Below are 57,671 nucleotides of genomic sequence, written 5' to 3'. Positions count from 1 at the left end.
ATGATGGTGCCATTGCTGTCCACCAGCATGGCGTAGGTACCCTCGGTGGTGACCGCCAGAATATCCGAGATCAGTGAGCTGATGGAGACGTCACCGGCGATGACCCCCTGGGTATTGCCGCGCTGGAACGGCTCGGCAATGGTGACAATCAGCTGGCCGGTGGAGATGTCGGCATAGGGGGCTGTAATGACCAGCTTGCCTGCGGCGGCCGCGTCCTTGTACCAGGGGCGTTGACGTGGGTCATAACCGGCGGGCAAGTCGGTTGGTTTGCTCTGGATCATCTTGCCGTCTTCGGTACCGGCATAGACCAGGTCGAAGCCACCGGCATTCATGGACTGGGCCAGATGACTTATGGGCTCGTCTTCTTTGGCGAATGCTTCCTTGGTGGTGCTGACCATGCTGATCCGGGAGTCGACCCAGCGGGAGATCCCCTTGACGTTGGCCATGGAGCTTTCGTCGATGATGTTCCAGACCAGTCGCTGGGTCTCGCTGCGCAGTTGCGAGGTGTTGTACCAGACCTGCAGGCAGGTGATCACCAGAATGATGACCCCGATAGCCAGGACAAGCTTGTTTTTAATGGATAAGTTCATAGTTACATCCTTGTGAGCGTCAGTCTGAAGTGTGTGTGGAATCTAGTTATTGTTATGAGCCTCTGTTTATCGGCTGAAGTTGAACTCTTTGTATCCCGGTCAGCTATTTAAAGTTAGTGCTTAAATCAGTGGTTATCCATGTGCGTATCGCCCCCTCACTGCGTCAGAAAACGATCTGGTCGATTGGTGAAGATTCCATCGATCCCCATGCTAGAGAGCGTTTCATAATCTTCTGGATAATCAACGGTATAAACCAGAACTTTGAGCCCCCGGCGATGTGCATCATCGACCAGCGCGGCGTCGATGAAATCAACATCGCAATTGATGGACCAGGCCCCCAGCTCGTCGGCAAACTGCGCCAGGTTGAGCGGCAGGCTGGCGGTCAGAGCACCGAGCCGGATATCGGGCCGCAAGGCGGCAAATCGGGCCAGCTCCGGGTGATGGAAGGAGGAGACCACCCACTGGCCGGGAGTAAAGCCCAGCTCGGCCTCTGCCCGTCGGGTCAGGTCTGCCACCGCATCGGCGCTATGGGCCCCCTTGAGCTCGATATGCAGCTCGCAGCGTCCGGCGATGATCTCCATCACCTGCCACAGGGTCGGGAGCACCTCTCCCTCACCGGCATCGAGCTGCTCCAGATAGGAGCGGGATTGCTCGGTCAGCACCCCCTTGCCATTGGTGCAGCGCTCCAGCCGCCGGTCGTGGAAGACCCACAACTCGCCATCGGCCGCCTGCACGTCGATCTCGATGGCTGATGCTCCCAGCTCCAGCGCTTTGGCCATCGCCTTGAGAGTGTTTTCGGGGGCCAGGCCGCTGGCGCCACGGTGGGCAATAATCTGCATGTTCTGCTCCTTTCAACTCGCGGATCAGCCGCGGCTCAGGTGAATGTCGATCTGTTGATGGGGCAGGGTAAGTCCCTGCTGTTGCATCTTCTCCAGCACCAGCGAGTGAACCTCGTGAGTGATGGGCATCCGGTGATCCATGTTGTTGACGTAGAGGCGGATCTCGTAGATCAGCGCCGAGTCGGTGAATTCGATCAGGAATACTTCCGGACTGGGGGTCTCCAGTACCAAAGTAGAGGCATGGATCGCCTCCTCAAGAATACGTTGCACCAGTTTCGGATCACGGGTCAGACCGATCCGGATACGCAGTTTGACCCGGGTTATCGCATCGGAGAGCGACCAGTTGATGAACTGCTCGGTGATAAAGGCCTTGTTGGGCACGATGATCTCCTTGCGATCCCAATCCACTATGGTGGTCGCCCGGGTTTTGATCTTGGTGACGGTGCCGGTGAGATCGCGAATAGTAACAGTGTCACCGAGCCGGATTGGTTTCTCGAACAGGATGATGAGGCCGGAAACAAAGTTGGCGAAGATCTCCTGCAGGCCGAAACCCAGCCCTACCGAGAGGGCGGCTACCAGCCACTGGGTCTTCGACCAGTCGATACCGAGCATGGAGAAACCGGTGAGGGCGCCAACGAGGATCACCAGATACTTGCTGATCGTGGTGAGTGCAAAGCCGGTTCCGGGAGAGAGGCTGAGGTGCTGAAGCAGGGTCAGCTCCATCAGCCCCGGCAGGTTGCGGGCGGTCACCACGGTCAGGATGAAGACGAAGGCGGTCAGCATCAGATCCTGCAGGGTGATGGCGGAGAGCTGCTCGATGCCACCAATCTTGCTGCTCACCTGCCATACCTCGATATTGCTGAGGAAGCTGAACGCCGAGTTGAGATCCGACCATTGCACTACCACCAGCATGGTGAAGCCGAGCATCAGCAGGGTGCGCACCAGCCCCAGCGACTGGGCGCTGATGGTGTCGAGGTCCAGCTCAGTCTCTTCCACCACATCGGGGATCTCCGAACTTAGCTCCTCCTGATTGTCGTCACGGCCGCGCTGGGCCAGCATCTCGGCCCGCTTGCTCTTGGCACGCTCGAAGGCAAGGCGGCGGCGCTGGATCAGCATCCAGCGTCTGGCCAGATAGTAGATCAGCAGGCAACCCAGCCCCATCAGCAGGCTCAGCTCCAGCTGGCGCAGCAGGGTGCGCGAGGTATAGAAGTAGCCAAACAGGGCGCCGATCACCGCCAGCAGCGGCGCCAGCATCAGGCTGTTCCAGATGAAGTGGTGCAGCAGATGGGGCTTGGTCATGTCGGTCTGGCCCCAGGTGAGCGGCAGCCGCTCCCGGTTGAGGCGGGCAAAGAACAGCAGCAGCCAGAGTGCACCGATCATGAAGGCCATCCGGCCGAGGGAGTCGTAGAAGGCGTGCTCCTGATAGCTGTTGGCCATCCCCTGCACAAAGAAACTCGGGATCAGTACCAGCAGCAGGGTGCGAAACTGCCCCCATACCTTTTGCACCTGTTCCCGGGGCCAGCGGAAGTGGTGGATCAAAATCCCCCGCTCCAGCGTCAGATGGCGGGCCATCACCAGTGCCAGCAGCAGAAACCAGATCTCGCCAAGGCCGCGTGCTACCGCCACCGCAAACGGGTATTGCCAGGCCCCTTCGAGCAGGCCGCGCACCATCAGCACCATGGCGGGCAAGGGGAGGGCGGCAAGCAGGGAGCGCAGCAGCAAGCGGCTGGTGAGGCTGAATTTGTCCTGGGTCACCTTGCCGATCCGCGGCGCAATATGGTCGCAATAGAGGCTCAGGTGACGGGCCAGCTTGAACCAGCTCCAGGCCAGCACCAGCAGACCAATACCGGCTAGCGTGAGGCTCAGCGGGCTGTTCTCGGCGATGGCATAGGGCAGTTGCAACCAGTTGTCCGGGTTGAAGGCCAGGGTCAGCGCGGCAGGAATACCGAGCATCACCTGTGGGGTAAAGGGGCGCACATCCGGCATCCAGAACAGGTGGCTGGCGCTTATTTCGCGGATCTCGTCGATCTTGCTGTTCTGGCGGCTGTATAGAAGCTTGAGACGAGTCTGCTCCTGAATGAGGGTGTCTGAGGCGTCGTTGAGCCGGGTCAGCAGTTGGCGCCGGGCCTTGAGCAGGTTGTCGAGCACCGCTTGCTGTGGCCGATCGAGCGTCACCTCCTCTTCGGCCATCAGCTTGTCGCGCAACTGGCGGGTATCCTTGAGCCCATCCTGCTCGCTCTCGTACTGGTACTTGGCCATGCGGGCGCTGACGATGGCGGACTCCAGCTTGTCGAGGGGGAACTGGGGAGGCAGATCGGAGAGTTTGCTGCGCAGGTTCTCGCCGTAGGCATTACTGATCTGCAGCCACTCCAGCTGTTCGCGCACCGAGTTGACCAGCTCATTCAGCTCAAACAGATTTTTGTCGATGGTGCGCTGCTCATCCTGCACCCGCTCAATCTGATCTTCCAGTGTGCCGAGCTGGATGGAGAGCGCCTGATTCTGCTGTTGTTGCTCCAGCAGCAGCGGCATGTCGGTGGTGAGCTGTTTGCGCAGCCGTTCGCTCTCCTCCAGCGCCTGCTCGGTCTTCTCCCGTCGCAGCTGGTTCTGCTGGGTCAGCAGGCTGGCTTGCCACTCATCCTCGTCGGCGATGGCCAGATTGAGCTCCTGCAGTTTCAGCTTGCCGAGATCGTTGCGCTGCTGGGCAGAGAGCTGCTCCAGCTCCAGCATCTGGATCCGGTCGGAGAGGCTCTGCTCTTTCATTCTGGTCAGCAGCAGCTGTGCCTCCTGCTGGCGATCCGATTCGCTGCTGAAGCTCAGTCGCTCCAGCTGGCTGCGGGTCAGTTGCAGCTGTTTGCGCAGATCATCCACCCGCAGGTGATACTCCTGCCCGGTACTCTCTAGCTGGTTGAGGCTATCCATCACCCCCTGCCGCTCCTTGCGCAGATTGAGTTGACGGTTGCTGCTCAGGCCTATGGCCTGGCGCAGCGCCTCCTCCTTGAGGCTCGCCAGCGGCGGGCGAGCGGCGGGCTGATAGTTGTGCAGGCTCTCCTTGAGCCGTGCCGACTCCTTGGGGTAATCGATAAGGATCTGCTGATAGGCTTTGCTCTGCTCCCGGTAACGCTCGGCCTCTCTGGCAAATTGCAGCGCCTGCTGGTAGCTCTCCCGCAGCTTCTGGTTTTCCGGGGTATCGCTCTTGGGCACGCTCTGCAACAGGGATTCGGCCTGGGCAATGGCATCGTCGGCGCGCACGGCTGGCGGCAACAAGATAAGGGAGAGCAGCAAGAGGGTGAGCAGGCGTTGCAACATGAGGCTCGTTTCCGTTCAGAAGAGGTGGCCCTAGCCTAAAACAGGGCAGGGAGGCGGGTAAAGCAGTCTATATTAATGATTCATAACACAAATAACAGGAAGTCGTGCTGCCGTTTCGCTATGATCCCGGCCGCTTTCTCTCCACCGAGTCGAATATGTCAGCTGTTGATCTGGGCACAGCCCCGCTATCTCGCCTTTTCTGGCGTTACGTAACCCCGACCGTGGCGGCCATGCTGATCACCGGCATCTATGTCACCATCGATGGCATCTTCGTTGGCCATGTGCTGGGTCAGGATGGCATGGCCGGTTTGATGCTGGCTTATCCCATCTGCGCCGTGCTCTATGCGGTGGGGGCGCTGATCGGCATGGGGGCCTCGTCGCTGGTCTCCTTCTATCTGGGGCAGGGCAACCCGGCCAAAGCCCGCCATATCGTCGGAAATGCGCTGGTGATGGTGTTGCTGGCCTCGGCACTGCTCAGTTTTATCGGGATCCGCTATGGCGAGCCCATGCTGGCCTGGATGGGGGCGGAGGGGGAGATCTTCACCGCCGGGCTCTCCTACCTGCAGGCCTACGCCTGGCTTGGCGTCTTTGCGGTGCTGTCGATGGCGTTCAGCTCGCTGCTGCGCAACGATGGGCGCCCCGGATTTGTCACCCTCATCATGGTAGTCGGGGGGCTGCTCAACGTGCTGCTCGACTATCTGTTGATGGTGGTGTTTCCGTTCGGACTGGCCGGGGTGGCGACGGCCACCATGCTCTCCCAGGCAGTGACGGGCCTTGCTTGCCTGTGGCACTTCTTCACACCGCGTAGCCAGCTGCGGATAAGTTGGGACACCTTGCGCCCCGATCTGCGGCTGATGGGCGAGACGGTGCGCCTCGGGGGCTCCAGTTTTCTGATGTACCTCTATCTCTCGGTAGTGCTGGCGCTGCACAACAAGGCGTTGCTGGCGGTCGGCACTTCGCTGCATGTGGCGGCCTACGGGGTGATCAGTTACACCGAGGCCTTCTTCTATCTGGTGTTCGAGGGGATCGCCATGGGTATCCAGCCCATCGCCAGCTTCAACGCAGGAGCCGGTCACTGGCGGCGGGTGCTGCGGATCCGCAACCTGGCACTCGGAGTGACGTTGGGGATCGCCCTGTGCGCCATGTTCCCGCTTTATCTGTGGCCGGAGGCGGCGGTCTATCTGTTTGCCGGCGACAACGCCACCCTGCTGCCGGTGGCGAGCCTCGGGATCTGGCTCTACTTCTGGGGGCTGCCGATGGAGGGCTTGCTGCTGGTGGGGGCCACCTACTTCCAGGCCATCAATCGGGCTCGCATCGCCTCCCTGCTCACTGGTGGCAAGCTGGTGCTGATCGGCGGTTTCTTGTGGGGATTCTCGACCCTGTGGGGCGTGCCCGGGGTCTGGCTGGCATTGCCAACGTGCAGCTCATTGCTGGTGTTGGTGATGTGGCGGGCGATGCGTCGGGAGTCCGGCGCCCACGCGCTGGCCGGATAGGTAATCAGGTTCGACGTGCAGATAGCAGACAGGCAGCCATGGGCTGCCTGTTTTGTTAGAGGATGTTTTGTTAACGGGCTCTGCCGATTCAGGGCTTGAAGGCACCGATAAAGATGGCGGGATCGACCCGGGTGTCGTTGAGGCTGACGTTCCAGTGCATATGGGGGCCGGTAGCGCGGCCGGTCGAACCGACTCGCCCGACGATGCCGCCACGCGGCAGGCTCTGGCCGAGCTTCACATCGATCTTCGACATGTGGCAGAACATGCTGATGAGCCCCTGACCGTGGTCGACAAAGACGGTATTGCCATTGAAGAAGTAGTTGCCGATCAGGATCACCTTGCCGGCGGCGGGGGACTTGATCGGGGTGCCGGCGTCCACGGCGAAGTCGAGGCCGGAGTGGGGATTGCGCTCCTCGCCATTGAAGAAACGACGCAGGCCAAACGGGCTGGAGAGGGGGCCGTTGACCGGCTTGTCGAACAGCAGGTTGCTCGGCTGGTTGGGGCTGAAGGTCTGGTAAGCCCGGGTCTGCTCCGCCAGCTCTCGGTTGATGCGGGTCATATCCTCGGCGAGCGGATTGACCTGACGGCTGTTCTTGAGCTTGATATGCTGCTCGCGGTAGTGCTTGGGGGTCACGGTGAAGCCGAGAGTACGGCCATCACCTGTGGTCAGTTGCTGGGCGCCGGGCGTGCTTTTCAGAGAGATGCCGACGATGGCGATCCACTGGTTGTCTTCGCGCACTACCAGCACGGGCTTGTCGTGATAGCGGGCCGTGGGGGCAGTGGGTGACGCGCCAAGAGGGATCACCGCAACGCCACCTGGTACCGGATGGTTGAGCAGGCGACTGATAAAACCCTCGGCCAAGGCCGACTGGCTGGCCAGTAACAACAACAGACAACACACAACTCTCATGACGATACCACTCGATGTTAAAGCGCCCGGGATGGCGGGATGACAACCCCCTGTCCGGTATTCATCGATCACTAAAGGGTGATCACGACACGTAGGCCACGACAGGCGCGGCTGGGGAAGGGGGCAGATTGTGCCTCGTTATGGTCGGGGCAGCCAGTGGCGGGGCGTGGCTGATGCCCCTTTTGTGCATAGTTGCGTCAGGTTTTATGTCGTGCTCGGGTTGCTTCGCCATTGAGTCGCCCCCGCCCTGGCTCTAGAATCGGCTTCCGGCACTTATGCCACCGACACTCCGAGGAGACGATATGAACGGATTACCCCCTTTGCGCACCACACCGGCCCGATACACGACAGGTCGTGGCTGGCTCTGGGTTCGCAGCGGGTTCGATATCTTCAACAAGGGGATGGGGATCAGCGTAGCCATGGTGCTGGTCTGGTTTATGGTGGGCATGCTGCTGGAGCAACTGCCGGCGGGGGGCCTTATCTCCCAGCTGCTCTACATGGTGTGGGGCGCGGGTTGGGTGGCGGTCGCCGCTCGGGGTTATCGGGGGGAGCCGCTGCAGTTTGCCGATCTCTTCGCCGGTTTTCGCCACAAGTTGACCCCGCTGATGCTCGGCGGTCTGCTGGTGTTGCTGCTGTTCAGCCTGGTTGGCCTCGTCTGTCTCGGTCTGCTCTCCGTGTGGGGGCTGCTCCCGCTGTTGACGCAGGATCCCGAGAGCATGGTGGTCTCTGCCAGCCAGTTGCAACAACTGCTGCTGGTGTTGCTGGTGGGAATGCTGCTCATCATTCCCGTGCTGATGGGGGTCACCTTTGCTCCTGCGCTGATCTACCACCACGATATCGGCATCATCCAGGCGGTGCGTCTGAGCTTCTTCGGCTGCTGGCGCAATATGTGGCCCTTCTTCTGGTGGGGGCTGCTCTCAGCCATGTTGCTGCTGTTTGGCGCGGCGCTGCTGCTGGTGGGTCTGCTGGTGGTGATCCCGGCGCTCAACTACTCCATCTATGTGGCTTATCGGGATATTTTCCTGGACGAGAGTGCGCAGCAGGAAGCGCCTCACTCAGAACCATTCGGATTTGAAGCCTGATCAAGGGATCGGAATGAAGAAGGGGCACGCAGCGGCCCCTTCTCTTCATGGTCGGGTTTGAGGTGTGCTTACTCCTGCCAGATGGGATCCGCCGCCATGCGGGCTAGCAGAAAATCGAGGAAGCTGCGCAGCAGTGGCGACATCTGTTTGCGGGTAGCATACACCCCGTAGACCCCGAGGCGCTTGGGCTGCCAGTCGGTCAGCAGGGGCACCAGTTCTCCGCGCTCCAGATAGGGTTGGGCCGAGTAGCGTGGCTGCAGGCTGATCCCTGCGCCTTCCAGCGTTGCTTCCAGCAGCAGGTTGGAGATATTGGCGCTCAGGTTACCGCTGACCGGCACTGACTCGGGACCGTCCGGTCCATTAAACTCCCACAGGCTCTTGCCGAAGTAGGTGTAGGTGAGGCAGTTGTGCAGCGCCAAATCCTGCACCTTGTGTGGCATCGGATGACGGGCCAGATAGGCCGGGCTGGCACAGACTACCGAGTGGCAGGTGCCGAGACGGCGCGCCACCAGATTGGGGTCGAGGTCGTTGGTGATGCGCACCGCCAGATCGATCCGCTCCTCTACCAGATTGACGGTTCTGTCGAGCAGCAGAATGTCGATGGCCGTCCCCGGGTATTGCGCCAGATAGTCGTTGGCAGCCCCGACCAGCAGCGCTTCTGACAGGGAGTAGCTGCTGGTGATCCGCAGTTGTCCCTTGGGGGCGTCATCTCCCTTCATGGTGATCTGCTCCATTTCTTCGCCGAGGGCCAGCATGGCGCGGGCCCGGTTCAGCGCTTCCTCTCCCGGCCCGGTCAGGCTCAGACGACGGGTGGTGCGGTGCAGCAGGCGAGCGCCCATCCAGCTCTCCAGCTCGGCCAGATAGCGTGACACCATGGCGCGCGACATATCCAGTTTCTCTCCGGCGCCGCTCAGGCTCCCCTGTTCGACTACGCTGACGAAGACCCGCAATGCGGTCAGTCGATCCATGTATGGCTCTCTATATGTTCGATAAGTGCAACAGTGATGTGCTTTTTATGCTGTATTTGCACCTTATGTGATCCAATACACTCTGTCCATCAAATGAACCCCCGAATACTTAATGAGGAATAGATGATGAACAACACCCTGATCCGCAACCTGACTCTGGCGACCACCCTGCTGAGTGGCGCCGCACTGGCAGCCCCCCTGAGCGTGACCGTCTATAACCCTGGCGAGAAGGCGATCTTCCCGGTCTCCTCCTCACTGGTGACCGGTGACAAAGAGGCCATCCTGATCGATGCCCAGTTCGACGTACAAAATGGTCAGGCGCTGGTCGACATGATCAAGAAGAGCGGCAAGAAGCTGACCACTGTCTATATCAGTGCCGGTGACCCCGACTTCTACTTCGGTCTGGAGCCGGTCATGGCTGCGTTCCCGGATGTCAAGGTGCTGGCCGACCAGCATGTGGTTGACCACATCAACCAGACCAAGGATGCCAAGCTGAACTACTGGAGCCCGATCCTCGGCAAGGGGGCACCGAAGAGCCTGACCGTGCCGCAAGTGATGACGGCCAGTCACCTGACGCTGGATGGCGAGAAGATTGAAATCAAAGAGATGAACACCCCGAATGCCTACCTCTGGGCCCCTTCCATCAAGACTGCTTTTGGTGGTGTGCCGGTTTACCACGGGGTGCATGTCTGGATGGCCGACAGCCAGACCAAAGCGGCCCGCAGCAACTGGGTCAAGGCGCTGGACAACCTGCTGGCCCTGAAACCCGAACGTGTAGTACCGGGCCACTTCCTGGGCACTGCGCCCAAAGGCACTGCTGCTGTGACCTTTACCCGTGACTATGTAGAGCGTTTCGAGCTGGAGCTGGCCAAGGCAAAAAATTCCGGCGAGCTGATTGAGGCCCTGAAGAAGGCCTATCCGGCACTGCCGGTTGACGATGGTCTGGCCATCGGTGCCAAGGTCAATACCGGCGAGATGAAGTGGTAAGCCACTGAGCCTGCTCTCCCTGTGTTTTTTTACCGGGCCTCAGGGCCCGTTTTTTTATCCGAGATTGAAGCGAGAATGAAGATGAGCGAACCACAAACCATCCTCCATTATGTCTATGACCCGCTCTGTGGCTGGTGCTACGGTGCCGCCCCCCTGTTGCAGGCGGCAGCCACCATTGACGGGCTCGAGATCGAGCTGCATGCGGGCGGTCTCTGGCTGGGTAGTCGCCGTCAGCCGATGGGCGAGGCATTGCGTGATTATGTGCGCCCCCATGATCAGCGGATCGAAGCGCTGACCGGTCAGCATTTTGGCGAGCGCTACTTCAACGAACTGCTGCTGCGGGAAGGGGCTCTGCTGGACTCCGAGCCGCCGATCCGCGCGGTCTTGGCCGTCACGACATTGGGGGGCGATGGGCTGGCCATGTTGCACCGGATCCAACAATCCCACTATAGGGAAGGGAGCTGGATTGGTGAGCCGGCGTTTCTTGCCAGGCTGGCGGCAGAGCAGGGGATTGCAGCGGAGGCATTCCAGCAAGCTTATCTGCAGGCCCCCTTGCTGCAACATCTGGCAGATAGCCAGGGCTGGATGAAATGGCTGGGTGGTCAGGGTTATCCTACCCTTGGGCTGATGCACAAGGGGCGGGTCACGCCTGTACGGGTTGCCGATTTTATGGGGGAGCCGGATGCTCTGAGCACGCATCTGCTGGCTCTAATGACATGATGGCTGTTATTTGAACACGAGACCGCTTCAGGAAAGGTGTCCAGGGCCGATAGGTAAACAATCACAGAAACGGTATGAAATCCTTCTGTTTTCCGGGTGCAGGCTATGCTCTATATGACCATTCCCGGTGGATGTTGCGGGAGTGAAGACTCATTTCAAGGAAGCCCTTATATGTTCAAAAACATGTCCATCGGCCAGAAACTGAGTGCCGGATTTGCCATCCTGGCCTTGTTGGTACTGGGCTTGGCCTGGTTTTCAATCAGCCAGCTGGCAAAGCTCTATGGTGATACCGAAACCATCACGGGTAATTTACTGCCTTCTACTCGTCTGGCGAGCCAGATGCATGTTGCCGTGCTGGATGCGCGTCGTTCAGAGTTGGCCCAGGTCATCGGTGGCCTGAACAAGGATGAGCAAGAGGTAAGCGATCGCACCCTGACCTTCAATAAGGCCAAGCAGGAATTTGAGCAAGCAGCCCAAAAATATGGTGCTTTACCTTTCACTACTGGTGAAGAGAAGCAGGTTTATGAGCAGGTGGTTGCGGCGGGGGCCAAGTATTTTTCGGTGCATGACCAGCTGCTAAATGCCTTTGCTGCTGGCGATCTGGATAAAGTCAGAAGTCTGCGCAAAAACGAGACTCGTGCCGCATTGGAAGAGGTTGGTGCCAAGTCTTATCGTTTGCGGGAGATCAATAACGAGATTGCCGATGAGATGGTGAAAGACATTGCGGCCATGTATAGCAATGCCAGAACCATGAGCATTATTGTCAGCCTAGTGACGCTGGGTTTTGTGGTGGTGATTGCCTGGCTGTTGACCGCCCAGATCCGCAATCCGGTGATGGCCCTTCTGGAGCAGACTCGCCGTGTCTCCTCCGGCGATCTTACATCCCGCATCGATATGCAGCAGTTCAACAATGATGAACTGGGCACCCTTGCCAAAGGGTTTGGCGAGATGCAGACCAATTTGCGCACCCTGGTCAGTGAAGTCTCGGGCTCAGTGGTGCAACTGAGTTCGGCCACCGAAGAGATGAGCTCGGTAGCAAGGCAGTCAGCGGCCAACATGAGTGCCCAGCAGCATGAACTTAATCAGCTGGCAACCGCGATGAACGAGATGCAGGCCACGGTGCAGGAGGTTTCTCGCAACACCAGCGATGCCGCCAGTGCCGCCACCTCGGCCAGCGAAACCGCAGAGATTGGGGCCAAGACTGTTAATGACTCTATTTTGCGCATCGAGCGGGTGGCAGGGGCCATCGAGAGCACTGCAGTGGTGATCCGGCAACTGGGCGATGATAGCCGCAATATCGGCATGGTGCTGGAGGTGATCCGCGGCATTGCCGAACAGACCAACCTGCTGGCATTGAACGCGGCCATTGAAGCGGCCCGTGCCGGTGAGCAGGGACGGGGGTTTGCGGTGGTGGCTGATGAGGTGCGTACGCTGGCCAAGCGCACTCAGGACTCCACCTCCCAGATCAATACCATCATTGCCGAGTTGCAGCAGCGTGCCGAACAGGCGGGCAGTACCATGCAACAGAGTCAGGAGCTGATGAACACCACTGTAGCTACCGCTCGGGAGGCGGGAGAGTCCATTTCCCAGATCAGTGGCTCGGTCAGCAGCATCTCCCACATGAATATCCAGATTGCGACAGCCACCGAAGAGCAGGGGGCGGTGAGTGAGGAGCTCAACCGCAACGTGGTCAATATCAGCCACGCCTCCGAAGAGGTGGCGGCCGGTGCCACCCAGATGGCTCAAGCTTGCAACGAGTTGAACCATTTGGCCAGCCAGTTGCAGGATATGGTGCGCCGTTTCAGGGTGTAATCCCTTGTCGAGTCAAACAGCCCGATTGCCGCGAGGTGATCGGGCTTTGTTATTTCCGAGGGCCAGAGCGAGCCGATGACTTGTTCCGCCGGGTGATATTGTGCATGCTGATGGCCCATTTTCCAGGCAGGACTCTTGCTGTATGAATCTTCGCGATCTCGAATATCTGGTGGCGCTGGATGAGGAAAAACATTTTCGCAAAGCCGCCGAACGCTGCTTTGTCAGTCAACCTACCCTGAGTGGTCAGCTGCGCAAGCTGGAGGATGAACTCGGTGTCATTCTGATCGAACGTACCTCGCGCAAGGTGCTGTTTACCCCGGCTGGCGATGCCATGGCTCATCAGGCGCGTCGGGTGCTCAAGGAGGTGCGTGAGCTCAAGAGCATCGGCCAGCATTTTTCCGAGCCGATGTCCGGGGAGATCCATATCGGCTTTATTCCGACTGTGGGCCCTTATCTGTTGCCCCGCATTATCCAGGCCCTGCGTGAGCGTTTCCCCCAGCTGGAGTTCTACCTCTATGAGGAGCAAACCCAGACCCTGCTCAAGCGGCTGGAAGAGGGGGAGCTGGATTGCATCATTCTGGCCGAGATGCCGGGGATGGAGGGGTTTGGTTCAATCCAGCTCTACCACGAGCCGATGTGGTTGGCGGTGCCTTGCCATCACCCCGAAGCACAGGCCAGACAGGTGCCGCTCGGCAATCTCAAGGGCAAGAAATTGCTGATGCTGGCCGATGGCCACTGTTTGCGGGATCAGGCGATGGGATTCTGTTTTGCTGGTGGGATAGGTGAAGATCAGCGCTTCAAGGGTACCAGTCTCGAGACCCTGCGCAACATGGTAGCTGCCGGTAGCGGCATGACTCTGGTACCAAAGCTGGCCGTACCTGCCGATCATGATGAGGGAGGAGTCAGTTATCGACCCGTGGTCGACCCGGTGCCAGGGCGGACTATCTCGCTGCTCTATCGCCACTACTCGGTGCGTCGCCCTTGTTTCAACGAGTTGGCGGCCACGATCACTACATTGATGCGCAAGCAGTTGGCCCAATAAAAAACCGGCAGCCAAGGCTGCCGGTTCTGCTTCTGCCGCAAAAGCGACCTAGAAGATATCGTCGGTAGAGACAGGCCCTTCCATATCTGGGTTGTCGCCGCCGTAGACCTGATTGCCGTCCGAGCTGGGCGCAGCGTAACGGGTCGGCTCAGTACCTTCCTTGAAGTATTCGTCGGTGCCACCACTGGTCGCCAGCAGGCCTGTTTCGCTGTCAATCTTCACCGTCATGATCCCCTCGGGAACCGGCATCTTGTGCTCCGGTAGCTTTTTGAGAGCGACTTTCATGAAGTCGATCCAGATAGGCTGTGCGGCGCCACCACCAAATTCGGCACGACCAAGGCCACGTTGGTGGTTGTCAAAACCGATCCAGGAAGTAGCGACTATGTCCGGGGTGTAGCCGGAGAACCAGGCATCCCGCGATTCGTTGGTGGTACCGGTTTTACCGGAGATGTCGTGACGCTTCAGGTCGCGGGCTGCACGCCAGCCGGTACCACGCCAGCCGTTGCCACCCCAGATGGCTGTGCTCAGGGTGTCGGTGATCAGGAATGCGCTCTGGGCACTTATGGTATGCGGGGCTATGAGCGGTGCGAGAGGAGTCTGAGAGCCATCTTGTGCTGTGCCATCAACAGTTGGCTGTGACTGTGTGCTCTGTTCGGACGCCGTCTGCTGTTCGCAATTGCTGCAGGCGATGGCGGGATTGGCCTGATAGAGGGTGTTCTCCAGGCTGTCGGTCACTTTGTCGATGAAATATGGTGTCACCAGGAAGCCACCGTTGGCCAGTACCGAGTAACCACGTACCACCTCGAGGGGGGTGAATTCGGCAGCGCCCAGTGCCAGCGACTCATGGGGAGAGATGAAGTCGCGAGGGAAGCCAAAGCGGGTCAGACCATCTATATAGGTATCCAGACCGATGGCGCGCATCAGTCGAACCGACATCACGTTCTTGGACTTGGCCAGACCCAGACGCAGCGGGGTGGGACCATCATAAACGGCCGGGGAGTTCTTGGGCTGCCACATGGGCCCTTTTGACGGATCCCACTGGTTGATCGGCGCATCGTTGATGAGCGACGCCAAGGTATAGCCGTGCTCCAGCGCGGTCGCATAAAGGAAAGGCTTGATATTGGAACCAATCTGGCGACGAGCTTGATCGACCCGGTTGAATTTGGAGAGCTCAAAGCTGAACCCCCCGACCAGTGCTTCCAGTGCCCCATTTTTCGGATTCATGGCAACCAGCGCGGCGTTGACGTCCGGGATTTGGGACAGCAGCAACTCTTCGCCCTCTTCCCGCACCCAGATCTGGGCGCCGACTTTTAGTACATCGCGCGCCGATTTCGGGGCATAGCTCTGACGGTCGTCGGTAATAAAGGAGCGGGCCCATTTAATGCCGTTCCAGCCGAGCTCTGCTTCCTTGCCATTTTTCAGTACCAGCGTTGCGCTCCGGTCACCGAGCTTGGTCACGACCGCCGCCATCAGCGGATCATAAGTGGGCTGCTTGCCAAGGTGGGCCACGATCTGTTCGTAATCCCAGGCTGACTCACCAGCCTTCCACAACTGAGCCGTCGGGCCACGATAGCCGTGACGCATATCGTAGGCAAAGACGCCATCCAGCAGCGCCTGTCTGGCCGCCCGCTGGCGTTCGGCAGAGACGGTAGTATAGACGTGCAGGCCCATGGTGTAGGCATCTTCACCGAACTGCTCGACCATCTTCTGGCGAACCATTTCCCCCAGATAGGGGGCGTGCAGGGTCACTTCGGCGCCGTGAAAACGGGCCTTGATCGGCATTTTGGAGGCTTCGTCAAATTGGGCCTGGGTGATCTTGCCGGTCTCCAGCATCCGGCCCAGCACAACGTTGCGGCGAGCAAAGGCGCGTTCGGGGGAGCGGATGGGGTTGAGCATGGAGGGGGCTTTGGGCAGACCGGCAATGATGGCGATCTCGTCCAGCCCCAGATCCTTGACCTCTTTACCAAAATAAACCTGAGCCGCAGCACCGATCCCGAAGGAGCGATAACCGAGAGGGATCTTGTTGAGGTAGAGTTCGAGGATCTCGTCTTTCGAGAGATTCTGCTCGATCCGCCAGGCCAGAAAGACCTCCTTGATCTTGCGGATGATGGTTTTCTCATTACTCAGGAAGAAGTTGCGGGCAACCTGCTGGGTGATGGTACTCGCGCCCTGACGGGCATGGCCAGATACGGCCCAGACGGAGGCTGCGCGAATGATGCCGATGGGGTCAATGCCAGGGTGTTCATAGAAGCGGGCATCTTCGGTTGCCAGTACTGCATCGATCATTGGCTGGGGGATTTCATCCAGGCGCAACGGAATGCGACGGATTTCGCCATATTGGGCGATCAACTCCCCATCTCTGCTGTAGACCCGCATCGGGGTTGCCAGTTTGACATCACGCAGTGCGGTGACATCGGGCAGTTGGGGTTTTATATAGAAGTAGATACCGATGAGGCTGGCAACACCCAGCACAGCACCCAGCATCATGACAATAAACAGGCGAACGAGCCATTTCAGCATGGAAGAACTACCAATCGTCTTAAATTTAGCCAACGGGCGCAGAGTATAGCCCTTTTGCCATCTGGAATTCGAGGTTTTCCTGTGGCAAGTCACCCATCGACAGGATGCGAGAGGTTAGCACTACGCTGAGCAATAACCAAGGTGCCGCCTTCATCTCAAGAAAGCGAGGTGGGTCACTTTTCGGTATAAACTTTATGACATTGATAGTTAGAGCATTTAGGATGGGTCAAGCTCTCATATGATAGAGTGTCCTACACTCAATTCAGGTATAAAACCCAATAACGCATGGATGTGTATATGTTTGGGCTATTTAATAAGGGATCCCTCCTCCCCCTGGCGGGCATTGATTTCGGTAGCCAGACCATCAAGGCCGTTACGCTCAGTGGCCGTCCCGGCAAGCTGCATATTGAATCTGTAGCCGAGGTTGTCACCCCGAAAGGAACACTGGTTGACTACCAGCTGCAGGATATCGAGCGGGTCAGCCCATCTTTGAAAAACCTCAAGCGTCTTATCTCTGGCCATAGCGATTATGCAGCGACTGCAGTGACTGGTTCCAACGTGATCACCAAGGTAATTCAGATTGATGCCCGTCTCGGTGACAAGGAGTTGGAGAGCCAGGTGCAGCTGGAGGCCGAGCAGATCATTCCCTTCCCCCTTGATGAAGTCAGTCTCGATTTTGAGGTGCTGGGCACCAATGCCAGTGAAGATCGTCAGGATGTTCTGCTGAGTGCCGCTCGAACAGAGAGTGTCAATGGTCGTGTCAGTGCCCTCGCTGAGGCAGGCATTGCCGTCAAGGTAGTCGATGTGGGGGCACATGCACTTGGACGAGCCGTAGTGGCCTGTTTGCCCGAGTTGCAGGAGAGTGAGCGACCGATCGGAGTGATCGACATTGGTGCCAGTGCCATGACTTTCGCCGCCTTGGTTAAGGGGGAGGTGATCTACTCTCGATTGCAGAATTTCGGCGGTGATCAATATAGCCAGGCCATCTCATCCTTTTATGGCATGACCCTTGATGAGGCTGAACAAGCCAAGACCAAAGGTACTTTACCTGTTGACCATGAGCTGGACGTGCTGATGCCACATATCAACTCGCTCCTACAACAGGTGCGGCGTAATATCCAGCTGTTTTGCAGCTCGTCAGGCTACCGCGATATTGCCAAGTTGGTGCTGACCGGGGGTGGTAGTTTACTACCTGGCTTGTTGGTGCAAATAAAAGAAGAAGCCAATTGCGAGGTACTTCATCCGGATTTGTTCACCCTGTTTGGAAAACCGAAAGGGAACGCAGACCTGGTACATGGAGCTAAATATATGACGGCATTCGGGTTGGCTCTGAGGAGTTTTACACCATGTCAAATATAAACCTTCTCCCTTGGCGCGAGGCCCGGGCTCAGCGTCAAAAGAAACAGTTCGGAGCCCTGCTTGGGCTTTTCGTGTTGGTCACTGTCGCACTGAGTCTCTTTGCCAACTGGCTGGTCGAGCGCCAGATTACCGCCCAGCAGCAGCGCAATCAGCGGTTGGTTCAGGAGATGACCATCCTCGATGCGCAATTAGGTGAGATTCGTTTGCTCAAGGAGCGTCGCAAAGAGCTGATCGATAGGATGCAGCTTATCGAACATCTACAGATGCGGAGGAATGTGCCTGTTCGCCTCTTTAACCAGCTCCCCTCTCTGGTACCCAATGGGGTTTATCTTAATACCCTCTCATTGCAAAACAACATTATCGATGTCAATGGCAAGACAGAAGCTTATGGCCGAGTGGCCAGCATGATGCGTCGAATCGATGGCTCCGGTTGGTTGGGGCAGTCAAAAATCAGCACAATTTTTGCATCAGAGGTCTCACCGGTATCGTTGAGCCAATTCTCGATGATGTTCCTGATTGCCAGTAACGCCGCGGCTGCCGGGGATATGGCCAAGGAGAGCAAATGAATCTTCAGCAACTCAACGAGCTTGATCTGAATGACATCGCGAGCTGGCCAAAATGGGCTAAAGCGGTCTTTATCCTGCTGTGCTGTGTATTGACTGGTGGTGCTATTTATTACTATGTGATAGCCAATTCATTGGGCAATCTGACTAACGAGAGTGCCAGAGAGACAGAGCTGAAAAGTCAGTTTGAAAGCAAGGCGATGCTGGCAGCTAACCTGGGAGCCTACAAGGCACAAATGATCCAGCTCGAGCAGTTGGTCGATACTCAGCTTAAACAACTCCCAAATACCCATGAGGTTGCCGGCTTGCTTGACGATATCAGCTTTATTGCCACCGATAATGGCTTGAAACTGAATCGCATCAACTGGGAACCAGAAGTCAAGCACGAATTTTCTACCGAACTGCCTATGAGGATCGAGGTAGTGGGTGATTATCATCAGATAGGCAAATTTACAGCAGATATGGCGGCCTTGCCTCGTATCGTTATTCTCGACTCCTTTACCTTGAGTCAGAGCAAGGATCCAGGAGACCTGATTTCTATGTCGATGCTTGCCAAAACATATAAGTACAATGGTAAAACAGTGGAGCAGAAACAATGAGACGCATCTGCTGCTTGTTACCTGCTCTCTTGCTGGCGGCGTGTGGTGGTCAGGAGGAGATGGATTCCTATATTGCCCAAATCAAGGCAAGACCTCCTGTGCCGATTGAACCGTTACCCCAGTTGAAACCGTTTTCCCCCATGCACTATCAACAACGTGACCTGCGTAGCCCTTTCATGATGCCTCAACCAGAAGCAAGTGTCGGACGAGCGAATGCCTCCCAAGTGAAACCTGATTGCGCGCAGGTTATGATGGACAGAGAAAAAGAGGTGCTGGAAAACTACTCCCTCGCCAGCTTGTCAATGCATGGCTCTTTGGGCAAGGCCGGGCAGTTGTGGGCCCTGATCAGCACACCCGATGGAAAATCCATACGGGTCGGGCTCAACCAGTATATGGGGCTCGATCAGGGGCGAGTCATCAAGATTACTCCTACGGCTGTGGATTTGCTGGAAACCATTCCGGATGGAAAGGGGTGCTGGGTAACAAGAGAAACCCAGTTGGCGATGGCCAATATGCAAGAAAAACAATAATCAGGGACGAACAGCAATGAGAACAACCATAGACAGTCTAACAAAAGTGGCTTTGCTGTTTTGCGCCAGTGCCTTCAGCCAGGCTTGGGCAGTGGCAACCTTGCAAGAGATAAAAGTTAATCCATTGTTGGCAGATCAGTTGCAATTGGAGCTCAGCTTCAGCGAGCCTGTGAGTGGCTTTACCGATCGCCTCTCTTATCAACCTAATCAGCTTCTGCTGCATGTGCCTGGAGCCGTGGGGGCGCTCAAGGTAAATCCGCTGCCTATTCAGCGTCAGGGGGTAGACAATATTAAGGTGGAAGGGAAGGGGGCTGGCCTTGACATCAAAATTGCGCTCGATCAGCTGGCTCCCTATCAGGTTCAGCAGCAGGGTAACAAGTTGCTGGTTTCCCTGGGGGATGGGACCTCATCTGCCCTGAATAATGGTGATAGTGCTCTGATTGCTCCTGCTGTAACAGCGTCCTCTGCAATGCTGGCCACACCAGCACCCTCGGCACTACTCAATTCTCAGGTAGTTGCCAAGTCACTACCTGTGACACCTGTCAGCTCCCCTGTTGCTACTCCTACCGCCAGTAAACCATTGCTCAGCAACTATCAGAACGGTGGGAGTGGAGCCTATTTCAACTCGGTGACTGGGGTGGATTTTCGTCGTGGCAAGGATGGCCAGGGGGAGTTTCTGGTCACGCTGGACAACAGCTCGGCTGCCGTCGATGTGAGCAGCCGCGGCCAGACCGTACTAGCCAAGTTTCATGGCACTAGGGTGCCCGATGGTTTGCTTAATCTGATCAACGTGCAGGATTTTGCAACGCCGGTCTCTCAGGTTGAGGTGTCTCGACAAGGCAGTGACACTCTATTTGAACTGTCGGTTAATGGTCAATTTGATTACCGTTACGATCAGGCCGATAAACTTTTCATTATCGAGGTGAAAAAACGTCAGGCGGCATCGGCGTCCTCAAGGCAGTACCAAGGAAAGCCTATCTCATTGAACTTCCAGGATATTCCAGTCCGTACTGTGCTGCAGCTTATCGCAGATTTCAACAACCTCAATCTGGTGACCACCGACTCTGTAGCCGGCAATCTGACATTACGACTGGATGGTGTGCCCTGGGAGCAGGCGCTTGACATCATTTTGAAAGTACGTGGTCTGGATAAGCGGCTTGATAACAACATCCTGCTGGTTGCTCCGGCTGAAGAGATTGCGGCACGGGAGAAACAGCAGTTAGAGAGCCGTAATCAGGTGGCCGATTTGGCCCAGTTATATACCGAATACTTGCAGATTAACTATGCAAAAGCATCCGAAGTAGCTGCTCTGCTCTCATCCGAGAGTACCAAGTTGCTGTCGCCACGTGGCGCGGTGAGTGTGGATGAGCGCACCAACGTGTTGGTGGTCAAAGATACGGCTGAAGTGATCAGCAGCATCAAGCGGATGCTCGATATTCTGGATATTCCGGTCAAGCAGGTCGTCATTGAAGCACGCATGGTGACCATCGACGACGGTTTTGATGAGGCGCTTGGCGTGCGTTGGGGGGTGACCAAGAATGATGGACATGGTAATAGCACGTCCGGCTCTATTGAGGGGAATGATGGCTCAGGTAATAACAACGGCGGTTCGGCTATCAATCCCCGGCCATCAGCTGACGATCGGTTGAACGTCAACCTGCCGGTGACCAATGCTGCCGGTACTTTGGCATTCCAGGTTGCCCGTCTGGCTGATGGCACCTTGCTGGATCTCGAGTTGTCGGCGCTGGAAAAAGAGAGCAAGGCCGAGATTATCGCCAGTCCGAGGGTGACCACGGCTAATCAGAAACCGGCATTGATTGAACAGGGTACCGAGATCCCCTATGTGGAGTCCTCTTCCAGTGGTGCAACCTCGGTCACCTTCAAGAAGGCAGTGCTGAGCCTGAAGGTTACACCGCAGATCACCCCTGACAATCGTGTGATTCTCGACCTGACCGTCACCCAGGATACCAAGGGCGAAACCGTACCGACCGGTACCGGTGATGCGGTTTCCATCAATGCTCAGTCCATCACGACACAGGTGCTGGTGAACAATGGTGAGACTCTGGTACTCGGCGGCATCTATCAGCAGACTATCAAAAGTGATGTGACCAAGGTGCCTTTGCTGGGCGATATACCCGGATTGGGGGCCCTGTTTCGCAAGACCACCAGCGAGAACAAAAAGCGGGAATTGCTGATTTTCGTGACCCCCAAGATAGTCACCGACGCCTTCTGAAGGCTTTACATGTGAAGGTAAAACACATATAACCTTACGCCCCAATGAGGTTGGGGCGTAAGGGCTGCGGTTGCCAGTCCCGATATCTATTGAGATAATCCCCCTCCTGATCCATCGCAAGATAAGGTTCATAGGTACCCCGATCCAGTATTCATCGGGGTCGTACAGTTTGTAATTACTAACGAAAAAACATGGCTGAGAAACGCAATATTTTCCTGATAGGTCCCATGGGTGCGGGCAAGAGCACCATAGGTAGACATCTGGCAGAACAACTGCATATGGAGTTTTTCGACTCAGATCATGAGATTGAGCGCCGCAGTGGTGCCGATATCGGCTGGGTGTTTGATGTTGAAGGCGAAGAGGGTTTCCGTATTCGCGAAGAGAAGGTGATCAGCGAATTGTCTGAGCAGCAGGGTATCGTGCTGGCAACCGGTGGTGGTGCCATCAAGAGCCGGGAAACCCGCAACAAGTTGTCTGCTCGTGGCATCGTGGTCTACCTCGAAACCACCATTGAAAAGCAGTTGGCGCGCACACAGCGAGACAAACGCCGTCCTCTGCTACAGACCGAAGAGCCGCCGCGTGAGGTGCTTGAGCGTTTGGCACAAGAGCGCAACGCCCTTTATGAAGAAGTGGCTGACTTTGTTATCCAGACAGATGATCAAAGCGCAAAGATCGTTGCCAATCAGATTGTGAAGCTGATCGGTATGTAATCAAGAGGACGTCCATGGAACGGTTGAAGGTTGAACTGGGTGAGCGCAGCTATGCTATCGAGATAGCTGCCGGGTTGTTGCAGCGCCCCGAGGCGCTGGGATCGACCATCAAAGGCAGGCGGGTGATGATAGTGACCAACACGGTCGTTGCCCCGCTCTATCTTGAACGGGTAATGGCACTGCTGTCCGGTTTTCAGGTTGAATCCCTGATCCTGCCTGACGGTGAGGCATACAAGAACCTGGCGACCATTGAGCGGATCATGTCTGCTCTGCTTGAAACCAACCATGGGCGTGATACCACCCTCATCGCTCTGGGGGGCGGTGTGATCGGGGATGTGGTGGGCTTTGCGGCAGCAAGCTATCAACGTGGCATTCCTTTTATCCAGATCCCGACCACCCTGCTCTCCCAGGTTGACTCCTCTGTCGGCGGTAAAACCGCTGTCAACCACCCCCTCGGCAAGAACATGATTGGGGCTTTTTATCAGCCCAAACAAGTTGTTATCGATACCGAATGTCTGAGTACCTTGCCAGCCCGCGAATTTGCCGCGGGGATGGCCGAGGTGATCAAGTACGGCATCATTTGGGATGCTGATTTCTTCAGCTGGCTGGAGCAGAACATGGTGCGTCTGCAACAGCTGGAATCTGCCGCGCTGGTCTACGCCATCAAACGTTGCTGCGAGATCAAAGCCGATGTGGTCGGTCAGGATGAGACCGAGCACGGCATCCGTGCGCTGCTCAATCTGGGTCACACCTTTGGTCATGCTATCGAGGCCGAGCAGGGGTATGGCAACTGGCTGCACGGTGAAGCAGTATCCGCCGGCACCATGCTGGCAGCCTGGACTGCGCAGGCCCGTGGCGATATGAGCGAAGAGGACGTCGCGCGAGTGCGCGCCCTGCTGCTGGCCGCCAATCTGCCCATTCATGCGCCTGCCGAGATGGATTTCGCCGCCTTTATTCGCCATATGCGCCGTGACAAGAAGGTGCTGGAAGGCAAGCTGCGTCTGGTGTTGCCGGTTGGCATCGGCCATGCGCAGGTGGTGGGGGATGTGTCCGATGCCGAGTTGCTGGCGGTGATCGAGTCTGGTCGTGACGAATAAACTGCTAAAACTTCCTTCCCAGCGGCAGCTGGTTGACCGGCTGCTGCATCTGATTGAATTCAATCACCCTTTCATTTTTCTATCCGGTAAACCCGGTTGTGGTCGCGGTACGCTGTGCGAATCCCTGCTCGGCGTGTTACCGGAAAAAGTGCGGGTGGTAAGCCTGATCGGTACGCCTGCCATGAAGATGGTGGATGTGCGCCAGCTGTTGCTACCACAGGTGGTGGCGCGCCCGCTCTTCAATCCACAGGATGCGCTGGCGGAGAGCTTCTTTCGCATGCTGGAGGGGAGCAAGCCTGCCACCCTGTTGCTACTGATAGAGCGTGCCGACCAGTTGCCGGCCGAATTGCTAGGAGAGTTGTGGGCGATCATCCGTCATAACGATACTCTGGCGGCGCCCCATCAGCTGGCCATTATCGTCTCGGGCAGTGACGTCTGGTGTCGTACCCAACGGCCGCAGCTCAAAGGGCGTGCCATGCCAGCCCTTGAGCTGGAAGTGCCGCCCCTGAGCCCGCCCGAGCAGCGCATCTTCTTGTATGAGAAAGCCAAAGAGCTCAAGATCCCGGCGACCCTCTTGCCCAAGCCGCAAGTGGAGGAGATCCTGAAAACGGCGAATGGACATCCGTCCACCATCATGCAGTTACTGGAGGATATCATGACCGACAGAAGGCCCAAGAAGCGTCAGGCGGAGTTGCCTGTCAAGAAGATTGCCACCGCTATCGCGCTGGTCGCTGGCGGCCTGCTGGCTTTGAGCTACCTGCTACCTGCGCTGTTTGACAATGAAAGCAAACCGGCGCTGCAGGATCCGGCGCAGAACACGGCATTGCCGATCCCGGTAGCGGGAGGCGATCCCCTCACCGCAGGCGGTTCGAATACCGATACCGCTGCACAAGGCGCGCAAAACCGCGATGCAGCCAGTAATCCCAATGGGGTTGTGAAGGATTGGCAGCCTGAGGCGAAAGTGCTGCCCAAATCGGTGGAGAGCGAAACCGTTACCACCGAATCAACCAATTACGAAGGGCGTCGGGTGGTGATCTCCGACGAGGTCGTGCAAAAGCTGATGACCGAACCCAAGGTGAGCGGCGCTCTGCCTACTGACGTGGTGGACGAGCTGACCGGCAAGAACCCGAGTGGCACAGCCCCCAGTGGTGCAATCGCAACCACGGCGCCAGCCAGTACCGCCAAAGCACAGAATCCGGCGACAACCGCAACGCCTGCTGCTACCTCCAAAACCGCCAGCAATGAGCCGGTTGCCGCGCCAGCACCCAAAGTAGCCCTGACACCGGTCGCCACCTTGAACAAGAAGCCGCGCAACCACTACAGCGTTCAGCTGATGGGGGCGAGCAACACCAAGGCGGTGGATCAATTTGTCGCCGAGCATGGTCTGGCGGGTAAGGTATGGGTCTATCAAACCAAATTCCGTGGCAGCCCCTGGTACGTGGTGCTGCAAGGGGATTATGCCGGTCTGACCCAGGCCAAGAGTGCCATTCGCAAGCTTCCGCCAGCCTTGCTGAAAGGCCAGCCCTGGCCCAAGTCGTTTGCACAGGTACAAAAAGAGCTGAAGCAATAGCCTTGATACCGGATAAGGGGGTAGAATCGTCCCCCTTTTTGGGTCTTGCCTTCTTACACACCGGATTTCCATGAAAAAAACACGCGCTTTTTTAAAATGGGCCGGGGGAAAATACTCCCTGGTTGAAGAGATTGCCGAGCGCCTGCCGGCCGGGCGTGTGTTGCTGGAGCCCTTCGTCGGGGCCGGGTCAGTGTTTCTCAACACCGACTACGACGCGTATGTGCTCAACGACATCAATCCGGATCTGATCTGCCTGTACAACCACCTCAAGCTGACGCCGGACAGTTTCATTGCCGAGGCGCGCAAGCTGTTTGTGGCAGAGCACAACCACAAGGCGGCCTATTACCGGCTGCGTACCCAGTTCAATCAGACCGAGACCACCTTCGAGCGGGCACTCTTGTTCCTGTTTCTCAACCGTCACGGTTTCAATGGATTGTGCCGCTACAACAAGAAGGGCGGCTTCAACGTGCCGTTCGGTTCCTACAAGAAACCCTATTTCCCGGAAAAAGAGCTGTGGGCCTTTGCCGAAAAGGCGCAGAAGGCGACCTTTATCTGCGAGAGCTACGCCGATGCCATCAAGCGAGCCGAAGAGGATTGGGTTATCTATTGTGATCCACCCTATGCGCCGCTCTCCACTACGGCGAGCTTCACCACCTATGCCTCCGGCGGGTTTACCCTGGATGATCAGGCGATCCTGGCGCGACTGGCCCGCCACACAGCCGCTCACAAAGGGGTGCCGGTGCTGATCAGCAACCACGATATCGAGCTGACTCGTGAGCTTTATCGCGGTGCCCGCCTCGACGAAATCCTGGTCAAGCGCACCATCAGTCGCAACGGCGGCACCCGCAACAAGGTGGCCGAATTGTTGGCGCTCTATCCGCCCGGAATCGAACCGGAGCAGGGCTACTATCCCAGCGACAGTGAACTGCTGCCACTGACGTAACAGACCATGCGGCGCCCCAGGGGCGCCGTTTTTTATGGGCGAGTCCGCGCCCGTGCCGATGTCCTATAACCCGGGTTGCTGGGGGAGGGTAGGTGATTGCCCCATTTACCCCGCATTCGAGTCGTTTTCGCCCGCCTTTTACGTTAAAATTGCGCCGCTTTTTCTCCCTGGCTGCCAATGGATGATGCTGATGAAAGACTTTCTGATTGCCCCCTCGATCCTCTCTGCCGATTTTGCCCGTCTGGGTGACGATGTAGCCAAGGTACTGGCTGCCGGTGCCGACGTGGTTCACTTCGACGTGATGGACAACCACTATGTCCCCAACCTGACCATTGGCCACATGGTCTGTCAGGCGCTGCGTGACTACGGTATCGAGGCCCCCATCGACGTGCACCTGATGGTCAAGCCGGTGGATCGCATCATTCCTGATTTTGCCAAGGCCGGTGCTTCCCTCATTACCTTCCATCCGGAAGCGTCCGATCACGTTGATCGCTCTTTGGGCCTCATCAAGGAGATGGGCTGCCAGGCGGGTCTGGTGCTCAATCCTGCTACCTCGCTCTCCTGCCTCGAGTATGTGATGGACAAGCTGGACGTGATCCTGCTGATGTCGGTCAACCCGGGCTTCGGTGGCCAGAGCTTCATCCCCGGCACCCTCGACAAGCTGCGTCAGGTGCGTCGTCTGATCGACGAGAGCGGCCGCGATATCCGTCTCGAGATCGATGGCGGGGTGAAGGTCGACAACATTCGCGAGATCGCCGAAGCGGGCGCCGACATGTTTGTCGCCGGCTCGGCCATTTTCAGCCAGCCTGACTACAAGGCGGTGATCGACAAGATGCGTGCGGAGCTGGCTCATGTCACACGCTGAGCGCGCATTTGATTTGGTGCTGTTCGATCTGGACGGCACCCTGATCGACAGCGCCGCCCAGTTGGCGCTGGCGGTCAATCTGACTCTGGCTGATCTGGGTTTGGAACAAGCTGATGAAGCGGTGATCCGTACCTGGGTTGGCAACGGCGCCGACAAGCTGATCCAGCGGGCGATCGCCTATCGCGAGGCCGACCCCGAGCTGTTTGCCAAGGCCCGTCCGATCTTTTTCCAGCACTACAACGCCTGTTTGCTGCAGGGGCTGGCTATGTATGATGGGGTTGCCCGGAGTTTGCGCCGTTTGCAAACCCTGGGTTATAAGCAGGCGATCGTCACCAACAAGCCGAGCGATTTCGTGGCCCCTATCCTCGATGCCCTTGGCATCAGCGATTGTTTCGAACTCTGGCTTGGCGGCAACTGTGTGCCGGTCAAGAAGCCGAGCCCGGAGCCCTTGCTGCACGCTTGCCAGGAGTTGGGGGTGAGCCCGGCTCGCACTCTGATGGTGGGCGACTCCGAAAATGATGTGCTGGCGGCCAAGGCGGCCGGCATGAAGGTTGTGGGCCTGACCTACGGTTACAACTATGGTCGCCCCATTGCCGACTCCCGGCCTGACTGGGTGTTCGAACACTTTTCCCAGCTCGATGCGCTGCTGAGCTAAGCGCGTCGCCGGACTGGCTGAATTACAAGGATTACTACTCTTATGACCAAACCAATCGTATTGAGCGGGGCGCAGCCCTCCGGTCAGCTGACCATCGGCAACTACATGGGCGCGTTGCGTCAGTGGGTCAATATGCAGGATGAGTACGACTGCCTCTACTGCATCGTCGACCTGCATGCCATTACCACCCGCCAAGATCCGGTTGCCCTGCGCAAGGCCTGCCTCGATGCTGCTGCCCTCTATCTGGCGGTCGGTATCGATCCCAAGAAGAGCACCGTTTTCATCCAGTCTCACGTGCCGCAGCATGCCGAGTTGGGCTGGATCCTCAACTGCTACACCCAGATGGGTGAGCTGTCGCGCATGACCCAGTTCAAGGACAAGTCCGCCCGTTTCGAGAACAACGTCAACGTCGGCCTGTTCGGTTATCCGGTGCTGATGGCCGCCGATATCCTGCTCTATCAGGCCAATCAGGTGCCGGTCGGCAACGACCAGAAGCAGCATCTCGAGCTGACCCGCGATATCTGCACCCGCTTCAACAACCTCTATGGTGACGTGTTCACCATGCCGGAGCCCTTCATTCCGACCGAAGGGGCGCGGGTGATGAGCCTGCAGGATCCGACCAAGAAGATGTCCAAGTCGGATGACAACGAGGCCAACTTCATCGGCTTGCTGGAAGATCCCAAGCAGATCGTCAAGAAGATCAAGCGTGCGGTAACCGACTCCGACGAGCCTGCGGTGGTGCGTTTCGATCCGGAAAACAAACCGGGCGTCTCCAACCTGCTGACCCTGATGTCCGGGGTGACGGGTCGCTCCATCCCGGAGCTGGAGCAGCACTTCGAAGGCAAGATGTATGGTCACCTCAAGACCGAGACCGCCGAAGCCGTGGTTGCGCTGCTGGAACCGATCCAGGCTCGTTTCCACGAGTTGCGTCAGGATGAGGCCCATCTGATCGCGATTCTTGCCGAAGGGGCACAAAAGGCGCGTGAAAGAGCTGAAAAAACCCTGACCAGCGTATATGATGTAGTCGGCTTCGTTCCTCGAGCCTGACATACTGGGAAGGTGTAGTAGAAGAGAGCTGGGTATTTGCCTGGCTTTCTTTATTTTCCCACGTTGTATTTTGTTTAATTCTTTATTTCAACCCGGGTTATATCCCCAAGAGTACGCATGTCTGTTCAACCAAATATCTCGATTGAAGAGCTGAGTGACAAAGGTCACTGGCTGCGCAAGTTTCGCAAGGCGAAAAACCTCAATACCCTGCAATTGATGGTCTCCAATGCCATCGACAAACATCACAAGACTGCTGCCATCGCTGCCGCCATCTATCTGGCCGAATGTCAGCGTGAGCGGGAAATGGAACAGGGTCGTTTTCTCGATCGTTAATTACTGCCGCCGGTTATCTCATGTTGCTGTTAATTGATAACTACGACTCCTTTACCTGGAATCTGGTGCAATATTTTGGTGCGCTGGGCCAACAGGTGGTAGTCAAGCGTAATGACGAATTGATGCTGACCGATATCGAGCAGTTATCCCCCCGTTTTCTGGTTATCTCTCCCGGTCCCTGTACACCAAACGAGGCGGGTATCTCCCTCGATGCCATCACCCATTTTGCCGGCAAGCTACCCATTCTTGGCGTCTGCCTTGGCCACCAGTCACTGGCGCAGGCCTTCGGCGCCCGTGTAATACGTGCCCGTCAGGTAATGCACGGCAAAACCTCGCTCATCCGTCATCGAGGTGAGGGGGTGTTCAAGGGGCTCAACAACCCGCTGCGGGTGACCCGTTATCACTCACTGGTGGTGGAGCGCGACACGCTGCCCGACTGCTTTGAGGTCACCGCCTGGAGCGAGCATGCCGATGGCTCGTTTGACGAAATCATGGGGTTACGCCACAAGACACTTCCTGTCGAGGGTGTTCAGTTCCATCCGGAGAGTATTTTGAGCGAACAGGGTCATTTGCTGCTGGCCAATTTTCTGTCCTGTTCATAAAAATTTGTGATCACCTTCTCAAGTTTGAAAGAAGGTAAAAAAAATTTCTCTGACACTTTATTCAGCCCCCTTCCAGCCCAAATTATCTCTTGCCAAGCCCCCCTGAGTCGTTATGCAATGCGGTTGCCTAAAATCTCAAGGTCAATCGAACATTGTTCCTTATAGGCCGTCTTGTTACAGACTTTTTACTTTATTTCTGTGATAATCCCGTCACGTTTACACGGATTTAACTTTTGGGTGGTGGATTATTCTGTCGCCGAATCGAAGGAGAGCTATATGTCAGAGTTGTTGGCAGTGACACGTGAAGTGTTTGATGAAGTGATGGTTCCCAACTATGCGCCCGCCAAGATCATCCCGGTGCGTGGTGAAGGGTCACGTGTCTGGGATCAGGAAGGGCGCGAGTATGTCGACTTCGCCGGTGGCATCGCCGTCAACGGTCTGGGTCACTGTCATCCCAAGCTGGTCGAGGCCCTGAAAACCCAGGGCGAGAAGCTGTGGCACCTCTCCAACGTCATGACCAACGAGCCAGCCCTGCGTCTGGCCAAGAAGCTGGTCGCCGCCACCTTTGCCGACAAGGTCTACTTCTGCAACTCCGGCGCCGAAGCGAACGAGGCGGCTCTCAAGCTGGCTCGCCGCTATGCCATCGAGAAGTTTGGCGAGCAGAAGACCCAGATCATCGCCTTCAATCAGGGCTTCCACGGTCGTACCTTCTTTACCGTCAGCGTCGGTGGCCAGGCTGCCTACTCCGATGGTTTCGGGCCCAAGCCCGGTGACATCACCCACGTCCCCTACAACGATCTGGCCGCGCTGGCCGAGGTGATCTCCGACAACACCTGTGCCGTGGTGATGGAGCCGCTGCAGGGGGAGGGTGGCATCATTCGTCCAACCGACGAGTTTGCCAAAGGGGTGCGCGAGCTGTGCGACAAGCACAATGCCCTGCTCATCTATGACGAAGTGCAGTCCGGTGTCGGTCGTACCGGCGAGCTCTACGCCTACATGGGGCTTGGCGTCACGCCGGACATCCTCACCAGCGCCAAGGCACTGGGTGGCGGTTTCCCCATCGGCGCCATGCTGACTACCAGCGAAATCGCCTCTTACCTGAAAGTGGGCACTCACGGCTCTACTTACGGTGGCAACCCGCTGGCCTGTGCGGTGGCGGAAGCAGTGATCGATGTGATCAACACCCCGGAGGTGTTGGCGGGTATCAAGCAACGCGAGCAGCTGTTCCGTGATGGGCTTGAAGCCATCAATGCCAAGTACCACTGCTTTAGCGAAATCCGCGGCAAGGGGCTGCTGCTGGGCGCCGCTCTGAGCGAAGAGTACAAGGGGCGCTCGCGCGACTTCCTGTTGGCCTCCATCGATCAGGGGCTGATGGCGCTGGTTGCCGGCACCAACGTGGTTCGTTTTGCTCCTTCGCTGGTGATCCCGGAAGCGGACATCAAGGAGGGGTTGGCCCGCTTCGAGAAAGCGGTCGCCCAGGTGGTTAACGCCTGATCCAAATTGAGGTGGGGAGCCCTCCCGGCAGGAGCCGGGACCCCACCTGACGTCAATGAAAGGGAGTTGTCATTTATGTTGGTTATCCGTCCCATCGAGCAAAAAGATTTTGCCGGGCTCAAGACCTGCGCCATCGAGTCCGGCACCGGCATGACCTCGTTGCCCGTCAACGATGAGCTGCTGCAGCGCAAGATCGACGCTTCTACCCAAACTTTTTCCGACAAGCCGGCCGGCAAAGGGGACTGCCTCTACTTCTTCGTGGCCGAGGATCTCGAGACCGGCGAGATGGTAGGGACCTGCGCCATCGATGCGGCTGTTGGTCTCTCCCAGCCGTTTTACAACTACCACATCGGCAAGGTGGTGCACTCTTCGCCCAAACTCGGTATCTACAATGTGGTCGAGACGCTGACTCTCTCCAACGACTACACCGGCAACTCCGAGCTTTGCACCCTGTTTTTGCGCGAATGTGCCCGCGAGGGGCTCAACGGCCGCCTGCTCTCCAAGCACCGCTTTCTGTTTATGGCCGAGCACCCCGAGCTGTTTGACGAGACCGTCTTCGCCGAGATGCGCGGCGTCTCTGATGCCAACGGTCACAGCCCCTTCTACGAGTGGCTGCAAACCCATTTCTTCTCGATGGATTTTCCCACCGTCGACTATCTGACCGGCATCGGCAAGAAACGCTTTATCGCCGAGTTGATGCCCAAGTACCCCATCTACGTCAATTTGCTGAGCAAGGAGGCGCGGGCCGTTATCGGTCAGACCCACGAGAAGACCCGTCCGGCCATCAAGATGCTGCAGGACGAGGGCTTCGTGAACCGTGGCTACGTCGATATTTTCGATGCGGGCCCCACCGTCGAGTGCGACGTGAAGAATATCCGCAGCGTGCGCCGCAGCAAGAAGCTGCGGGTGCTGGTGGGCGAGCCCATCGGTGGCAAGACCCACCTTATCTGCAACAGCCGTTTCGAACATTACCGCGCCTGCTACGGCAATATCCGGGTCGATCTCGACAAGCACGAAGCCATCATTCCGCCCAAGATGGCGGCGGCACTCAAGGTGCAGGATGGCGACATGGTGCGGGTGGTTGACCTCGACTGAGGCAAACAGGACAAGCAAACCGATTATCAGACAGGCAGCCTCGGCTGCCTGCCAGCGACAGGGAGTGAATGGATGAGCCAGTTAGTGCAATTTATCGACGGTCAGTGGCTTGCCGGTGAAGGCAAGCCGTTCGAGTCAACCGATCCGGCCAAGAACGAGGTGATCTGGCAGGGGGCTGCCGCCAGCACGGCGCAAGTGGATGCCGCCGTCAAGGCCGCCCGTGCCGCCTTCTACCACTGGGCGGACATGAGCCTTGAGGATCGTCTGGCCATAGTGCGTCGTTATGCCGACCTGCTCGGCGAGCAGAAAGAGGCGCTGGCCCTGACTATCGCCCGCGAAACCGGCAAACCGTTGTGGGAGACCCGCACCGAAGTGGCCGCCATGCAGGGCAAGATTGCCATCTCCATCCGTGCCCACGACGAGCGTACCGGCACCGTTGAAAATGCCATGCCGGGCGCCAAGGCGTTTGTCCGCCATAAGCCCCACGGTGTGGTGGCGGTGTTCGGCCCCTACAACTTCCCGGGCCATCTGCCCAACGGCCATATAGTCCCGGCGCTGATTGCGGGTAACGCCGTGGTATTCAAACCCTCCGAGCTGACCCCCATGGTGGCTGAGGCCATGGTCAAGGTGTGGCAGCAGGCCGGATTGCCCAAAGGGGTCATCAATTTGGTGCAGGGGGAGGTCGAGACCGGCAAGGCGCTGGCGGCCAACCCCGATATCGACGGCCTCTTCTTTACCGGTTCATCCCGTACCGGTCATTTCCTCCATCAGCAATTTGCCGGTCAGCCGGGCAAAATTCTGGCCCTCGAGATGGGTGGCAACAACCCGCTGATTGTGAAAGAGGTGAGCGACATCGACGGCGCCGTCCATGCCATCGTCCAGTCTGCATTTATCACCTCGGGTCAACGTTGCACCTGTTCCCGCCGTCTGTTTGTCGAGCGCGGCGAGCGCGGCGATGCGCTGGTCAATCGACTGGTCGAGGTGGTCAGCCAGATCAAGGTCGGCCTCTATGACGCCGCCGAGCAGCCGTTCATGGGCTCGATGATAAGCGAACGTGCTGCACTGGGCATGGTCGAGGCGCAAGCCAACCTGCAACAGCTGGGCGGTGAAAGCCTGCTTACCCTCAAGCACCTGGAAGCGGGTACCGGCTTTGTCTCCCCGGGCATTATCGACGTGACTGCAGTCAAGGCGCTGCCGGATGAAGAGTACTTCGGCCCGCTGCTGCAGCTCATTCGCTATGACGACTTCGATGCTGCCATCGATCAGGGCAACGCCACCCGCTACGGTCTCTCGGCCGGTCTGCTGGGGGACAAGGAGGCGGACTGGCACCATTTCTTCAAGCGGATCCGCGCCGGTATCGTCAACTGGAACAAACCCATCACCGGCGCCTCCAGTGCCGCGCCGTTTGGTGGCATCGGCGCTTCCGGCAACCACAGGGCAAGTGCCTACTACGCTGCTGACTACTGTGCGTATCCGGTTGCCTCTGTCGAAGACAGCAAAGCCGCTATGCCGGAGCAGCTCTCGCCGGGCCTCTTCTTCTAAACGGACAACTACAAGGGGCACCCATCGGGGCCCCGTTTCGTACCCGCAATCAAAGGAAAGATAGATGCAAAAGGATATCGACACTCTGTTCAGCCATCTGTGGGACAACTACATCAAGGTGACTCCGAGTGCCCTCAAGGTGCACACCCTGCTGGGTGGCGGCGAGCCCATCGTCAACGATCACGTGGCGTTTCGTACCTATAACCTGCCAAAGCTGGGGCTGGAGAAGCTGGCCGCCCACTTCCTGGCGCTCGGTTACGAGCAGAAGGGCGAGTACGTCTTCAAGGCCAAGAAGCTCTACGCCAAGCACTTTGAGCACAAAGATCCGGACGCTCCCAAGGTGTTTATCAGTGAGCTGAAGGTCGAAGAACTCTCCGCAGGCGCACAGGCCATTATCCATAAGCTGGCGGATCAGGTGCCCGATCATCTGACCGATACCCCGGCATTTCTCTACACTGGTGCCCCCTGGCAGGTCTCCTATGCCGATTATCAGACTCTGCTGGCGGAGAGTGAGTACGCGGCCTGGATGGCGGCATGGGGCTATCGTGCCAACCACTTCACGGTCAATATCAACAAGTTGAAGGATTTTGACACCATCCATCAGGTCAATGAGGCGCTGAAGGCGGCGGGTTTCGTGCTCAACAGCGTGGGTGGCGAAGTGAAAGGGGACCCGCAGGTGATGCTGGAGCAATCCTCCACTATGGCCGACAAAGCCGAGGTGCCGTTCAGCGATGGGGTACGTACCATCCCGAGCTGCTTCTACGAGTTTGCCCTGCGCTACCCGCAGCCGGATGGCGTGCTCTATCCGGGCTTTGTCGAAGCGTCCGCCGACAAAATTTTTGAGTCCACCAATGCCATGTAACAACGGGTGTTGGCCAGAGTGCCACTGTTCATGATATGACAACAGCCCTATATCGGGGCTGTTGTCATTTGCATATCTGGTGTGTACTGGGGGATATCTAGGGGGCGGGGTAGAGAGCACCCAGCACAGCCGGACGGCTGGCACCGGTGACGGCGGGCAGATTGCCCGGCTTGCGGTGAACAAAGCGCATGGCCAGCCAGGCAAAGGCAGCGCCTTCCACCCAGTCGGGGGCAAGGCCCAGCTCGGCGGTGCTGGCGATGCGCCATGCAGGCAGCAGGCTGGCCAGCTCCTTCAGCAAGGGGGCGTTATGGGCACCGCCGCCGCAGACAAACAGCTCGGCTTTCGGCTGGCTGGCACCGACTGACTCGGGCCGTGCGGGCAGTTGGCGGGCGATGCTGTGGCAGGTGAGCGCCTGCAGGGTGCGCTGCACATCCACGGGGGCGTATGAAGTGCCTGCCAGCTCCCCATCGAGCCAATCGAGGGTAAACATCTCCCGTCCGGTGCTCTTGGGGGCGGGGGCGGCGAAGTAGGGGTGAGCCAGCAGCTTCTCCAGCAGGGCCGGGATTGGCTTGCCACTGGCGGCCCATTTGCCACCGGCGTCATAGCTGCCACCGTGGGGCTGATGGCGGCGATACCAGCCATCGAGCAGGGTGTTGGCCGGGCCGGTATCAAAACCATATACCCCGCCCGGATTGCCCGGCAGCACCGAGATATTGGCGATGCCGCCGAGGTTCAGTACCACTCGCAGGGCGCCGGGTTTGGCAAACAGCGCCTGATGGAAGGCGGGCACCAGCGGCGCCCCCTGACCGCCGAGGGCCATATCCATGGTGCGAAAATCGGCGATAACGTCGATGCCTGTCTGGGCGGCCAGCAGGGCGGCATTGCCGATCTGCATGGTAAAGCCGAGCTGGGGACGGTGGCGGATGGTTTGGCCGTGGCTGCCGATGGCGCGAATATCTTTGGGCTCAAGCTTCGCCTTGGCCAGCAGCGCGTGGGTGGCGGCGGCAAACTCTCGCGCCACCAGATTATCGGCCACCCCCATGCGGTCGATTTCGTTGTCGCCCGGGGTGCAGAGGGCATGCAGCGTGCGGGCGGTCTCTTGCGGCCAGGGGTGACAAAGCGCCGCTTCGACCCGCAGTTCATCCCCGGCGATTATCACCAGCACGGCGTCGATACCATCCATGCTGGTGCCTGACATCAATCCGATATAGCGTTCAGCCATTGGCTCTCCTCACTTGCTGGCGGTTCCCGACACCCATCAGATATGGCGCTAAGGCATGCGTTCACTTCAATCGGGTTGCCAGGAGCGGGCTCAATAAAAGGGGCTGGCAGGGCCTTCACCCTGCCAGCTCTGATGGCTTAGTTGCCGCGACTATCCCGCTTGTTCTGGGCCAGCTGCAGCTCGGGGTTATCGAGCTTGGCCAGTTGTGGCATCGCCAGCTTTTTGAAGTTGGCCAGCTCGCGTCCACTCAGGGTCTCTGCCTGTGGCAGGGTGAGGGTGCGCGGGTTCTTGTGAATGCCGCCCACCACGAATTCGTAGTGCAGGTGCGGGCCGGTGACGCGGCCGGTGCCACCCAGAGTGCCGATGGTCTGGCCCTGCTTCACCCGCTGCCCCTTGTTGACGGTGCGCTTGGAGAGGTGCAGGTACTTGGTCACATAGTTGCCAGCATGCTTGATAAAGATGTAGTTGCCGTTGAACTGGTTGTAACCGGCGGCCACCACGCTGCCTGAGCCCGCCGCCATGATGGGGGTGCCCACCGGCGCCACATAGTCGATGCCGTTGTGGGGGCGGATCTTGCCGGTCACCGGATGGAGGCGGCGCGGGTTGAAGTTGGAGCTGATGTATTTGAAGTTGACCGGCGCGCGCAGGAAGCTCTTGCGCATCGCTTTGCCTTCCGGGGTGTAGTAGTTGCCATCTTCATTGAGCACGGCGCGGTAGGCGGTGCCCTGGTTGACGAACTCCGCCGCCAGAATATCGCCGGAGGCGACCCGCTCGTCGTCGCGGAACTTGTCTTCATAGACCACCCGGAAGCTGTCTCCCGGTTGCAAGTCCTGGGCAAAGTCGATGTCCCAGCCGAAGATGGCGGCCAAGTCCATGATCTGATCTTCGGTCATCCCCGCATCCACCGCTGCGCCCCAGAAGCTGGAGCGGATCTCCCCCTTGCTCACCTGTTCGCGGGTGTCGAGGGCGATCTTGACGTTGCGGGCGACAAAGGTCTCCTCCTTGCGGCTCACCTTGAGCGCCTGCTCCAGACTGTGGGGGTAATAGAGGCTGTGCAGCTCGCCGTTCTCGGTGAGCTTGAAGGTGAGCTCCTGTCCCGGTTGCAGCATCCGCAGGGGATCGCTGCCCTCGAGCTGATCGATCAGGTGCAGATCCGTGGTGCTCAGGCCAATACGCTGGAAGATGACTCCCATGTTGTCGCCACGGCGTACCTTCACCTGCTTGGTGATATAGCGCGGCTTGGGCGGGGTAACGGGCTGGGCGGCCTCGGCCGGCAGCTCGTCGTTCAGCGCGTTATCGTTAGCCGGTTCCCGCAGGGCAATCTCGTTGCCGTTTTCATCGACCCGTGTTGCCACTGCCTGTTCGCTTGGCCAGGCAGCCAGCATCATGATCATGATGCTCAAGATCAGCACCATCTTGCGGTGCCAGTGGGGGAGTGCGTTGAAGGCGTGCCAAATAACCATGAGAAGCAGATGAAGTCGGGCAGAATGGACGGATTTTACAGCCTTTCCAATTGGCCCGCCATTCCAGTAATATGTTTGGCCCTGTGGAATCGTGATGGAGAGTCAAAAAATGTCCCAGCTCGAGGTGGCGCTAGCCGAGATCAAGCGCGGAGCGGAAGAAATTCTGGTTGAAGAAGAACTTGTCGCCAAGTTGAAGGAAGGGCGCCCGCTGCGCATCAAGTTGGGCATGGACCCGACCGCCCCCGACATTCACCTGGGTCATACCGTGATCCTCAACAAGCTGAAGACCTTCCAGGATCTGGGCCATGAAGTGATCCTGCTGATCGGTGACTTCACTGCCATGGTGGGTGACCCCTCCGGCAAGAACGCCACCCGTCCGCCGCTCTCCGAAGAGGCCATCAAGCACAACGCCCTCACCTATGCCGAGCAGGCGTTCAAGATCCTCGACCCCGCCAAGACCCGCATCGAGTACAACTCGACCTGGCTGAGCGAGCTGGGTGCGACCGGCATGATCAAGCTGGCGGCCAAGCAGACCGTTGCCCGCATGATGGAGCGCGACGACTTCAAAAAACGCTACACCGGCGGCCAATCCATCGCGATTCACGAATTCCTCTATCCGCTGCTGCAAGGCTATGACTCGGTCGCGCTGAAGGCGGACGTTGAGCTCGGCGGTACCGACCAGAAGTTCAACCTGCTGATGGGCCGCGAGCTGCAAAAAGATGCCGGCATGGCGACCCAGTGCGTGCTGATGATGCCGCTGCTGGTGGGTCTGGACGGCGTCAAGAAGATGTCCAAGTCCGCAGGCAACTACATCGGCGTCCACGACGCTCCGGGCGAGATGTTCGGCAAGATCATGTCCATCACCGACGATCTGATGTGGAACTACTACGAGCTGCTCTCCTTCCGTCCGCTGGCTGAAATCGAAGAGTTCAAGGCAGGTATCGCTGCCGGTACTCTCAATCCGCGCGACGTGAAGATCTGGCTGGCCAAAGAGATCATCGCCCGTTATCACGACGAAGCGGCGGCCGAAGCGGCTCACGAAGATTTCACCCAGCGTTTCTCCAAGAACGCCATTCCGGACGAAATGCCGGAAATGGAGCTGGCACTGGAAGGCGAAGGTCTGGCCATCGCCAACCTGCTCAAAGAGGCGGATCTGGTGGCCACCACCTCCGAAGCGCTGCGGATGATCAAGCAGGGCGCGGTCAAGGTGGATGGCGAGAAGCTGGAAGATGGCAAGGCACTCATCGGTGCCGGTACCGCCGTCTATCAGGTCGGCAAGCGCAAGTTTGCCCGGGTGACTGTCAAATAAGCAGTACCGTCAAATAAGCCGTCGCATCAGGCAAGCTGGCCATCAAACCGGTTCAAGCTTGTTCAACAGGGCCTCCTTCGGGAGGCCTTGTCGTATCTGGGCGGCACGGATCTGGGCGATAAAGTGCCGCAGCACGGCACTGCTTGGATGCGGCCGTGTCGCCAGACTGATGCTGGTCATCATGCCGTTGCCCTCAATGGGGTGATAACTGACCCCGAGCGGGCGCAGCGCCGCCACCGAGCTGGGCACCAGAGTCACGCCAAAGCCCGCCTGCACCATGCCGACGGTGGAGATCACCTGCGGACATTCGGGCCCCAGTATCGGCTCGAAGCCCGCCTCCCGACAGAGGCCCACGATGCCGTCATAGAGCCCGGGCCCGATGGCGTGGGGAAACAGAATAAAACTCTCGTCTTTCAGGCTGACCAGTGGCAAGGGGCCCGGCTTGGCCTTGGGATGGCTGGTCGGCAGGGCGATCAGCAGCGGCTCCTGCTCGATAAGGTGATGGGCAAAGCCCTCGCTACCGCGGCAGGGCAGCCGCAAGATGGCGGCATCCAGCCGATCGTTGCGCAGCGCCTCCACCAGTGCCGGCATGGTGCCCTCCTGCGGGCTGAGGGCTACCTCGGGGTAGCGCTCCCGATAGTCGTGCAGCAGGGTCAGCACTGCAGGGTGGAGCACGGTGGAACCGGCAAAGCCGATCCGCAGCGCCCCCTGCTCGCCCCGGGCAATCCGCTTTACCTTCAGTTTTGCCGCATCGGCCAGCGCCAGGATCTGCGCCGCATCCCGATAGAGGCTCTCGCCCGCCTCGGTCAGCTCGACACTGCGGGTCAAACGGCGCAGTAGCGGGGTGCCCAGGGTCTCCTCCAGCTTGCGGATCTGCTGGCTCAGGGGCGGCTGGGCCATGTTGAGTGATTCGGCTGCACGGGTGAAATTCTGCTTTTCAACAACGGCCATGAAGTAGCGGAGCGTACGAAGTTCCATATCGATTGAGTCTCAAAGTCATGGGATCAGCGTATTGGTGTTGAAATGTGAACCAAGTCACCATTGGATCCGAACGCTAACAGGATTCACGGTGGAGGTGAAACCCGAATGGAACATATTGCAACATCTGACAGTGCCGGGTGCAGCTGTGCCCTCGAAGTGAGCCAGCAGTTTTCCCGCTGGCGCAGGCAGCATGACGGTGGCGAGATCTACCAGAGCTCCCTGATGAGCGCCCTGCTGGCGGGGGTCTACGAAGGGGAGACCACCATGAGCGAGCTGCTGCGCCACGGCGACTTTGGCCTCGGCACCTTCAATCACCTCGATGGTGAGTTGATCGCCTTCGAGCGGCAGATCCACCAGTTGCGCTCCGATGGCTCGGCCCGTCCCGCCCGCGCCGATCAGAAGACCCCCTTTGCGGTGATGACCCATTTTCGCCCCTGTCTGGAGCGTCGCTTCGATCACCCCCTGAGCCGTGACGAGATCCACCAGTGGGTGGATCGGCTGGTGGGCTCCGACAACGTCTTCGTCGCCCTGCGCCTCGACGGCCAGTTTGAAACGGCCAAGGTCCGTACCGTGCCGCGTCAAGAGCCCCCTTATCGCCCCATGCTGGAAGCCATCGAACAGCAACCGCTGTTCCGCTTTGCCGCGGTGGCGGGAACCCTGGTGGGCTTTCGCTGCCCGCCGTTCGTGCAGGGGGTCAATGTGGCGGGCTTTCACGAGCACATGATCACCGCCGATCGCAAGGGGGGCGGCCATCTGCTCGACTACACCATGGCCCACGGCACCCTGCGACTTTCAGTGGTGCGTCACCTCAATCTGGCCCTGCCATCGGATCCCGCTTTCCGGCAGGCCGACCTCAACCCCGCCGATCTCGATCGCGCCATTCAGGCCGCCGAAGGCTGATAGACAAGGATCAATATCATGGAAAACAGACAGTGGAAGTGCGGTGCCGAGCTGGTGGTTCGTCATCTGGAGGCGCAAGGGGTCAAGCAGGTGTTCGGTATTCCGGGGGCCAAGATTGACCGGGTGTTCGATGCGCTGGAGGACTCCCCCATCGAGACCATAGTGGTGCGCCACGAGGCGAACGCTGCCTTTATGGCGGCCGCCGTGGGGCGTCTCACCGGCAAGGCGGGGGTGGCTCTGGTCACCTCGGGCCCCGGCTGCTCCAACCTCATTACCGGGCTGGCGACGGCCACCTCGGAGGGGGACCCCATGGTGGCGCTGGGCGGTGCGGTGCGCCGTGCCGATGGTCTCAAGCTCACTCATCAGAGCATGGATACGGTCAACCTCTGCCGTCCGGTCACCAAGTTCAGTGCCCAGGTCAACAGCGGGGCGGCGATTTCGGAAGTGATGGCCAACGCCTTTCGCGCCGCCGAGCTGGGACGGCCGGGGGCGGCGTTTGTCAGCCTGCCGATGGACATCATCAACAAGCCGGTACAGGGCAATGTGCTGGTGCCCCGCGAAGTGCCGGAGCCGGGCTGCGCCGATGAGCAGAATATGGAGCAGGCATTGACCCTGCTGCGCAACGCCCAGAATCCGGTGGTGCTGCTCGGCCTGATGGCGAGCCGGCCGGAAAATGCCGAGGCAGTGCGCGCCTTCCTCGACAAGGCGCGGCTGCCGGTGACCGGTACCTATCAGGCTGCCGGGGTGGTGGACAGCTGCCACTTCGATGACTTTGCCGGGCGGGTGGGGCTGTTTAACAACCAGCCGGGGGATCAGCTGCTGGCAGGGGCCGATCTGGTGATCTGCATCGGCTACAGCCCCATCGAGTACGACCCCGTGCTGTGGAATGGCGACCGGGAGCGGCGCATCCTCCATATCGACGTGCTGCCTGCCGATATCGACAGCAGCTACTGCCCGACCGCCGAGCTGGTGGGGTCGATCCGCGCCAACCTGTTGCAGCTGACCCGCATCATGGGCAATCCGAAAATCCGTCCCCCCGAGGTGGATCGGTTGCTGCAAGGGGTTCGCCAGCAGCGGCTGCGACTGGCAATGCGGGCCGACGATCTGCACGGCAATCCGGTTCACCCCTTGCATATCGTGCGCGAGCTGCAGGATCTGGTGCGCGATGACATGACCCTTTGCGTCGACATGGGCAGCTTCCATATCTGGATTGCCCGCTACCTCTACAGCTTCCGCGCTCGTCAGGTGTTGATCTCCAACGGTCAGCAGACCATGGGGGTGGCACTGCCGTGGGCCATCGGTGCGGCGCTGGTGCGGCCGGGTGAGAAGGTGATCTCGGTATCGGGGGATGGCAGCTTTATGCAGTCGAGCATGGAGCTGGAGACGGCGGTGCGGCTCAAGAGCAATATCGTTCACATCATCTGGGTCGATAACGGCTACAACATGGTCGCGATGCAGGAGCAGCAGAAGTATTGCCGCACCTCCGGCGTCTCTTTTGGCCCCATTGACTTCAAACGCTATGCCGAATCGTTCGGGGCGGCCGGGTTTGCGGTGCGCTCGGCCGACGAGCTGCGCGCCACCCTGCGGGCCGCACTGGCGGTGGAGGGGCCTGCTGTGGTGGCGATCCCTGTGGATTACTCCGACAACCCGGGGCTGATGGCCCAGCTCAGGCCAGAAGTATTGGCATAGTGTGGGCAGCAGTGCTGGCCTGGCTTGTTGTGTCAGCGCAAGCAGACCCGCCCATATAGCAAAAACCGGCATCAATGGATGCCGGTTTTTTATTGTTTTGCGGGATTGGTGGCCTTAACGGGCCAGCTGTACGGCGGCGCGTGCGCGGGCCGGTTGTGGGCGCTGTTTGGCTTTTGGTGCGCAGGCTATCTTCAGGCGCAGCCACTCGCGCCACAGCAGCCAGCAGAGCGGCAGGGTGAGCAGCAGCACGGTCGCGGGCTGGGCCATCAGCACCCCATCACGCCCCCACAGTTGCGGCAGCAGTAAGATGAGCGGCAGCAGCAACACGGTTTTGGCGATGGAGATGACCAGCGCCTGACGGGTGCGCGCCATGGATTGCAGCAGCACGATGCCGAACATGATGATCCCCTCCAGCGGAATGGCACCGAGGTTGAGGGTCAGGCTGCTGATGGCAGCGGCCAGCAGTTCGGGATCCTTGTCGCCGGTATAGAGCATGGCGACCTGTCCCGGCAGCAGCTGGATGGTGAGCCACACCAGCATGCCGTAGATAAAGGTGAACTTGAGCCCCATCTCAATCAGGTACTTAAGGTTGCGATGGCGCTTGGCCCCCGCCGCCTTGCTGATAAGCGGCTGAATGCCGAAGGCGAGCCCCTGCAGAATGACGATAAAGACCGCTTCGGTGTAACCGGCCACGGTAAAGCCCGCCAGATCCTTCACATTGCCGTACACCATCAGCTGGCTGTTGTGCAGCATCAACAGCAGCCCGAGGTTGAACTGGGCAATCAGGCTTGGCAGACCAGTAAAGAGCAGGTGCGGCATGGCGGGGAGGTTGGGCACCAGATCCCGCCAGCTGAGGCGCAGCCGCGCCCAGGGGGTAAAGAAGTAGCCAAGGCCGATCAGGCTCACCGCACCCTCTGCCATCAGGGTGGCTTGCGCGGTACCGATCAGTCCCAGTCCCAGCAGACCCACCATGATGTAGTTGAGGATGATATTGAGCACGGCGCCGCTGCTCACCAGCACCATGGCCAGTTTCGGGCGACCATCGTTGCGCAGCAGATAGGGGACCGCCAGATTGCTGGCCAGCAGCAGGGTACCGCTGCCAATCCAGGTGAGGTAGTCGCTCGCCTGTTTCCAGGTCTCGGTGCCCTGTTCAATCCCCAGTCCCAGCAGGATATCGGTGTGGGTGTAATAGAGCAGCATCGGCGCAACTACCCCGAGACCGGCCAGCAGCCAGAGGGCGTTGACCAGCGCCTGACGGGCCAGCTTGTCGTTTTTCGCCCCTTGCTGGAAGGAGATTGCGGTGGCCGCCCCCATGCTGATCATGGCGGCCAGGCCGATCAGCACCATGATGACCGGATAGACCAGGTTGATCCCGGCGAGGCCAGCGGCGCCGACATAGTGGCCGACGAAGATGCCGTCGATGAGGTAGTAGGCCCCCGAGACCAGCATGGCAAGAATGGAGGGGAGGGCGTAAGCCCAGAAGCGACGGGTCATGGCCCGTTGCCGCAGTGTTAAATAGGCAGACATATCTGTTCTCTCGGGGAGTTCGATTATCGAACAGCTAGTCTAGATTAATACTTATTTGGTGATAATCAGGGTTTCACTTGATGAATTGCTGAGTATTACTCACTAATCCGGGGTTTTGGTAGTGCGCCTTGAGCATGTCGATCAGGATACGCAGCCCGCTGCCCAGTTGATGCCGACTGGGATAGAAGAGGTAGAAGCCGGCAAAGGTGGGGCACCAGGGCTCCAGCACGGTGAGCAGTTTCCCCTCCGCGACCTTCTGGCTCACCTCCTCTTCCAGACAGTAGGCGAGCCCCAGCCCAGCTTCGGCCGCACCGAGATAGAGGGCCGGGGTGCTGGTGGTGAGCGGCCCGGTCACTTCGATCTCCAGCATGGTGCCATCGGCGGCAAAGGCCCAGCGATAGTGATGGTGCGGGGTGAGGCGATAGCCGATGCAGGCGTGGCGGCTCAGCTCGCTCGGGTGCTCCGGTGTACCGTGCTCCGCCAGATAGGCCGGGGAGCCCACCACCAGATAACGCTGGGGCGGGCCGAGGGGGATGCCGATCATCTCCTTGGGCAGCAGATCGCCATAAAAGAGCGCGGCATCGTAACCATCTTCAATCAGCCGGGGCATCAGCTCCTGCTCCACCACCTCCACCTGCATCCGCGGATAGCGGGCCAGATAGTCGATCAGCACAGGTGCCAGCAGGCTGTCGATGGCGCCGCGCGGAGCGCAGAGCTTGAGTCGCCCTACCGGCTCGTCGCTGTTGCGGGCCAGCTCGCAAAGCGCCTCTTCCAGGGTATTGAGGGTGGGGAGCAGCTGCTTGAGCAGCCGCTGGCCCGCTTCGGTCGGCACCACGGCCCGGGTACTGCGGTTGAGCAGCCGCACCCCCAGACGGGCTTCCAGCCCCTTCAGACTGTGGCTGAGGGCGGAGGCGGAGACCCCGAGTTCGAGGGCGGCCTTGCTGAAACTGCGGTGACGAGCAACGGCGGCAAATACCGCCAGTTCGGCGAGATCGGTACGAGTAATGGTCATCATCAATCAACAAAAAGGCGTGAGTCACAAGGGTACGCCAAGGCCGTGCTGCACACAATCCGCACTAAATAGGTGAGTTGTTGCAAAGTTGTATCATCCTGTAGCCCATTGATTCCAGTGAAACTAAATTGAATTGTTAAAAAAAACTCACAATAAGGCGTTGTTAGTGTGATCTTGGTCGTCCGAAAGGCGACTGGAATCAAACTTTGGTTGATTAATTCAAAAAAACGCTGTGATTAATAGGGGTATTTAATTAAAGTCAGCCCATCAAAAGTGGTGCACGTTAATCGGTTGTTAAGTGAGACGGGCGCCGACCCTCAGGGTCAAAATCTCGCACTGTTGTTTGTTGCAATCTTGTTGTCACAAGGAGTGATGGCCTGGTTGCCGGAGGGCGAGAGGTTAATATCAAGGACGGACAGAAGGCGTTCCAGGGAGATGGAACCGGGCCAAGGCCCGAATGAACAAGAATCCCATTTTTCCTTGATGACAGGAACAACGTATGTCTGACATGAATATTGCAGCTGATGGTCGTTTAGCCAGCAACTCTTCCCGCGGCATCAACAAAGCCGATGTGGTCTGGATGCTGGGTCTGTACGGTACCGCGATCGGTGCCGGTGTGCTCTTCCTGCCAATCAACGCCGGTGTAGGTGGCCTGTGGCCGCTGGTTGCCATGTTGATCCTGGCGCTGCCGCTGACTTTCTTTGCTCACCGTGGTCTGACCCGCTTCGTGCTGTCCGGCTCTACCCGTGATGGCGACATCACTGAAGTAGTAGAAGAGCACTTCGGCAAGACCGCAGGCAAATTCATCACCCTGCTCTACTTCTTTGCCATCTACCCGATCGTACTGATGTATTCAGTCGCCATCACCAACACCGTCGAGAGCGTGATTGTTCACCAGCTGGGCATGTCTGCACCTCCCCGTGCCGTTCTGTCACTGGCTCTGATCCTCGGTCTGATGGCGGTTGTTCGTCTGGGCGGCCAGGTTATCGTCAAAGCGATGAGCGTGCTGGTATTCCCGTTCGTGCTTACCCTGATGGGTCTGGCGTTCTACCTGATCCCGCACTGGAACGGTGCCATCATCACTGAAGCTCCGGCCCTGTCCGACGCCTTCAACGGTGACTTCATCAAGACCCTGTGGCTGGCTATCCCGGTAATGGTGTTCTCCTTCAACCACTCCCCGATCATCTCCTCCTTCGCGGTGGACAACAAAGGTCGTTACGGTGAAGGTGCCGAGAAGAAGTGCAGCAACATCCTGCTGGGCGCCCACGTCATGATGGTGATGACCGTTATGTTCTTCGTATTCAGCTGCGTACTGAGCCTCTCCCCGGCTGACCTGGCTGCAGCCAAAGAACAGAACATCTCCATCCTGTCCTACCTGGCCAACCACTTCGATAACCCGGTTATCGGTACTGTGGCTCCGCTGATCGCCATGGTTGCCATCAGCAAATCCTTCCTGGGTCACTACCTGGGTGCGCAAGAGGGCATGAACGGTCTGATGGCCAAGGCGCTGCGCGAGAAGGGCAAGAACGTTGACACCAAGCAACTGAACAAAGTCACTGCCGTGTTCATGATCCTGACCACCTGGGCCATCGCTACCATCAACCCGAGCATTCTCGGCATGATTGAAGACCTGGGCGGCCCGATCATCGCAATGCTGCTGTTCCTGATGCCGATGTACGCCATCACCAAGGTTCCGGCCATGCGCAAATACGCTGGCAACATCAGCAACGGCTTCGTGACCATCATCGGCCTGATCGCCATGTCCGGTATCATCTACAAGCTGATTGCCTGATAACGCCGGTTACCAAGTTGAATGAAGAAGCCGCCTCGCAAGAGGCGGCTTTTTTATGGCCGGGATTCAGGATTGGGCATTGTCGATATTCTCCGCCTGCCAGAGGGCGTAGCCCTTGCCGGACGGTTTGGTGGGCAGGTCAATCTGCATCAGGTCATTGCCGATGACGAAGGGGCCTGTGTAACGGGCACGCAGATCCTGCGCCAGATCTTTCACCGTGATCTTGCCGTTGAGCCCGATGTGGCTGAACACGGTCAGGGCAGGTCTGGCTTCGTTGAGAACGCGGGCGGCCTGCTCGGGGGAGGCGAGGTGACCGGCGATCGCCTTGTAGCCCGGGTTGGCCTTCATCTGCTCGGCCGAGGTCATGGAGACGCAGTGCACCAGCAGATCCGCCCCTTTGGCCTCTTTCACCACCTGCGTGCTGTAGCGGGTATCGCCGGAGAGCACCACGCTGTGGCCGTGGTAGTCGATGCGATAGCCGAATGACGGCTTGATGTTGACCCCGTGGTCGTTGTCAAAGGCAGTCACCTTGACCCCGTCATGGCTGTAGACCACCCCGGCGGTGACCTCGTGGCTGTTGATCTCCACCCCGTCCAGCGGCGTCCCCTCATCCTTGACCCGAGTGGCGATATCGGTGGCGTAGGCCTGCTGCAGGCCGTGAGCCAGGGCATTGGTGCCCTTGGGCCCGTAAAGCTCCATCGGCGCGTGGCGCTGGCCATAGGCCGGTTGCAGCCAGCCGGTTAGCCAGAGATCCGCCAGCCCGTTGGTGTGATCCGAGTGAAAGTGGGTGAGGAAGAAGGCGTTGACCCGGCCGATGGGGATATGAAGTTGCCACAGGCGGGTGGCGGAGTTGCGGCCAAAATCGAACACCAGCTTCTGGTTGCCCGCCTCGACCAAGGTGCTGTAGCCACCCCGGCTGATCCGGGGCACCGGGGTGCCGGTGCCGAGCAGGCTGACCCGGAAGATATCGGGCTGGGCTTGAGTCGCGGTCTGGGTTGCGGTGACGGGGGCATTCTGCTGGGTGTTGATAAAGCTGCTCTCGGCAGCCTGGCTGACGCCGGTGGCCAGCAGACCGACCAGCAGGGCGGCCAGATAGGTGCTTTTCATGGGGATATGTCCTGTTTGATGACGTCGCTGGCCACTATATTGGTAACCAAAAGTGCGATAAATTGGCTAAAAATAATTTCTTACTAAACTTTTGGTTGTGAATCTGGGCCCTTGTGGTGGGCAAAACGGCCTTGAAACGGGCAAAAAGGAGGGGTTGTGGACCGATTGACCAGCATGCGTATCTTCACCCGGGTAGTGGATCTCGGCTCCTACAGCGCGGTGGCGAGCGAAGAGGGGATCAGCGCCCAGATGGTGGGCAAGCATGTGCTGGGGCTGGAGCAGTGGCTGGGGGGCAAGCTGTTTCACAAGACCACCCGCCAGCAGACCCTGACCGAGCTGGGCCAGCTCTTTCTGGCTCGTTGTCAGCGGGTGCTGGAGGAGCTGGCACTGACCGAGTTGCTCACCCAGAACCTGCTGGCCGAGCCGGCCGGGCGGCTGCGTATCGCCGCCCCCTTAAGTTTTGGCCACCACCGACTGGTGCCGCTGCTGCCGGCTTTTCTCGACCGCTACCCCAAGCTGGAGGTGGATCTGCAGCTTACCCCCCGCTGGGTCGATCTGGTGGAGGAGGGGTTCGACGCCGCCATCCGCACCCTGCGCCCGCAGGATGAGGCGCTGATCGCCCGTCCGCTGCTGACCCAGCACTACCGCCTCTGCGCGGCCCCCGACTACCTCAATCGTCACGGTGTGCCCCGTCATCCGGCCGATCTCGCCCACCACCAGTGCCTGCACGGCAACTGGGGGGAGCACGAGCGCTGGCAATTTGTTAGCGAGGATGGCCAGAGTGAGGAGGTGCGAGTCGCCTCGCGCCTGCGCATCAACCACTGGCCAGCGCTACTGACGGCGGCACTGGCGGGGGCCGGCATCACCTTGCAACCAGCCGAACAGGTGCGTAACCATATCGCTGCGGGGCGTCTGCTGCCGCTGCTTGGCCACTATCAGAGCCCGGCCAAGACCCTCTACTTCATCTATCCGGCAGCGCGGCGGCAGGTGCTCAAGATCACCCTGCTGGGGGATTTTCTGGCCGAATCCCTGCAAGCTGAGAGCGAGCCTGAATAAAAGGCTGCATATTCTCGCCACAGTGCTTAACCATCGTACTTAACAAAAGGGCGGGGCAGGCCTAACATGGCGGGATGTTTTTTTAGTCAGGACAAAAGGATATGTCTGGGTTGAAAAAGGATCTCGGGCTCTGGCAGGGGATGGGGTTGCTCGCTACCTCGCTGCTCGGCACCGGGATCTTCGTGGTACCGGCGACCGCTGCCTCGCTGGCGGGTGGGGCCTCGCTCTGGGCCTGGTTGCTGCTGATTGCGCTGGTGCTGCCCATCGCCTTTACCTTCGCTCGCCTCGGCCGTCGCTATCCCCATGCGGGCGGTGCGCCGCACCTGATTGGCCTCGCCTTTGGCAACGGCGCCGAGCGCTTCTCTGCCTTCCTCTTTCTGGCTGTGTTACCCGTGGGCCTGCCCGCCGCTCTGATGATTGCCGCCGGTTTCTGGCACGCCCTGTTCGAGATGGGGGAGTGGACCCTCTGGGCCATCCAGCTGCTGACCCTGCTCGGGGTCTTTCTGCTGGGGCTGCGCGGGGCGCGATCCTCCGGCAATCTGCAGTTGCTGATTGCGCTCGCCATTTTGGGGCTCACCCTGCTTATCTGGTTCAAGGGGGAGGTGAGCTGGCGCGATGCAGCGCGGCCCTTGCCGAGCGCGGACGAGTGGCCCGCCATGGCCACCGCGCTGGCGGTGATGTTCTGGTGTTTCGTCGGGCTGGAAGCCTTCGCCCATATGGGGGAGGAGTTCAAGCGGCCGGAGCGGGACTACCCCATCGCCCTGCTCGGCGGTGTGCTGCTGGCGGGGCTTATCTACTGGGTACACTCGCTGGTGGTGCTCAAGTACGGCCTCTACGGTGATGAGGCGAAAAATGCCACCGCCATCCCCTCTCTGCTGGCGCTGCTGTTCGGCCCCACTGCCAAGTGGTTGGTGGCGGTGCTCGGCTACCTCTCCTGCTTTGCCAGCATCAATATCTACCTGCAGGGGTTTGCGAGGCTTATCTGGAGCATGGCGCGGGAAGGCAAGCTGCCGGTCTCGCTGGCCCGCCTCACCGCCCGCGGCGCGCCGCTGCGGGCGCTCACTCTGGTGCTCGCCATCTGTCTGGTCTGCATCACCCTGATCATCTGGCTGCGACTGCCCCTCGATGAGCTGATCCGCTACGCCAACGGCAACTTTGTGCTGGTCTACCTGCTCTGCATGGCGGCGGGCTGGCGCCTGCTTGGCGGGGTGGGCAAGGGGCTGGCGGGAGTGAGCGTGCTGCTCTGCGCTCTGGTGCTGGTGGCGCTCGCCTCTCAGGTGCTCTATGCGGTGGTACTGAGTCTTGGCTACGGCTGTTTCTCGTTGTGGCGGCGTCATCTGCGCCGTAGCCGTCAGCAGGATGCGATCCCGGTGGCGAAATGAGGTCTCCCCGATAGCCGGAAAATGAGAAAGCCCTGATGTTCAGGGCTTTTTTGATTCAGATATATGGGGTGTTCATATGAGCATCAATTGGCACGCTATTTGCTGAAAAATGAGTGGTCGGATCAACTCAACGGCGATTTATAGCCAAAAAAAGTGGGATCCAGCTCCCGTTTTGCTTAAAGTGCTTTTTCCGATCCCGTTAGTCGGAATGCCCGCAAGGATGCCCTTCAGACGCTAGCAGGATGGCCTGGCCAGACTGGCTCACAGAGATTTTATTGCTTCGGTTCTCTTTCATCTGTCACCTCGTGACAGCATCCTGTTCCGTTCAGTCAGTCCGGGTTTTGCGTCTCTCTCATCGTGCATTGTCTCCATCTGCAGCGAGTGAATCATGAGCGAATCGGTTTTTGAGATCCACGACTGGACCCTGAGCGTTGACGACAACATGTTGTGTCGCCCCGACCGCGAGGTCTACCTCGAACCCAGACTGGTCAATCTGTTGCGGTTTCTGGCCCACAATGCCGGCACCGTGTTTGGCCGCGATGCCCTGATCAATGAGGTGTGGGATGGCGCCGAGGTGACCGATCAGGTGGTGACCCAGTCCATCTTCGAACTGCGCAAGATCCTCAAAGATGGTCGCACCGATGCGACCGACTATATCGTCACCGTACCCAAGCGCGGCTACAAGCTGGTGGCACCGGTGCGGCCGCTGCAGGTGGTTTCCGTGGTGATGGCGGACGAGCAGCCCGCGGTCAATACCGCTCTCTCCGACAACCCGACTTTATCCGATCTGAGCCCGCCTGCGGCTGAGCAGGATGATGATGAACAGCCCAATGTCGCCCCTTTTCCCGCCGGGCCCCTGACCCGCGCCATCTCCACCCATGCCAAGGATGCCCGCAGCCGCTGGAAGATGGTGAGTTTCGATATCTTCGTTGCCATCGTGCTGATCGCCATTGTCAGCATGCTCAGCTACCAGCACACCAGCCCCCAGGTACACGCCATGCTGGATCCCAACCTGCTGGTGTTCCGCTTTCACTCCGGCATGGATGACAACAACGAGAACGTGCGCCTCGCCGATGGCATTACCCGCGCCCTGATGGGGGAAGTGGCCGTGGCTACGCCGCTGCGGGTGCAGTACGGCGCCACCACTCTGATGGGAGGCATCATGCCCGGCAAGGAGCTGAGTGTGCGGGTCACCCGCCAGCCCCGTGGCACCTATCTCGATCTGGAGTATCGCAATATCAACACCAACCGGGTGCTGTTCAGCCATCAGTACCAGCTCAGTCGCCACAGTGTGCACGGCGTGTTGCAGGCCAGCAGCCAGGATCTGCTACGTGCCCTCGACCAACCCGATGCCGAGCCGGGAATGGGCTGGCCCACCGATGATGCCTCCCTGATGGCGATGATGGAGGCGCAGTACTACATCAACAGCCGGGATCCGGTCGCCCTCAAGCGGGGTATCGATCTGCTGGAGCAGGCGCTGATTGCCCATCCGGATCAGCCGTTGCTGCTGGCGGAGCGCTATCTGGCGGGCGAGGCGCTGGCCACCCTGGCGGGCAAATCCGAGAGCGAGCGACTGCAGGGGATTGGCACCCATCTCGCCAGCGTGGTGCAAAACAGCGGCGCCCTGCCAGCCCGGGTGTGGGAGGCGTTGACCCTGCAGGCGATCCTCAACGGCCAGCAACAGCAGGCCAACTATCTGCTGGAGAAGGCGGCGAGTCGCGGCCGCTCGGTGCTCTACTACATACTGCAGGGCAAGCTGGCGGAGCTGGACGGTCGTCCCGAGGCGGCGGGTGATGCCTACAGTCAGGCCTTCCTGATGGAGGCGACCGAGCAGACCTATCTGCTCTGCCAGCAGCTCGGTTTCTACAGCAATATGGAGAGCCTCACCCCGGCTCTGTTCAATGCGCTGGGCCAGAGCAAGGTGAAGCTCTTCTAACTCCGCAGTGTTGGTTTTCCCCCGGTCGGTGCGGTTGCCGACCCTATCCACAGGCTGCCTTCGGGCGGCCTGTGCGGTTTCTGCTTGTTTCAATCCTGCTTGTTTGCCACCGGGGATAGTCGTTCTGGTGCGGCCCGATTTATCCCCCGCAGCTCTCCACTATCCCCATATGCCTTATCGCGGTATTTGCGGCACTCGCGTTTGTTCGGCTTTACGCCGCACGCGCAGCTTGTGACATCTGCTCATGGTTGGCGACGGGATAAGCTGTCTGTCATGACTCATTTCTCATTGCTTACCGGTTATCGCCGTTGCGCTTTAACTCTGAGTTTGGATTGTGATGAGCCGAGCGAAGGGGAAAGCAGGAGGTGAGCGGCCACTCAGGGTGATGATCCGCAGGGCTTCCAAATGGCCGCAAGGGCAGGGGGCGCAATGGGCGCTGCTTTATCCCGGGTTTATCTGACCAAAAATATCAAGACGGCGAGATAAGGGGGTTATCAAGGGGCAAAAACGGGTTGGCCGGATATCAAGGTTTTATCAATAAGGCTGTGTGATGTGATGTCAATTGACTGTTTTTAAATGGTTTTTATCAAAAGTGACGAGGCGGCGAAAAAAGTTGCCTCATATTTTTATCCGTTAGCTGGTCTTTATGTTTTCCGGGGATGAGAGGTCTAGTCTGTGCCCATTCTTTGGCGGGGCGTTCCGCCAAATGTGTATGTGACGACCCGACCTTTTATAGAACCGGAGATCTTATGTCCCTAGATACGAGCAAGAAGATTGGCCTTATCGCCTGTACAGGTGTGGTGGCCGGCAACATGATGGGGAGCGGTATCGCACTGCTGCCTTCGGCACTGGCCAACATAGGTTCCATTTCTGTATTCAGCTGGGCTATCTGTCTGGTAGGCGCCATGGGCCTCGCCTTCGTTTTCGCCCGCCTGGCTACCAAGAACCCGCAAGAGGGTGGCCCCATTGCCTACGCCGGTGAAATCTCTCCGGTATTCGGTTTCCAGACCGGTGTGCTCTACTACCACGCCAACTGGATAGGTAACCTGGCCATCGCCATTACCGGCGTCTCCTACCTCTCCGTCTTCTTCCCCATTCTCAACAGCCCGATCCCGGCCGCTGCGGCCACCATCGCCGCCGTCTGGATCTTCACCTTCGTCAACCTGCTGGGCGGTAGCTGGGTGAGCCGACTCTGTACTCTGGGTCTGGTACTGATCCTGCTGCCGGTGGTGGGTACCGCTCTGGTGGGCTGGACTCACTTTGACAGCGCCGTCTACAGCCAGAACTGGAACACCACCAGCGGCAGCGACCTGCATGCGGTCATCAGTGCCGTGCTGATCTGCCTCTGGTCCTTCGTCGGTGTTGAATCTGCCGCCGTCTCTTCCGGCATGGTGAAGAACCCCAAGCGCACCGTACCGCTCGCCACCATGCTGGGTACCGGTATCGCGGGTGTTATCTACATCCTCTCTACCCAGGTGATCAGCGGCATGTTCCCGGCCGGTGAAGTGGCTGCCTCCGGCGCCCCGTTTGCCATGGCCTCTTCCGCCATCTTCGGTAGCTGGTCTGCACCGTTTGTCTCTGCCTTCACCGCTCTGGCCTGCTTCACCTCGCTCGGTTCCTGGATGATGCTGGTAGGCGAGGCGGGCAAGCGTGCCGCCAACGACGGCAACTTCCCGAAAATCTACGGCGAAGTGGACAAGAACGGCGTGGCCAAGAAGGGTCTGATCCTGGGCTCCCTCAAGATGACTGCCCTGATGGTTGGCCTGACCGCCTTCACATCCCAGTCTGCCCACGCTGCCGATCTCTTCAACGTGCTGACCACAGATGCGGTGCTGCTGACCATGCTGCCCTACTTCTACTCCAGCATTAACCTGATCCGCTTCGAAGGCATGACCTCCCGCAGCATCGGCGCGATGATCTTCTCCGGTGTGGCCTGCGTCTTCTGTCTGGTGGCCCTGATGGGTGCCAAGGGTTCCAACCTCACCGCTACCTTCGTGGTGTCGCTCATCATCCTGATGTTCTACGCCAAAAAACAGGGTCTGCGTCAGCACGATGCCCTGCTGAGCGAACAACCCAGCAACTAATTCCCCCTTTTATCTTCCGAGCGCTCTTCACTCACCATCCCTGATGGAGAGCGCCCCTTTACGTGTGGAGCATTACGATGAATATCATTGCCATCCTCAACCACCTGGGCGTTTTCTTTAAAGAAGAACCCATTCGCCAGCTGCAAGCCTCCCTCGAGCGCAAGGGTTTCGAGGTTGTTTATCCGGTCGACGTCGCCGACCTGCTGAAACTGATCGAGAAGAACCCCCGCGTTTGCGGCGCCATCTTCGACTGGGACAAATACTCTCTGGGTCTGTGCAAGGAGATCCACGATCGCAACGAGAAGCTGCCGATCTTCGCCTTCGCCAACGACCAGTCCACCCTGGATATTCACCTGACCGACCTGCGTCTGAACGTGCACTTCTTCGAGTACCGTCTCGGCATGGCCGACGACATCGCCCTCAAGATGGGTCAGGCCACTCAGGAGTATCAGGACGCCATCCTGCCGCCGTTCACCAAGGCACTGTTCAAGTACGTGGAAGAGGGTAAATACACCTTCTGTACGCCGGGTCACATGGGCGGTACCGCCTTCCAGATGAGCCCGGCCGGCAGCATCTTCTATGACTTCTACGGCCCGAACGCGTTCAAGGCCGACGTCTCCATCTCCATGCCGGAGCTGGGCTCCCTGCTGGATCACTCAGGTCCGCACAAGGAAGCCGAAGAGTACATCGCCCGTACCTTCAACGCCGATCGCTCCTATATCGTTACCAACGGCACCTCCACTGCCAACAAGATCGTCGGTATGTACTCAGCGCCGGCCGGCAGCACAGTGCTGGTTGACCGTAACTGCCACAAGTCGCTCACTCATCTGATGATGATGAACGACGTGACCCCGATCTACTTCCGTCCGACCCGCAACGCCTACGGCATTCTGGGTGGTATCCCGCAGAGCGAATTCAGCCGCGACACCATCGCTGCCAAGGTTGCCGCGACACCGGGTGCCCAGGCTCCCCGTTACGCCGTGGTCACCAACTCCACCTATGATGGCCTGCTCTACAACACCGGTTTCATCAAGGAGGCGCTGGACACTCCTTACATCCACTTCGACAGTGCCTGGGTGCCTTACACCAACTTCAGCCCGATCTATGAAGGCAAGTGCGGCATGAGCGGCGAAGCGATGCCGGGCAAGGTGTTCTACGAAACCCAGTCCACCCACAAGCTGCTGGCGGCCTTCTCCCAGGCCTCGATGATCCACATCAAGGGTGACGTGGAGGAAGAGACCTTCAACGAAGCCTTCATGATGCACACCTCCACCTCGCCGCAGTACGGCATCGTGGCATCGACCGAGATCTCTGCTGCCATGATGCGTGGCAACACCGGCAAGCGTCTGATCAAGGACTCCATCGATCGCGCCATCTCCTTCCGCAAAGAGATCAAGCGTCTGCGTGATCAGAGCGAAGGCTGGTTCTTCGACGTATGGCAGCCGGACAACATCGACACCGTCGAGTGCTGGAAGCTGGATCCGAAAGATGACTGGCACGGCTTCAAGGACATCGATGACAACCACATGTACCTGGACCCTATCAAGGTCACCCTGCTGACTCCGGGTATGGGTCGTGACGGCCAGCTGCTGGAGAAGGGCATCCCTGCCTCTCTGGTCTCCAAGTTCCTGGACGAGCGCGGCATCGTGGTCGAGAAGACCGGCCCGTACAACATGCTGTTCCTCTTCTCCATCGGTATCGATCAGTCCAAGGCGATGCAGCTGCTGCGCGCCCTGACCGAGTTCAAGCGCGGCTACGACCTGAACCTGACCATCAAGAGCATCCTGCCGAGCCTCTATCGTGAAGACCCGAGCTTCTACGAAGGGATGCGTATCCAGGAGCTGGCCCAGCGCATTCACGAGCTGACCAGCAAGTACCGTCTGCCGGAGCTGATGTTCAAGGCGTTCGACGTACTGCCGGAGATGAAGATGACTCCGCACGCCGCATGGCAGCAGGAGCTGGCCGGCAACGTGGTGGAAGTGCCGCTGCGTGACATGGTTGACCGCATCAGCGCCAACATGATCCTGCCGTACCCGCCGGGAGTTCCGCTGGTACTGCCGGGCGAGATGGTGACCCAGGATTCTCTGCCGGTGCTCGAGTTCCTCGAGATGCTGTGCGAGATCGGTGCCCACTACCCGGGTTTCGAGACCGACATCCACGGCCTCTATCGTCAGGCCGATGGCAGCTACACCGTCAAGGTGCTGCGTTAATCGACAGTGACAACAGTCGAAAGTGACAACAACGGGCCGCAAGGCCCGTTTTTCCCTCCGGAATTCCTGTTCTTATTGCGTGAGTCGCCAATCATGAAGCGAGTGCTCTCCATTCAATCCCACGTAGTCTTTGGCTGTGCCGGCAACAGCACCGCCGTTTTTCCCATGCGTCGCCTCGGGATCGAGGTGTGGCCGATGAATACGGTGCAGTTCTCCAACCACACCCAATACCGCGAAGGCTGGCAGGGGATGGTGATGCCCGGCGGTCATATCCGTCAGCTGGTAAACGGCCTGGCGGAGATCGGTGTGCTGGCCGAGTGCGATGCGATCTTGAGCGGCTACCTCGGCTCGGCCAAACAGGGGGAGGAGATCCTGGCGGCGGTGGCCCGGCTCAAGGCGCTCAATCCGGCCGCCCTCTACTTTTGTGACCCTGTGATGGGTCACCCCGACAAGGGGTGCATAGTGGCACCCGGCGTCGCCGATTTTCTGAAAACCAGGGCACTGGCCTGCGCCGATATGCTGGCCCCCAATTTGCTGGAGCTGGAACAGCTCACCGGCCGCGATATCCGCAATGTGCCGGAGGCCATCGAGGCGTGCCAGCAACTGCGCGCGCAAGGGGTCAAGCTGGTGATGGTCAAGCATCTGGGCAAGGCCGGCTTTGCCATGGACCGCTTCGAGATGTTGCTGGTGTGCGAGGAGGGAACCTTTCACCTCTCCCGCCCGCTCTACCCTTTTGCTCGCCACCCCATCGGGGTGGGGGATCTGCTGAGCGCCACCATGCTGGCCAATCTGCTGGCCGGTTGTACCCCGGTAGCGGCGTTCGAACTTACCAACGCCAGCGTGGATGCAGTGCTTTCCCGGACCTGGCTGGCGGGAGCCTACGAGCTGCAACTGGTGGCGGCTCAGCACGAGATGGCGCTGCCGCTGGTGCGCACAAAGGCCACTCGCCTTGAGTAGAGGCGTCGCCGATTCTGGATACAAAAAAGCCCTGAAGGTCAGGGCTTTTTCTATTTCTGAAGCACGGGGGGCTGCCGCGCCTTAATCCTTGGGATCCTTGAGCGCCTCGATCACATCCTCCTTTGGCCCGAGTCCCTCGACATGGTTGAAGGTGTCGAGCCCCTCCTGCGTACTGATGGTAAAGGCGTCGGCGCTCAGGTAGCTGCCGCTGCCGGCGCTCTCCATGATGACCACCAGCTCGGGCTGTTTGTCACCGTTGAGATCCAGCAATTTCAGCTCCTTGATGGATCCATCGCGCGGCAGCACCTTGCCGTCGATGAACTGATCCAGCGGAAACTGGGGATTGGCACCGGAGTAGAGGCGCACATCGTAGCTGCCGATGGAAGCGGGTTCACCGCGTCCTTCGGCCACCGTGATCACCTGACCGGAGGGGAGTGTCAGCTGTTTGAAGAAGCTCTCCGCTGCCTGGCCGGTCAAGGGCAGAGCGAGCAGACCGAGTGTCATCAGCAAGGTTTTCATAGGCGTTACTCTTGTTACTGCGGTGAGCGGCATGGCCGTTCACTGACGTCAACGTATGGAGATGGGGCGGTGCCGACACATGGCATCTGCCCCTCTGTTATGCCTCACAAGAGGCGTGCATTACCAGATCTTCACCCGTTTTTGGGGTGGCAGATAG

The 57,671-nt window shown here is 58.9% G+C and carries 48 protein-coding genes (2 of these 48 cut by a window edge); 34 read left to right on the top strand and 14 right to left on the bottom strand.

The features are described from left to right. The 3 genes from G5154_RS07600 to mscM form a co-directional block, all read right to left on the bottom strand. Positions 1-590: the start of a methyl-accepting chemotaxis protein gene (locus tag G5154_RS07600; protein WP_421250663.1), read on the bottom strand. Its footprint begins 1,288 nt before the window's first position; 590 of the gene's 1,878 nt are visible here — the first part of the coding sequence; its start codon is at positions 588-590; its stop codon lies off the left edge, out of view. Positions 591-745: 155 nt separating this feature from the next. Next, entirely contained in the window at positions 746-1,429 is a 684-nt protein-coding gene (locus G5154_RS07595; protein WP_421250662.1) for a glycerophosphodiester phosphodiesterase, read from the bottom strand. A 24-nt stretch (positions 1,430-1,453) separates the two neighbouring features. Further along, a complete protein-coding gene (gene mscM, locus G5154_RS07590; protein ID WP_421250661.1) occupies positions 1,454-4,735 on the bottom strand; it encodes a miniconductance mechanosensitive channel MscM in 3,282 nt (1,093 codons plus the stop codon). 155 nt (positions 4,736-4,890) lie between these two features. On the opposite strand from mscM, the gene G5154_RS07585 reads away from it, so the two are divergent. Beyond that, on the top strand, positions 4,891-6,228 hold the full coding sequence (locus G5154_RS07585) for an MATE family efflux transporter (protein WP_421250660.1): 1,338 nt from the start codon (positions 4,891-4,893) through the stop codon (positions 6,226-6,228). An 88-nt stretch (positions 6,229-6,316) separates the two neighbouring features. Here the strand turns inward: G5154_RS07585 and G5154_RS07580 are convergent, their stop codons facing one another. Beyond that, a complete protein-coding gene (locus G5154_RS07580) occupies positions 6,317-7,138 on the bottom strand; it encodes a peptidoglycan DD-metalloendopeptidase family protein (RefSeq protein WP_216978206.1) in 822 nt (273 codons plus the stop codon). 302 nt (positions 7,139-7,440) lie between these two features. Between G5154_RS07580 and G5154_RS07575 the strand changes: the two genes are divergently transcribed. Further along, positions 7,441-8,220: a BPSS1780 family membrane protein gene (locus G5154_RS07575; RefSeq protein ID WP_227342102.1), complete on the top strand. Its 780-nt coding sequence runs from the start codon at positions 7,441-7,443 to the stop codon at positions 8,218-8,220. Positions 8,221-8,288: 68 nt separating this feature from the next. Here G5154_RS07575 and G5154_RS07570 read toward each other — a convergent pair whose 3' ends face one another. Beyond that, on the bottom strand, positions 8,289-9,188 hold the full coding sequence (locus tag G5154_RS07570; RefSeq protein WP_421250659.1) for a LysR family transcriptional regulator: 900 nt from the start codon (positions 9,186-9,188) through the stop codon (positions 8,289-8,291). Between the two features lie 126 nt (positions 9,189-9,314). Here G5154_RS07570 and G5154_RS07565 point away from each other — a divergent pair, with 126 nt between their 5' ends. The 4 genes from G5154_RS07565 to oxyR all read left to right on the top strand — a co-directional run bounded on the left by G5154_RS07565 (position 9,315) and on the right by oxyR (position 13,749). After that, positions 9,315-10,175, top strand: a complete 861-nt coding sequence (locus G5154_RS07565) for a Vmh family MBL fold metallo-hydrolase (protein ID WP_227343009.1) — start codon at positions 9,315-9,317, stop codon at positions 10,173-10,175. A 75-nt stretch (positions 10,176-10,250) separates the two neighbouring features. Then, the gene (locus G5154_RS07560) at positions 10,251-10,895 is read left to right on the top strand and encodes a DsbA family protein (protein ID WP_227342104.1); all 645 of its coding nucleotides are present in this window, start codon (positions 10,251-10,253) and stop codon (positions 10,893-10,895) included. A 171-nt stretch (positions 10,896-11,066) separates the two neighbouring features. Then, on the top strand, positions 11,067-12,707 hold the full coding sequence (locus G5154_RS07555; protein ID WP_337072439.1) for a methyl-accepting chemotaxis protein: 1,641 nt from the start codon (positions 11,067-11,069) through the stop codon (positions 12,705-12,707). A gap of 142 nt (positions 12,708-12,849) precedes the next feature. Continuing rightward, positions 12,850-13,749 (top strand): DNA-binding transcriptional regulator OxyR, encoded by a 900-nt coding sequence (gene oxyR / locus G5154_RS07550; protein WP_421250658.1) that lies wholly within the window; start codon positions 12,850-12,852, stop codon positions 13,747-13,749. A gap of 48 nt (positions 13,750-13,797) precedes the next feature. On the opposite strand, the gene G5154_RS07545 is transcribed toward oxyR, so the two are convergent. After that, positions 13,798-16,269, bottom strand: a complete 2,472-nt coding sequence (locus G5154_RS07545) for a penicillin-binding protein 1A (protein ID WP_005347929.1) — start codon at positions 16,267-16,269, stop codon at positions 13,798-13,800. Between the two features lie 297 nt (positions 16,270-16,566). Here G5154_RS07545 and tapM point away from each other — a divergent pair, with 297 nt between their 5' ends. The 18 genes from tapM (at position 16,567) to G5154_RS07455 (ending at position 34,368) form a co-directional block, all read left to right on the top strand. Next, positions 16,567-17,628, top strand: a complete 1,062-nt coding sequence (gene tapM / locus G5154_RS07540; RefSeq protein WP_421212294.1) for a PilM family type IVa pilus assembly protein TapM — start codon at positions 16,567-16,569, stop codon at positions 17,626-17,628. After that, positions 17,616-18,194, top strand: a complete 579-nt coding sequence (gene tapN, locus G5154_RS07535; protein ID WP_421250657.1) for a PilN family type IV pilus biogenesis protein TapN — start codon at positions 17,616-17,618, stop codon at positions 18,192-18,194. The genes tapM and tapN overlap by 13 nt, the downstream gene beginning before the upstream one ends. Next, the gene (tapO, locus tag G5154_RS07530) at positions 18,191-18,790 is read left to right on the top strand and encodes a PilO family type IV pilus biogenesis protein TapO (RefSeq protein ID WP_005347920.1); all 600 of its coding nucleotides are present in this window, start codon (positions 18,191-18,193) and stop codon (positions 18,788-18,790) included. Before tapN ends, tapO begins: the two co-directional genes overlap by 4 nt. Continuing rightward, positions 18,787-19,320, top strand: coding sequence for a pilus assembly protein PilP (locus G5154_RS07525; protein ID WP_288728481.1), 534 nt, complete (start codon positions 18,787-18,789; stop codon positions 19,318-19,320). Before tapO ends, G5154_RS07525 begins: the two co-directional genes overlap by 4 nt. 16 nt (positions 19,321-19,336) lie before the next feature. After that, a complete protein-coding gene (locus G5154_RS07520; RefSeq protein WP_005347911.1) occupies positions 19,337-21,553 on the top strand; it encodes a type IV pilus secretin PilQ in 2,217 nt (738 codons plus the stop codon). Between the two features lie 191 nt (positions 21,554-21,744). Next, a complete protein-coding gene (aroK, locus tag G5154_RS07515) occupies positions 21,745-22,263 on the top strand; it encodes a shikimate kinase AroK (RefSeq protein ID WP_005347909.1) in 519 nt (172 codons plus the stop codon). A 14-nt stretch (positions 22,264-22,277) separates the two neighbouring features. After that, the gene (gene aroB, locus G5154_RS07510; protein ID WP_216978214.1) at positions 22,278-23,360 is read left to right on the top strand and encodes a 3-dehydroquinate synthase; all 1,083 of its coding nucleotides are present in this window, start codon (positions 22,278-22,280) and stop codon (positions 23,358-23,360) included. Continuing rightward, entirely contained in the window at positions 23,350-24,930 is a 1,581-nt protein-coding gene (locus G5154_RS07505; protein WP_216978215.1) for an SPOR domain-containing protein, read from the top strand. Before aroB ends, G5154_RS07505 begins: the two co-directional genes overlap by 11 nt. 70 nt (positions 24,931-25,000) lie before the next feature. Beyond that, on the top strand, positions 25,001-25,873 hold the full coding sequence (locus tag G5154_RS07500; RefSeq protein ID WP_005335008.1) for a Dam family site-specific DNA-(adenine-N6)-methyltransferase: 873 nt from the start codon (positions 25,001-25,003) through the stop codon (positions 25,871-25,873). 190 nt (positions 25,874-26,063) lie between these two features. Then, positions 26,064-26,738, top strand: a complete 675-nt coding sequence (rpe, locus tag G5154_RS07495; protein WP_421250655.1) for a ribulose-phosphate 3-epimerase — start codon at positions 26,064-26,066, stop codon at positions 26,736-26,738. Continuing rightward, complete coding sequence (locus G5154_RS07490; RefSeq protein ID WP_421250654.1) at positions 26,725-27,393, top strand: phosphoglycolate phosphatase; 669 nt, start codon at positions 26,725-26,727, stop codon at positions 27,391-27,393. The genes rpe and G5154_RS07490 overlap by 14 nt, the downstream gene beginning before the upstream one ends. Positions 27,394-27,435: 42 nt before the next feature. Next, a complete protein-coding gene (trpS, locus tag G5154_RS07485) occupies positions 27,436-28,440 on the top strand; it encodes a tryptophan--tRNA ligase (protein WP_216978217.1) in 1,005 nt (334 codons plus the stop codon). 117 nt (positions 28,441-28,557) lie between these two features. Continuing rightward, a complete protein-coding gene (locus G5154_RS07480) occupies positions 28,558-28,773 on the top strand; it encodes a hypothetical protein (RefSeq protein WP_019446358.1) in 216 nt (71 codons plus the stop codon). Positions 28,774-28,793: 20 nt separating this feature from the next. Then, on the top strand, positions 28,794-29,375 hold the full coding sequence (locus G5154_RS07475; RefSeq protein WP_421212289.1) for an aminodeoxychorismate synthase component II: 582 nt from the start codon (positions 28,794-28,796) through the stop codon (positions 29,373-29,375). Between the two features lie 276 nt (positions 29,376-29,651). Further along, on the top strand, positions 29,652-30,869 hold the full coding sequence (locus G5154_RS07470; protein ID WP_421250653.1) for an aspartate aminotransferase family protein: 1,218 nt from the start codon (positions 29,652-29,654) through the stop codon (positions 30,867-30,869). Positions 30,870-30,944: 75 nt separating this feature from the next. Continuing rightward, positions 30,945-31,964: an arginine N-succinyltransferase gene (astA, locus tag G5154_RS07465; protein WP_005334994.1), complete on the top strand. Its 1,020-nt coding sequence runs from the start codon at positions 30,945-30,947 to the stop codon at positions 31,962-31,964. A 72-nt stretch (positions 31,965-32,036) separates the two neighbouring features. Further along, positions 32,037-33,506 (top strand): succinylglutamate-semialdehyde dehydrogenase, encoded by a 1,470-nt coding sequence (astD, locus tag G5154_RS07460; protein WP_421250652.1) that lies wholly within the window; start codon positions 32,037-32,039, stop codon positions 33,504-33,506. Between the two features lie 64 nt (positions 33,507-33,570). Further along, positions 33,571-34,368 (top strand): DUF1338 domain-containing protein, encoded by a 798-nt coding sequence (locus G5154_RS07455; RefSeq protein ID WP_421250651.1) that lies wholly within the window; start codon positions 33,571-33,573, stop codon positions 34,366-34,368. A gap of 97 nt (positions 34,369-34,465) precedes the next feature. Here the strand turns inward: G5154_RS07455 and G5154_RS07450 are convergent, their stop codons facing one another. Then, complete coding sequence (locus G5154_RS07450) at positions 34,466-35,590, bottom strand: anhydro-N-acetylmuramic acid kinase (protein WP_421250650.1); 1,125 nt, start codon at positions 35,588-35,590, stop codon at positions 34,466-34,468. Between the two features lie 137 nt (positions 35,591-35,727). Beyond that, entirely contained in the window at positions 35,728-37,053 is a 1,326-nt protein-coding gene (locus G5154_RS07445) for a peptidoglycan DD-metalloendopeptidase family protein (protein WP_421250649.1), read from the bottom strand. A 109-nt stretch (positions 37,054-37,162) separates the two neighbouring features. Here G5154_RS07445 and tyrS point away from each other — a divergent pair, with 109 nt between their 5' ends. Further along, entirely contained in the window at positions 37,163-38,362 is a 1,200-nt protein-coding gene (tyrS, locus tag G5154_RS07440) for a tyrosine--tRNA ligase (protein ID WP_421250648.1), read from the top strand. 42 nt (positions 38,363-38,404) lie between these two features. Here tyrS and G5154_RS07435 read toward each other — a convergent pair whose 3' ends face one another. After that, on the bottom strand, positions 38,405-39,340 hold the full coding sequence (locus G5154_RS07435) for a LysR family transcriptional regulator (protein WP_421250647.1): 936 nt from the start codon (positions 39,338-39,340) through the stop codon (positions 38,405-38,407). Positions 39,341-39,448: 108 nt separating this feature from the next. Between G5154_RS07435 and budA the strand changes: the two genes are divergently transcribed. Both budA and alsS read left to right on the top strand, forming a co-directional pair. Then, entirely contained in the window at positions 39,449-40,243 is a 795-nt protein-coding gene (gene budA, locus G5154_RS07430; protein ID WP_005338506.1) for an acetolactate decarboxylase, read from the top strand. A gap of 18 nt (positions 40,244-40,261) precedes the next feature. Further along, the gene (gene alsS, locus G5154_RS07425) at positions 40,262-41,932 is read left to right on the top strand and encodes an acetolactate synthase AlsS (RefSeq protein WP_421250646.1); all 1,671 of its coding nucleotides are present in this window, start codon (positions 40,262-40,264) and stop codon (positions 41,930-41,932) included. A gap of 114 nt (positions 41,933-42,046) precedes the next feature. On the opposite strand, the gene G5154_RS07420 is transcribed toward alsS, so the two are convergent. Beyond that, positions 42,047-43,459: an MATE family efflux transporter gene (locus tag G5154_RS07420; protein ID WP_421250645.1), complete on the bottom strand. Its 1,413-nt coding sequence runs from the start codon at positions 43,457-43,459 to the stop codon at positions 42,047-42,049. A 73-nt stretch (positions 43,460-43,532) separates the two neighbouring features. Then, positions 43,533-44,471: a LysR family transcriptional regulator gene (locus G5154_RS07415; protein WP_042055187.1), complete on the bottom strand. Its 939-nt coding sequence runs from the start codon at positions 44,469-44,471 to the stop codon at positions 43,533-43,535. 499 nt (positions 44,472-44,970) lie between these two features. Here G5154_RS07415 and G5154_RS07410 point away from each other — a divergent pair, with 499 nt between their 5' ends. Continuing rightward, on the top strand, positions 44,971-46,263 hold the full coding sequence (locus G5154_RS07410) for an HAAAP family serine/threonine permease (protein ID WP_421222936.1): 1,293 nt from the start codon (positions 44,971-44,973) through the stop codon (positions 46,261-46,263). A gap of 66 nt (positions 46,264-46,329) precedes the next feature. Here G5154_RS07410 and G5154_RS07405 read toward each other — a convergent pair whose 3' ends face one another. After that, positions 46,330-47,370 (bottom strand): MBL fold metallo-hydrolase, encoded by a 1,041-nt coding sequence (locus G5154_RS07405; RefSeq protein WP_421250644.1) that lies wholly within the window; start codon positions 47,368-47,370, stop codon positions 46,330-46,332. Between the two features lie 156 nt (positions 47,371-47,526). On the opposite strand from G5154_RS07405, the gene G5154_RS07400 reads away from it, so the two are divergent. The 6 genes from G5154_RS07400 (at position 47,527) to pdxY (ending at position 56,995) form a co-directional block, all read left to right on the top strand. Further along, on the top strand, positions 47,527-48,426 hold the full coding sequence (locus tag G5154_RS07400) for a LysR family transcriptional regulator (RefSeq protein WP_421250643.1): 900 nt from the start codon (positions 47,527-47,529) through the stop codon (positions 48,424-48,426). Between the two features lie 101 nt (positions 48,427-48,527). After that, positions 48,528-49,808, top strand: a complete 1,281-nt coding sequence (gene yjeH / locus G5154_RS07395) for an L-methionine/branched-chain amino acid transporter (RefSeq protein ID WP_421244217.1) — start codon at positions 48,528-48,530, stop codon at positions 49,806-49,808. A 388-nt stretch (positions 49,809-50,196) separates the two neighbouring features. Continuing rightward, on the top strand, positions 50,197-51,744 hold the full coding sequence (gene cadC, locus G5154_RS07390; protein ID WP_337072426.1) for a lysine decarboxylation/transport transcriptional activator CadC: 1,548 nt from the start codon (positions 50,197-50,199) through the stop codon (positions 51,742-51,744). Between the two features lie 749 nt (positions 51,745-52,493). Then, a complete protein-coding gene (gene cadB / locus G5154_RS07385) occupies positions 52,494-53,828 on the top strand; it encodes a cadaverine/lysine antiporter (protein WP_337072425.1) in 1,335 nt (444 codons plus the stop codon). A gap of 77 nt (positions 53,829-53,905) precedes the next feature. Further along, the gene (locus tag G5154_RS07380) at positions 53,906-56,038 is read left to right on the top strand and encodes a lysine decarboxylase CadA (RefSeq protein WP_058059046.1); all 2,133 of its coding nucleotides are present in this window, start codon (positions 53,906-53,908) and stop codon (positions 56,036-56,038) included. A gap of 93 nt (positions 56,039-56,131) precedes the next feature. Continuing rightward, positions 56,132-56,995, top strand: coding sequence for a pyridoxal kinase PdxY (gene pdxY / locus G5154_RS07375; RefSeq protein ID WP_421250642.1), 864 nt, complete (start codon positions 56,132-56,134; stop codon positions 56,993-56,995). 81 nt (positions 56,996-57,076) lie between these two features. Here the strand turns inward: pdxY and G5154_RS07370 are convergent, their stop codons facing one another. Both G5154_RS07370 and G5154_RS07365 read right to left on the bottom strand, forming a co-directional pair. Beyond that, the gene (locus tag G5154_RS07370) at positions 57,077-57,514 is read right to left on the bottom strand and encodes a PliI family lysozyme inhibitor of I-type lysozyme (RefSeq protein WP_421250641.1); all 438 of its coding nucleotides are present in this window, start codon (positions 57,512-57,514) and stop codon (positions 57,077-57,079) included. Between the two features lie 120 nt (positions 57,515-57,634). Next, positions 57,635-57,671 carry the 3' end of a M13 family metallopeptidase gene (locus tag G5154_RS07365; RefSeq protein ID WP_337072423.1) on the bottom strand. The gene runs 1,997 nt beyond the window's last position, so 37 of the gene's 2,034 nt are visible here — the last part of the coding sequence; its start codon lies beyond the right edge, outside the window; its stop codon occupies positions 57,635-57,637.

The organism is Aeromonas sp. 600527 (assembly GCF_049175415.1).
GTDB lineage: Bacteria > Pseudomonadota > Gammaproteobacteria > Enterobacterales > Aeromonadaceae > Aeromonas > Aeromonas veronii_A.
This window is presented reverse-complemented; position numbering and strand designations above follow the sequence as displayed.

What these genes read in the sequence shown, in the direction of transcription:
- G5154_RS07450 (WP_421250650.1), bottom strand. Translation starts at nt 35,590, where the DNA reads ATGGCTGAACGCTATATCGGATTGATGTCAGGCACCAGCATGGATGGT.
- G5154_RS07470 (WP_421250653.1), top strand. Translation starts at nt 29,652, where the DNA reads ATGTCAGAGTTGTTGGCAGTGACACGTGAAGTGTTTGATGAAGTGATG.
- G5154_RS07580 (WP_216978206.1), bottom strand. Translation starts at nt 7,138, where the DNA reads ATGAGAGTTGTGTGTTGTCTGTTGTTGTTACTGGCCAGCCAGTCGGCC.
- tapN (WP_421250657.1), top strand. Translation starts at nt 17,616, where the DNA reads ATGTCAAATATAAACCTTCTCCCTTGGCGCGAGGCCCGGGCTCAGCGT.
- G5154_RS07500 (WP_005335008.1), top strand. Translation starts at nt 25,001, where the DNA reads ATGAAAAAAACACGCGCTTTTTTAAAATGGGCCGGGGGAAAATACTCC.
- G5154_RS07405 (WP_421250644.1), bottom strand. Translation starts at nt 47,370, where the DNA reads ATGAAAAGCACCTATCTGGCCGCCCTGCTGGTCGGTCTGCTGGCCACC.
- oxyR (WP_421250658.1), top strand. Translation starts at nt 12,850, where the DNA reads ATGAATCTTCGCGATCTCGAATATCTGGTGGCGCTGGATGAGGAAAAA.
- G5154_RS07455 (WP_421250651.1), top strand. Translation starts at nt 33,571, where the DNA reads ATGCAAAAGGATATCGACACTCTGTTCAGCCATCTGTGGGACAACTAC.
- budA (WP_005338506.1), top strand. Translation starts at nt 39,449, where the DNA reads ATGGAACATATTGCAACATCTGACAGTGCCGGGTGCAGCTGTGCCCTC.
- astD (WP_421250652.1), top strand. Translation starts at nt 32,037, where the DNA reads ATGAGCCAGTTAGTGCAATTTATCGACGGTCAGTGGCTTGCCGGTGAA.
- G5154_RS07380 (WP_058059046.1), top strand. Translation starts at nt 53,906, where the DNA reads ATGAATATCATTGCCATCCTCAACCACCTGGGCGTTTTCTTTAAAGAA.
- aroK (WP_005347909.1), top strand. Translation starts at nt 21,745, where the DNA reads ATGGCTGAGAAACGCAATATTTTCCTGATAGGTCCCATGGGTGCGGGC.
- G5154_RS07555 (WP_337072439.1), top strand. Translation starts at nt 11,067, where the DNA reads ATGTTCAAAAACATGTCCATCGGCCAGAAACTGAGTGCCGGATTTGCC.
- tapM (WP_421212294.1), top strand. Translation starts at nt 16,567, where the DNA reads ATGTTTGGGCTATTTAATAAGGGATCCCTCCTCCCCCTGGCGGGCATT.
- mscM (WP_421250661.1), bottom strand. Translation starts at nt 4,735, where the DNA reads ATGTTGCAACGCCTGCTCACCCTCTTGCTGCTCTCCCTTATCTTGTTG.
- tyrS (WP_421250648.1), top strand. Translation starts at nt 37,163, where the DNA reads ATGTCCCAGCTCGAGGTGGCGCTAGCCGAGATCAAGCGCGGAGCGGAA.
- G5154_RS07595 (WP_421250662.1), bottom strand. Translation starts at nt 1,429, where the DNA reads ATGCAGATTATTGCCCACCGTGGCGCCAGCGGCCTGGCCCCCGAAAAC.
- G5154_RS07560 (WP_227342104.1), top strand. Translation starts at nt 10,251, where the DNA reads ATGAAGATGAGCGAACCACAAACCATCCTCCATTATGTCTATGACCCG.
- trpS (WP_216978217.1), top strand. Translation starts at nt 27,436, where the DNA reads ATGACCAAACCAATCGTATTGAGCGGGGCGCAGCCCTCCGGTCAGCTG.
- G5154_RS07520 (WP_005347911.1), top strand. Translation starts at nt 19,337, where the DNA reads ATGAGAACAACCATAGACAGTCTAACAAAAGTGGCTTTGCTGTTTTGC.
- tapO (WP_005347920.1), top strand. Translation starts at nt 18,191, where the DNA reads ATGAATCTTCAGCAACTCAACGAGCTTGATCTGAATGACATCGCGAGC.
- astA (WP_005334994.1), top strand. Translation starts at nt 30,945, where the DNA reads ATGTTGGTTATCCGTCCCATCGAGCAAAAAGATTTTGCCGGGCTCAAG.
- G5154_RS07575 (WP_227342102.1), top strand. Translation starts at nt 7,441, where the DNA reads ATGAACGGATTACCCCCTTTGCGCACCACACCGGCCCGATACACGACA.
- G5154_RS07480 (WP_019446358.1), top strand. Translation starts at nt 28,558, where the DNA reads ATGTCTGTTCAACCAAATATCTCGATTGAAGAGCTGAGTGACAAAGGT.
- G5154_RS07415 (WP_042055187.1), bottom strand. Translation starts at nt 44,471, where the DNA reads ATGACCATTACTCGTACCGATCTCGCCGAACTGGCGGTATTTGCCGCC.
- G5154_RS07490 (WP_421250654.1), top strand. Translation starts at nt 26,725, where the DNA reads ATGTCACACGCTGAGCGCGCATTTGATTTGGTGCTGTTCGATCTGGAC.
- aroB (WP_216978214.1), top strand. Translation starts at nt 22,278, where the DNA reads ATGGAACGGTTGAAGGTTGAACTGGGTGAGCGCAGCTATGCTATCGAG.
- cadC (WP_337072426.1), top strand. Translation starts at nt 50,197, where the DNA reads ATGAGCGAATCGGTTTTTGAGATCCACGACTGGACCCTGAGCGTTGAC.
- G5154_RS07545 (WP_005347929.1), bottom strand. Translation starts at nt 16,269, where the DNA reads ATGCTGAAATGGCTCGTTCGCCTGTTTATTGTCATGATGCTGGGTGCT.
- G5154_RS07565 (WP_227343009.1), top strand. Translation starts at nt 9,315, where the DNA reads ATGAACAACACCCTGATCCGCAACCTGACTCTGGCGACCACCCTGCTG.
- alsS (WP_421250646.1), top strand. Translation starts at nt 40,262, where the DNA reads ATGGAAAACAGACAGTGGAAGTGCGGTGCCGAGCTGGTGGTTCGTCAT.
- G5154_RS07525 (WP_288728481.1), top strand. Translation starts at nt 18,787, where the DNA reads ATGAGACGCATCTGCTGCTTGTTACCTGCTCTCTTGCTGGCGGCGTGT.
- G5154_RS07585 (WP_421250660.1), top strand. Translation starts at nt 4,891, where the DNA reads ATGTCAGCTGTTGATCTGGGCACAGCCCCGCTATCTCGCCTTTTCTGG.
- yjeH (WP_421244217.1), top strand. Translation starts at nt 48,528, where the DNA reads ATGTCTGGGTTGAAAAAGGATCTCGGGCTCTGGCAGGGGATGGGGTTG.
- G5154_RS07420 (WP_421250645.1), bottom strand. Translation starts at nt 43,459, where the DNA reads ATGTCTGCCTATTTAACACTGCGGCAACGGGCCATGACCCGTCGCTTC.
- pdxY (WP_421250642.1), top strand. Translation starts at nt 56,132, where the DNA reads ATGAAGCGAGTGCTCTCCATTCAATCCCACGTAGTCTTTGGCTGTGCC.
- G5154_RS07445 (WP_421250649.1), bottom strand. Translation starts at nt 37,053, where the DNA reads ATGGTTATTTGGCACGCCTTCAACGCACTCCCCCACTGGCACCGCAAG.
- G5154_RS07370 (WP_421250641.1), bottom strand. Translation starts at nt 57,514, where the DNA reads ATGAAAACCTTGCTGATGACACTCGGTCTGCTCGCTCTGCCCTTGACC.
- cadB (WP_337072425.1), top strand. Translation starts at nt 52,494, where the DNA reads ATGTCCCTAGATACGAGCAAGAAGATTGGCCTTATCGCCTGTACAGGT.
- G5154_RS07410 (WP_421222936.1), top strand. Translation starts at nt 44,971, where the DNA reads ATGTCTGACATGAATATTGCAGCTGATGGTCGTTTAGCCAGCAACTCT.
- G5154_RS07475 (WP_421212289.1), top strand. Translation starts at nt 28,794, where the DNA reads ATGTTGCTGTTAATTGATAACTACGACTCCTTTACCTGGAATCTGGTG.
- G5154_RS07570 (WP_421250659.1), bottom strand. Translation starts at nt 9,188, where the DNA reads ATGGATCGACTGACCGCATTGCGGGTCTTCGTCAGCGTAGTCGAACAG.
- rpe (WP_421250655.1), top strand. Translation starts at nt 26,064, where the DNA reads ATGAAAGACTTTCTGATTGCCCCCTCGATCCTCTCTGCCGATTTTGCC.
- G5154_RS07435 (WP_421250647.1), bottom strand. Translation starts at nt 39,340, where the DNA reads ATGGAACTTCGTACGCTCCGCTACTTCATGGCCGTTGTTGAAAAGCAG.